Origin of the sequence: Pseudomonas sp. MWU13-3659 (genome assembly GCF_023757525.1) — a bacterium.
Taxonomy (GTDB): Bacteria; Pseudomonadota; Gammaproteobacteria; order Pseudomonadales; family Pseudomonadaceae; genus Aquipseudomonas; species Aquipseudomonas entomophila_E.
Genome location: NZ_JAMSHW010000001.1, coordinates 56482 through 111617, shown reverse-complemented (window position 1 = coordinate 111617; position 55136 = coordinate 56482). Strand labels below are relative to the sequence as shown.

Genomic DNA, 55136 nt, shown 5'->3' with positions numbered 1-55136 from the left:
ACGCCCGGCCAGTACTGCCAGCACCAGGAAGAACGCGAACGACGCCGAGCTGTGCCCGCTGGGCATGCTGTAGCTGGTCAACGGGTCGGCCAGCACTTCCGGGCGTGCGCGGGCAAACAGCCATTTCAACGAGCCATTGGCCAGTGCGGTACCGATCAGCGTCGCCCCGGCGAACAGGGCATGGCGCCATTGCCGGGCCAGCAACAGCGGGCCGGTCAGCAGGCCGCCCAGGAAGAACTGGGTACGGAAGTCACCCAACCGGGTGATCATCACCACGGCGCCATCGATGGCCTGGCTGCGATGCTCCTGCACCAGGGTCATCAGGCCCTGGTCGAATTCGCTGAGGTAGCGCCAGCCGATGAACAGCGCCGCTACTGCCAGGCCGCTCAGTGCGGCGATCAGTCGTGTCCCGTAGCGTTGGTCGCGAAGGCTGCTGTTCAGGCTCAGGCCGATCAGCACCGCGAGGCTGCCGAAAACGATGCCTGCATCCAGCCAGAAGCCCTCCGGCAACGGCAGGCGCATCGCCGCACCGGTGGCCCAGCCCGGCAGCAGGTAGGCGACCGACCAGCCGGCCCCAGCCACCAGGCTGACGGCGATGAAGCGCGGCAGCGGCATGTCGAACATGCCGGCCACCATCGGCAGCATCGGCCGCAACGGGCCGATGAAGCGCCCGACCAGCAGGCTGGCGATGCCGTAGCGCTGGAAGTACGCCTCGGCGCTGCCGATCCACTCCGGGTGGCTGCGCAGCAACGGCAGGCGGCGGATGTTCTGGTGGAAGTACTTGCCCACGCCGTAGGAGATCGCGTCACCGAGCAGGCCGCCGAGGAAGCCCAGCAGCAGGGTTTCCCCGAGGGTGAAGGCGCCGCTGCCGGCGAGCACGGCGACGGCGAACAGCAGTACGGTGCCAGGCACGATGATGCCGGCGATGGCCAGGCATTCCACGCAGGCGATCACGAATATCGCCAGGCCAAGCCACTGCGGGTTGGCGCCAAGCCAGGCGGTCAGGCTGTCGAGCCATTGGCCCATGGGTCAGTTTCCTTGTTCGAGGATGAAGAAGTCGCGGCCTTCGTGCTGGCCGCGGCGCAACGGGTTGCGAGTGCAGTAACGGGCATACTCGGCGTCGACGAAGCGGTAGGGCAGGTGTTCGTCGCGACCGTGCGGGATGCCCAGGCGCGGTGCCTGGATCACCCGCTTCACGGTGATGCCGCAGTCTTCGACGTAAAGGCGTTCGGGGTCGAACCGTTGTGCGTCCCAGTGCGGCACTTTCAGGCCCATCGCGCGGCACAGCAGGGTCTGGCCATTGCACAGGCGTTCGGGCGGGCGCAGGTTGCCGCTGGCATCGGGGTTGTTGAGCTGCATCTGCGCCAGGCTGTTTTCGTCGGAAAGGGCGTCGGTCCAGGGGTAGGCGGACTTGATCAGTACGGCGTTGCCCGGGCCCTGGGCGCTGAAGTTCAGCGAGTCGCCGCCCCGGGCGTAATACATGTAGATGTGGCCGCCATCGAGGAACAGCGCCTTGCGCTTCTCGGTGTAGCCCAAAGAGGCGTGGCTGCCCCTGTCGGTCAGGTAGTAAGCCTCGGTCTCGATGATCCGCGCGGCCAGCCAGAGGTCGCCGTGGCGGTGACGGATGACCTTGCCCAGCAGCTCGCGGGCGAGGGTCTGGGCGTCGCGGTCGAAGAAATTGTCGGGCAGCGCGCGGGCCGGGCAGGGGGCTGGGGCGGGCATAGGGGCGGTTCGTGGCTGTGAAGGCGCAGATGATAGCAATGAATGACTTAACCGAGGCTGAATCGATGTGTGGCCTTTGCGCAGGTAAACCCGCTCCCACAGAGGCATGCCGAACCCTGTGGGAGCGGGTTTGCCCGCGAAAAGACCGAAGCGGATACGGGCTTTTTCGATAAGAGCGGTTACATCTTTCCTACCCGTTCCCTCCAACCATTTTCTACCATCCGCCACCCGCCGCTGGGCGTACCCGAGCGCTCCAGTTATAATCAGCCGATTTCCCCTTTGCCAAGACACCGAGCCCATGACTGAGTCCGTTCTTGACTACATGACCCGCCTGGGTCGCGCCGCCCGTGAGGCCTCGCGGGTGATCGGCCGTGCCAGCACCGCGCAGAAGAACCGCGCCCTGCAGGCCGCAGCCGATGCCCTCGACGCGGCCCGCGCCGAGCTCACCGCAGCCAATGAACAGGATCTCGCCAATGGCCGCAAGAATGGCCTGGAACCCGCGTTGCTCGACCGCCTGGCGCTCACTCCCGCGCGCATCGACGGCATGATCACCGGCCTGCGCCAGGTGGCCAGCCTGCCAGACCCGGTCGGCGCCATCCGCGACATGAGCTACCGCCCGTCGGGCATCCAGGTCGGCAAGATGCGCGTGCCGCTGGGGGTGATCGGGATCATCTACGAGTCGCGCCCCAACGTGACCATCGACGCCGCCAGCCTGTGCCTCAAGTCGGGCAACGCCACCATCCTGCGCGGCGGCTCCGAAGCCATTCACTCCAATCGCGCCATCGCCACCTGCATCCAGCGTGGCCTGGCCGAGGCCGGCTTGCCGCCAGCGGTGGTGCAGGTGGTCGAAACCACCGACCGTGAAGCGGTCGGCGCGCTGATCAGCATGCCGGCGTTCGTCGACGTCATCGTCCCGCGTGGTGGCCGTGGCCTGATCGAACGCATCAGCCGTGATGCCCGGGTGCCGGTGATCAAGCACCTGGACGGCATCTGCCACATCTTCGTCGATGAACACGCCGACCTGGACAAGGCCTGGCGTGTCGCCTTCAACGCCAAGACCTACCGCTACGGCATCTGCGGCGCCCTGGAAACGCTGCTGGTCGACCAGCGCGTGGCCGAGCGCTTCCTGCCGGAAATGGCCCGCCGCTTCCAGGAGAAGGGCGTCGAGCTGCGCGGTTGCGAGCGCACCCGAGCGATCATCGACAGCAAACCGGCCAGTGAAGACGACTGGCACACCGAATACCTCGACGCGATCTTGTCGATTCGCGTGGTCGACGACCTGGAGCAGGCCATCGAGCACATCAACCACTACGGTTCGCACCACACCGACTCGATCATCACCGAACACCAGGGCCAGGCCCGGCGCTTCATGGCCGAGGTCGACTCGGCGTCGGTCATGCTCAACACCCCGACCTGCTTCGCCGACGGCTTCGAGTATGGCCTGGGCGCGGAGATCGGCATTTCCACCGACAAGCTGCACGCCCGCGGCCCGGTCGGCCTGGAAGGCCTGACCTGCGAGAAGTACGTGGTGATCGGCGATGGCCAACTGCGCGGCCAGGAGCCGTGCTGAGTTGAGCAGTGCTTTGGCAGTCCGGCGCGTCGGCATTCTCGGCGGTACGTTCGACCCGGTGCATATCGGCCACCTGCGCAGCGCGCTGGAAGTGGCCGAGTTCATGTGCCTCGACGAGCTGCGCCTGCTACCCAACGCCCGCCCACCGCACCGCGACACGCCACAGGTGTCACCTCATGACCGCCTGGCCATGGTGCGCGACGCAGTGGCCGGGGTCGGTTGCCTGAGTGTCGATGATCGTGAACTGGCCCGCGACAAGCCGTCGTACACCATCGACACTCTCGAATCGATTCGTGCTGAACTGAACACGCATGACCAGTTGTTCCTGGTGCTGGGCTGGGATGCCTTCTGTGGCCTGCCCAGCTGGCACCGTTGGGAAGAACTGTTGCAACACTGTCACATCCTGGTGCTGCAGCGCCCGGATGCCGATGTCGAACCCCCTGACGAGTTGCGCAACCTGCTGGCGGCGCGCTCGGAGAGCGATCCCACCGCCATGTCCGGCCCGGCGGGGCACATTTCGTTCGTCTGGCAGACCCCGCTCGCGGTGTCCGCCACGCAAATCCGACAGCTGCTGGCCAGCGGCAAGTCGGCGCGGTTCCTGGTGCCGGACGCAGTACTGGCCTATATCGAGGCGCACGACCTGTATCGTGCGTCCAACTGACGGCGCCAGCGAGCGCCTCATTCAATGAGTTGAACGAGTTTTATATGACCAAGCAGAAAATCAATGGCATCAGTGGCGAAGAACTGGTCGAACTGACCAAGGCCGCACTGGAAGACGTCAAGGCCCAGGACATCCAGGTCATCGACGTGCGTGATAAGCACAGCCTGACCGACTACATGATCATCGCCACCGGTACCTCCAACCGCCAGATCAACGCGATGCTGGAAAAGGTCCGCGAAGCGGTCAAGGCCAAGGGCGCGCAGCCACTGGGCGAAGAAGGCAAGGGCGACAGCGACTGGGTGCTGCTCGACCTGAACGACGTCATCGTGCACATGATGACCGCCGCCGCCCGCCAGTTCTACGACCTGGAGCGCCTGTGGCTGGGTGCCGAGCAGAGCCGTGCCGCCGATGGCAAGCACCACAGCCCGGAAAACACCCACGACTATTCCGACAAGCTCAAGGATCGGGAATAAGGTCGCGCCGTGCGTCTGCGTCTGATCGCGGTCGGCTCGCGCATGCCGAAATGGGTCGAGGAAGGCTGGCATGAGTATGCCAAGCGCCTGCCCTCCGAGCTTGCGCTGGAGCTGGTGGAAATCCCGCTGAACACCCGCGGCAAGAACGCCGATGTCGCCCGCCTGATCCGTCAGGAGGGCGAGGCGATGCTGAGCAAGGTGCAGCCCGGGGAACGCATCGTCACCCTGGAGGTCCATGGCAAGCCCTGGAGTACCGAGCAGCTTGCCGGTGAGCTCGACCGCTGGCGCCTGGATGCGCGCACGGTCAACCTGATGGTGGGTGGCCCGGAAGGGCTGGCGCCGGAAGTCTGTGCGCGCAGCGAGCAGCGCTGGTCGCTGTCGCCACTGACGCTGCCGCACCCGTTGGTAAGGATACTCATCGGCGAGCAGATCTACCGCGCCTGGACCGTGTTGTCCGGGCATCCCTACCACAAATGAACCTGTAAGCCCGCCCGATGCCGCAGCAGATCCGCCTCAAGGACCACGAGAAAGACGCCCGCCTGGTGCGCAACCGCGTCGTCGTGGGCGCCGTGGCGGTGGTGGCGCTCGTCTGCGTGCTGATCGCGCGGCTGTACTTTCTACAGGTCATCCAGTACGACTACCACTCGACGCTGTCGGAGAACAACCGGGTGCATGTGCAGCCGATTCCGCCAACCCGTGGGTTGATCTTCGACCGCAACGGGGTGGTGGTCGCCGACAACCGCCCCAGCTTCAGCCTGGTCATGACCCGTGAGCGCGCCGGCAACCCCGGCAAGTGGCAGGATGTGCTGGATGTGATCGTCGAAGTGCTGGAACTCACGCCAGACGATCGCGCCCTGTTCGAGAAACGCATGAAGCAGGGGCGCCGGCCCTTCGAGCCGGTACCCATCCTGTTCGAGCTCAACGAAGAACAGATCGCCCGCATCGCCGTGAACCAGTTCCGCCTGCCCGGCGTGGAAGTGGCCGCGCAACTGGTGCGCCACTACCCGCAGGGGGCGCACTTTGCTCATTCCGTGGGCTATGTGGGGCGGATCAACGAGAAAGAGCTCAAGACTCTCGACCCGGTCAACTACAGCGGTACTCACCATATCGGCAAGACCGGCATCGAGCGCTTCTACGAAGCCGAGCTGCACGGCCAGGTGGGCTACGAGGAAGTCGAGACCAACGCCCGTGGCCGGGTGTTGCGGGTGCTCAAGCGTACTGATCCCAAACCGGGCAAGGATATCGTCCTGAGCCTCGACATCAAGCTGCAGGAAGCCGCCGAGCAGGCCCTGGGCGGGCGCCGTGGCGCTATCGTCGCCCTCGACCCACGCACTGGCGAGGTGCTGGCGATGGTCAGCCAGCCGAGCTTCGACCCCAACCTGTTCGTCACCGGCATCAGCTTCAAGGCTTATGCCGAGCTGCGCGACTCGATCGACCGGCCGCTGTTCAACCGTGTGCTGCGTGGTCTGTATCCACCGGGTTCGACCATCAAGCCGGCGGTGGCCATCGCCGGCCTCGACAGTGGCGTGGTCACGGCGGGCAGCCGGGTGTTCGACCCGGGCTATTACCAACTGCCCAACTACGATCACAAGTACCGCAACTGGAACCGCACCGGCGATGGCTGGGTGGATCTCGATGTGGCGATCATGCGTTCAAACGACACGTACTTCTACGATCTTGCGCACAAGATGGGCATCGATCGGTTGTCCAGCTACATGAACAAGTTCGGCATCGGGCAGAAGGTATCGCTGGACATGTTCGAAGAATCTCCCGGCCTGATGCCCTCGCGCGAGTGGAAGCGCGCGACCCGTCGCCAGGCCTGGTTCCCAGGTGAAACCTTGATCCTCGGCATCGGCCAGGGCTACATGCAGACAACGCCGCTGCAATTGGCCCAGGCCACCGCGCTGATCGCCAACAAGGGCGTGTGGAACCGCCCGCACCTGGCCAAGACCATCGAAGGCCAGCCGCCGGTGGACGAGAACCCCATGGAGAACATCGTCCTGCGTGACAAGTCCGACTGGGCCAAGGTCACCCACGGCATGGAGCAGGTGATGCACGGTGCCCGCGGCACCGCGCGCAAGGCCGCCCTCGGCTCGATCTACCGCATCGCCGGCAAGAGCGGCACGGCCCAGGTCGTGGCGATCAAGCAGGGCGAGAAGTACGACCGCAACAAACTCCAGGAACGGCACCGCGACCACGCGCTGTTCGTTGCCTTCGCCCCCGCCGAGGACCCGAAGATCGTGGTCTCGGTGATGGTCGAGAACGGCGAGTCCGGCTCCGGCGTCGCCGCCCCCGTGGTGCGTCAGGTCATGGACGCCTGGCTGCTCGACGAGAACGGCCGCCTCAAGCCCGAGTTCGGCCCCGCCACAGTCGCCCAGGAACCGGCCCCGTGAAGAACAATTTCGATCGCATGCTCTCCAGCGAGGACGTGATGCGCAGGCGCGCCAGCTTCCTGCAGCGCATCCATGTCGACGGCCCCTTGCTGCTCATCCTGCTGACGCTGGCCGCCGGCAGCCTGTTCGTGCTCTATTCGGCCAGCGGCAAGAACTGGGACCTGCTGATGAAACAGGCCAGCTCGTTCGGCATCGGCCTGGTGTCGATGTTCGTCATCGCCCAGCTCGAGCCGCGCTTCATGGCGCGCTGGGTGCCCCTGGCCTACCTGGCCGGGGTGTTCCTGCTGGTGGTGGTGGACGTGATGGGCCACAACGCCATGGGCGCCACGCGCTGGATCAACATCCCCGGGGTGATCCGTTTCCAGCCTTCGGAGTTCATGAAGATCATCATGCCGGCGACCATCGCCTGGTACTTGTCCAAGCGCACTCTACCGCCGCATTTGAAGCATGTGGCGATCAGCCTGGTGATGATCGGCGTGCCGTTCATCCTCATCGTGCGCCAGCCCGACCTGGGCACGGCGCTGCTGATCCTCGCCTCCGGCGCCTTCGTGCTGTTCATGGGCGGCCTGCGCTGGCGCTGGATCATCAGTGTGATCGCCGCAGCGGTGCCGGTGGCGGTGGCCATGTGGTTCTTCGTCATGCACGACTACCAAAAGCAACGTGTACTGACCTTCCTCGACCCGGAAAGCGACCCGCTGGGCACCGGCTGGAACATCATCCAGTCCAAGGCGGCGATCGGCTCGGGCGGAGTGTTCGGCAAGGGCTGGCTGCTGGGCACACAATCGCACCTGGACTTCCTGCCCGAGAGCCACACCGACTTCATCATCGCCGTGCTGGGTGAGGAGTTCGGCCTGGTCGGCATCTGCCTGCTGCTGATCGTCTACCTGCTGCTGATCGGCCGTGGGCTGATGATCACCGCCCAGGCGCAGACCCTGTTCGGCAAGCTGCTCGCGGGCAGCCTGACCATGACCTTCTTTGTTTATGTGTTCGTCAATATCGGTATGGTCAGCGGCCTTCTGCCCGTGGTGGGCGTGCCGCTGCCCTTCATCAGCTATGGCGGAACTTCGTTGGTGACGCTGCTGTCAGCGTTTGGCGTTCTGATGTCGATCCACACGCACCGCAAATGGATCGCGCAAGTTTGAAAAAGGTGAAGAATTCAATGCAAGCAGTGCGTAACTGGGCTGCCCGTTGTGTGCCGTGGATCGGCGCGGTGGGCCTGTTCGGCGCTGTCCAGCAGGCCGTTGCCGGCGATTACGACAACTCGCCCCAGGTGGCCGAGTTCGTCGGCGAGATGACCCGCGACTACGGCTTTGCCGGCGAGCAACTGATGGGCGTGTTCCGCGAGGTGCAGCGCAAGCAGGCGATCCTCGACGCGATCTCGCGGCCGGCCGAGCGGGTCAAACCCTGGAAAGAATACCGCCCGATGTTCCTCACCGATGCGCGCATTGCCCGCGGCGTGGACTTCTGGCGCCAGCACGAGGCTGCCCTGGCCCGCGCCGAGCAGGAATATGGCGTGCCGGCGCAATATATCGTCTCGATCATCGGCGTGGAGACCTTCTTCGGTCGCAATACCGGTAACTATCGCGTCATCGATGCCCTGTCCACGCTCGGTTTCGACTACCCGCCGCGTGCCGAATTCTTCCGCAAGGAGCTGCGCGAGTTCCTCCTGCTGGCCCGCGAGGAGCAGCTCGACCCATTGACGCTCAAGGGCTCCTACGCCGGTGCCATGGGCCTGCCGCAGTTCATGCCCAGCAGCTTCCGCAACTATGCGGTGGACTTCGACGGTGACGGCCATATCAATATCTGGAACAACCCGGACGATGCCATCGGCAGCGTCGCCAGCTACTTCAAGCGCCATGGCTGGGTGGCCGGCGAGCCGGTTGTCAGCCCTGCCCAGGTGCGTGGCGAGCGCGTCGACGAGGGCCTGACCACTGGAATCGAGCCGGTGAAGACGGTCGGGGAGTTGCGAGCGCTGGGCTGGTCGAGCCATGATGCGTTGCGCGATGATCTGCCGGTCACTGCCTTCCGCCTGGAGGGCGAAAACGGCCCCGAGTACTGGATGGGCCTGAAGAACTTCTATGCGATCACTCGCTACAACCGCAGCGTGATGTACGCCATGGCGGTGCATCAGCTTTCGCAACAGCTGGTTCTGGCACGGGGCGTCAAGTAATGCGCGAATTCTTTACAGTGAACACCGCCAAGCTGTTGACCTGCCTCGCCGTGGGCCTGGTGTTGGCCAGTTGCTCTTCCAGCCGCCCCACACCGCAAGGCGGTGGCAACACCGTCCGCGCGCAGCCGGGCCTGGACATCAACCGCGCCCACAAGGATGGCGCGCCCTGGTGGGATGTCGACGTCAACAAGATCCCCGACGCCACCCCGACCGTGCACACCGGCAACTACAAAGCCAACCCGTACACGGTGATGGGCAAGACTTACTACCCGATGCAGGACTCGCGCAGCTACCGCGCCGAGGGCACTGCCTCGTGGTACGGCACCAAGTTCCACGGCCAGAACACCGCCAATGGCGAGCTCTATGACCTCTACGGCATGAGCGCGGCGCACAAGACCCTGCCGCTGCCAGCCTATGTGCGGGTGACCAACCTGGCCAACGGCCGCAGCGTGATCCTGCGGGTCAACGACCGTGGCCCGTTCTACTCTGATCGCATCATCGATTTGTCCTATGCCGCCGCGAAGAAACTCGGCTATGCCGAGATCGGCACCGCGCACGTGCGCGTCGAGGGGATCGATCCACAGCAATGGTGGGCCCAGCGTGGCCAGCAGCCACCGCTGATGCTCAAGGAGCCACAGGTGGCCCAGGCCCAGCCGATTCCGGCCAGCACCGGGCGGATCGAGCAATGGACCCCGCCGCCGCAGCAGCACGCGGCGCCCGTGGTGCCGGTGCAGGTGGGGGGTAACAACGTACCGAACGGCAACGGTGGCAGCTTCCTGCAGGTGGGCGCGTTCGCCAACCCGGACGCCGCCGAGCTGCTGCGCTCGAAGCTGAGCACCATGGTCAGCGCGCCGGTGTTCATCAGCTCCATCGTGCGCAACCAGCAGACGCTTCACCGGGTGCGCCTGGGGCCGATCAACAGCCAAGGCGAGATCCAGCAGGCGCAGGACAGCATTCGCCTGGCGAACCTGGGACAGGCGAAGGTCGTGACTGACTGACGGTAGCTGCAAGCCTCAAGCTGCAAGCTACAAGAAAAAGCGAAGGCATCCGGCGCACGCTTGCTTGCAGCTTGCAGCTCTCACTGTCGGTTTGTTCATGAATTGCCGGGCAATGGCATGTACAATGCCCGTTTTTGCCCGCAGCGGCATTACGTCGCACGGTCGGGCCAGGCCACAGGCCATAAAACTAGACTGACGGGGCGCTGGGCAACCGAACCTGCCCACGAAACATCAGACCATTAGCGATTTACGAGAGACGGATGAACATCACCAACCTTGCCAAACGACTCTGCCTGCCCGTTCTGCTGCTGATCACGCCTGCTGCCTTCGCGGCGGAGCAGATGATGCCGGCACCTCCGCAACTGGCCGCCAAGTCCTACGTACTCATGGACGCGTCCAGCGGCAACGTGCTGGTCGAGAACAACGGTGACGAGCGCCTGCCACCCGCCAGCCTGACCAAGCTGATGACCGCCTACATCGCCACCCTGGACATCCGTCGTGGCCAGATCGGCGAGAACGACCCGGTCACCGTCAGCGAGAACGCCTGGCGCACCGGTGGTTCGCGCATGTTCATCAAGGTCGGTAGCCAAGTCACCGTCAGTGACCTGCTGCACGGCATCATCATCCAGTCGGGTAACGATGCCTCTGTGGCCCTGTCCGAGCACATCGCCGGCAGCGAAGACGCCTTCGCCGACATGATGAACAAGACCGCCGGCGACCTGGGGATGGCCAACAGCCACTTCATGAACCCGACCGGCCTGCCGAACCCGGAGCACTACTCTTCGGCCCACGACATGGCCCTGCTGGCACGCGCGATCATCAACGAAGACCCCGCACACTACGCCATCTACTCGCAGAAAGAGTTCTACTGGAACAACATCAAGCAGCCCAACCGCAACCTGCTGCTGTGGCGCGACAAGACCGTCGACGGCCTGAAGACCGGCCACACCGACGAAGCTGGCTACTGCATGGTCGCTTCGGCCGTTCGCGACGGCCAGCGCCTGATCGCCGTGGTGTTCGGTACCAACAGCGAACAGTCCCGCGCCGCCGAGACGCAAAAGCTGCTGACCTACGGTTTCCGCTTCTTCGAAACCCAGACCTTCTACCAGAAGGGCACCGAGCTGACCCAGGCACCGGTATGGAAAGGCGCCACCAACCAGGTGAAAGCCGGCCTGGCCAACGACCTGACCATGACCATGCCTAAAGGCCAATTGAAACGCCTCCAGGCTTCGATGACCATGAACCCGCAGCTCACCGCACCGATCAATAAAGGTGACGTGATCGGCAAAGTGGAAGTCAAACTGGACGAGAAAGTGGTTCACAGTGCCGACCTCATTGCCCTCGATGGCGTAGAGGAAGGCGGATTCTTGCGCCGTATGTGGGATAGCATCCGTCTGTTCTTCTACGGGTTGTTCAACTGACACGTGACCTGCATGCCCCCGTGAACCAGGCGGGGGCGTTGTTGCTGCCACGGCTTACGAGGCCGTTTCCGCCATGAGCGAACCTGACGTCAAGTCGCACAAAATCGAATTCCCCTGCGAGGATTACCCGATCAAGGTGATCGGCGACACCGTCGTCGGTTTCCGCGATACCGTGATCGAGATCCTCAGCAAGCACGCCAAGGTCGACCTGTCGACCCTGGCCGAGCGCCAGAGCAAGGAAGGCAAGTACACCACGGTGCAACTGCATATCGTTGCCGAGAGCGAGAACCAGCTGCACGACATCAACAGTGCCCTGCGTGCCACCGGCATCGTGAAAATGGTGCTGTGATGCCCGGCGTTCTCGGTGTTCGCGATCTTGGCCTGCAGCCCTATGAACCGGTGCTGGAGGCCATGCGTCGTTTTACCGAGCAACGTGGCCCCGACAGCCAGGACGAAATCTGGCTGGTGGAGCACCCTGCGGTCTTCACCCAGGGGCAGGCCGGCAAGGCCGAGCACCTGCTGATCCCGGGCGAGATCCCGGTGGTGCAGACCGACCGCGGCGGCCAGGTCACTTATCATGGCCCTGGCCAGCTGGTGGCTTACCTGTTGTTGGACGTGCGCCGCCTGAGCATTGGCGTGCGCGAACTGGTCAGCCGCATCGAGCAGACCCTGATCGACCTGCTTGCCAGCTATGGCGTGCAGGCCGTGGCCAAGCCCGATGCCCCTGGCGTCTATGTCGATGGCGCGAAGATCGCGTCCCTTGGCCTTCGAATCCGCAATGGCCGTTCCTTCCACGGCCTTGCCCTGAACGTGGACATGGACCTTGCGCCATTCCGCCGAATCAACCCCTGCGGGTATGCGGGGCTGGCCATGACCCAGCTGCGCGACCTGGCAGGCCCGATCGAACTCGACGAGGTCAGGACAAGGCTGCGCGGACAGCTGGTCAGGCACCTCGACTATGCTGAGCAGACGACCCTGACGGGCGGAATCGACTGATTATGACAACTGTGCAAGAAGCCGTGCCGAACCTGATCCCGACGCAAGACGTCACCCCACGCCCCGCCCCGAAGAAAGTCGAGGCCGGCGTGAAACTCCGTGGCGCCGAGAAGGTGGCGCGTATCCCGGTGAAGATCATCCCCACCGAAGAACTCCCGAAAAAGCCTGACTGGATTCGCGTGCGCATCCCGGTTTCGCCGGAAGTCGACCGTATCAAGCAACTGCTGCGCAAGCACAAGCTGCACAGCGTCTGCGAGGAGGCCTCCTGCCCGAACCTGGGCGAGTGCTTCTCCGGCGGTACCGCGACCTTCATGATCATGGGCGACATCTGCACCCGTCGCTGCCCGTTCTGCGACGTTGGCCACGGCCGTCCGAAGCCGCTGGACCTGGACGAACCGAAGAACCTGGCCATCGCTATCGCCGACCTGCGCCTGAAGTACGTGGTGATCACTTCGGTGGACCGCGACGACCTGCGTGACGGCGGTGCCCAGCACTTCGCCGACTGCATCCGCGAAATCCGTGCGCTGTCGCCGGGCGTGCAACTGGAAACCCTGGTGCCCGACTACCGCGGGCGCATGGACGTGGCGCTGGAGATCACCGCGCAGACCCCACCGGACGTGTTCAACCACAACCTCGAGACCGTGCCACGCCTGTACAAGGCCGCGCGTCCGGGTTCGGACTACGACTGGTCGCTGGACCTGCTGCAGAAGTTCAAGCAGATGGTGCCGCACGTACCGACCAAGTCCGGCCTGATGCTGGGCCTGGGCGAGACCGACGAGGAAGTCATCGAGGTCATGCACCGCATGCGTGAGCACGACATCGATATGCTGACCCTGGGCCAGTACCTGCAACCGTCGCGCAACCACCTGCCGGTGCAGCGCTTCGTGCACCCGGACACCTTCGCCTGGTTCGCCGAGGAAGGCTACAAGATGGGCTTCAAGAACGTCGCCTCCGGCCCGCTGGTACGCTCGTCGTACCACGCCGACCAGCAGGCTCACGAAGCCAAGATCAAGCTCTGACGCGAGCTTGAGCGACCATGCCGATGCACGCCGTGAGGCGGCATCGGTTTTTTTTTAGCTGCAAGTTTCAAGCGACAAGCTGCAAGGAGTGGCGTGATGAATTGTGTGGAGACCGTTGAAACCCTGTTGCCCCAGGCGCTGCCCGACAATGCCTGCTTCGCCATCGTCGCGCCAGCGGGGCCGGCCAGGGTGGATGCCGACAAGGCCCGCCAGTGGTTCGAGCGGCGGGGCTACCGTTGCCGCCTCTACCCTGGGGTGAGCCAGGCAGAAGGTTACCTGGCGGGCAGCGACCAGCAGCGTCTCCAGGACCTGCACGATGCCTTTCGCGACCCCGAGATCGACGCCATTCTCTGCATGCGGGGCGGCTATGGCAGCATGCGCCTGCTTGGTGCCCTCGATTTCGAACTGATTCGCCGCCATCCCAAGCCGCTGATCGGCTATAGCGATATCACCGCCTTGCATACGGCCATCAACCGGTATTCAGGCCTGGTTACCTTCCACGGGGCGATGCTCAATGCTGACTTGTTGGGTGGGAAGCTCGAGCCTACCGTCGATTCGCTGCTTGAGCAGCTTTGCGGGCGCCTGGGGGCGGGCGATGTGATTACCCATCCGGCAGCCTTCCCGCTCACCACGGTGGTGCCTGGCGTGGCCTCCGGGCGCCTGGTGGGGGGCAACCTGTCGATGCTGGGGGCCACGATGGGCACGCTGGCGGAAATTGATATCCGAGACGGCATGCTGTTCATCGAGGACGTCAACGAGCCGCTTTACCGGGTGGATCGCCTGCTGACCCAGTTGCGCCTTGCTGGCAAGCTGGAGGGCGTGCGAGGTGTGCTGGTGGGGGATTTCGCCGGAATCACGGTCACGGCGTTGACGCCGTTGCTGCTGGATATCTTCGGGCCGCTTGGGGTGCCGGTGCTGGCCGGGTGGCGCAGTGGGCACTGCGATCCGAATGTATGTTTGCCGCTGGGGGCGAAGGTGCGGCTGGATGCCGGTCAGCAGAGGGTGGTGCTGGAGCAGAGCCTGTTCAAGGCTTGAAAGGGACGGGGCCGCTTTGCGGCCCATCGCCGGCAAGCCGGCCCCTACAGATACCGCGCAGGTCTTGAGGTCGGCGCAAACCTGTAGGAGCCGGCTTTGCCGGCGAACCGGTCTCAACGACGCAGGCTATCGAGCAACTTGTGCGTCGGATACCCGTCCGCTGGCCAGCCCTGTGCTTGCTGCGCATTGCGGATGGCCTTGCGGGTATTGGCACCGATGATCCCGTCAGCATTGCCCGCCTCGTGCCCGCTGGCATTGAGCAGCGTCTGCAGCTCGATGCGCTCACTGCGGCTCAGCGGCAGGTCGTCTTTCGGCCAACTGCCGGCGATGAAGCCCCAGCCATAGAAGCGATCCCCCAGCAGGCTCACCGCCAGCGCGTACGAAGACGAGTTGTTGTACTTGAGGATGGCGCGGAAGTTGTCCAGTACCAGGAATGCCGGGCCGCGGGCTCCAGCCGGCAACAGCAGCGCGGCGGAGAGCTGGCTGCTGCCTGCGGGCAGTTGAGTGCCTGCTGGCAGCTTCACGCCCAGTTGCAGCCACTCGCTGACACTCTTGCGCTGGCTGCCATCAGCCAGCCAGAAGTCGAAACCTGCCGGCACCTGCACCTCGAAGCCCCAGGGCTGGCCACGCTTCCAGCCGGAGGCTTGAAGATAGTGAGCGGTCGAGGCCAGGGCGTCGGCGGTGCTGTTCCAGATGTCGCGACGACCGTCGCCGTCGAAGTCCACAGCGTGAGTCAGGTAGGTGGTCGGGATGAACTGGGTCTGGCCCATGGCGCCGGCCCAGGAGCCGCGCATGGCGTCGGGCTGGATATCGCCGTTCTGCAGGATCTGCAGGGCGGCGATCAGCTGGTCCTGGGCGAACTGCGGGCGACGGCCTTCGTAGGCGAGGGTGGCCAGTGAGCGGATCACCGACTTGCTGCCCTGGAACTGGCCGAAGTTGCTCTCCATGCCCCAGACCGAGACCAGCACCTGGCGGTCGACGCCGTAGCGCTGTTCGATGCGGCTCAACAGTTCGCTGTTCTGCTCCAGCAGCTTCTTGCCGTTGCGCACGCGCAGAGGCGACAGGGCGCCGTCGAGATACTCCCAGACCGGGCGGGTGAACTCGGGTTGGCTGCGGTCGGCCTTGATCACGTCCATGTCCGGGGTGACGCCCAGGAACGCGCGATCGAACAGGCTGGGACTGATACCGGCTTGCAGGGCTTGCTGGCGGAAGCCTGCCTGCCATTGAGCGAAGGTCTGCAACGGCTGGATTTCGGTGCTGACTTCAGGGGTGGCGCTGGGCAGGGTGACGACCGGGGCGGGCTGGGCGGGTGCCAGCGGCAGGGCGTCCGCGGCGGTGGGTTTCTCCGCGCAGGCGACGAGCAGGATGAAGCTGGTGGCAGCGATCAGCTGGCGCGGTTGCCAGCGTAGAGTGAGACGAGAGGGCATGCACAGATCCAGAATTGCAGGTCAGGTGCCGACCATACCATGCCTGCGCTTTTCATGCCCTTTCAGGCGGCCATAAAGCAAGAAGCCTCCCAATCTCTCGATTGGAAGGCTTCGCGGCGGTAGCTGCCTTTGCCCTTGTTTGGTTGTTCCTGTCGGCAGCGGAACAGCGGTTGGGCGATGATCGACTTGGCTTTGTTGGGGCCGTGCTTCTTGGGTTTCTTGCTCATGGTGGGTTCCCGGTCGGGGGTGGATTTCGTGGCGGACTTTAGGCGGTTGGCCAGAGGAGGGCCAATTGATTGTGTTTATGGTTTGAAAGCTGTTCGTCGGCAAAGCCGGCTCCTACGGGTATGGCGGGCGCGGTCTCTGTAGGAGCGGCTTCAGCCGCGATGCAGGCGACTCGGCATCTGGCACCCGCTTTGCGGGTGATCGCGGCTGAAGCCGCTCCTACTCGGACGGGAGTGCCAGGCGTTGCCCGGCCATCAGCAGTGACAACCGAGTCAGGCCGGTCCAGGGCGAGCCTTCGGCCTGCCCCTTGATCTGCGCATCGATGCGCTGGGCATCCTGCAGCAGCATGGCCCAGCGCTGCGCCGAAAGGCGTTGCAGGGCTTTGCTCACCAGTGGGCGACGTTTGTCCCACACGGGGGGGCGGGCCTGGCTGAAGGCTTTGTCCAACGGCACACCTTGGCTGAATTGCAGGGCCAACCCGGCCAGCAGGCGCAGTTCACGGGCCAGCGCCCAGAGTATGACCGGCGGCTCGACACCTTCGCCGCGCAGGCCTTCGAGCATGCGCAGGGCGTGGGCCGCTTCACCGTTGAGAATGGCATCTACCAGGCCGAAGACATCGAAGCGGGCGCTGTCGGCGACGGCAGCCTGGACGGTTTCGACGGTGATCTGGTTGCCTTCGGCGAGCAGCTTGAGCTTCTCGATTTCCTGGGCGGCGGCCAGCAGGTTGCCTTCCACCCGCGCGGCGATCAGGTCGACCGCATCACGCTGGGCCGACAGGCCGGCCTGCGACAGGCGTTGGTTTATCCACTGTGGTAGTTGCTGGGCATCCACTGGCCAGATCTGCACGAACTGGCAGTGTTCACCCTCGATCAGCGCCTTGCCCCACTTGGTCTTCTGCGCACTGCCGTCGAGCTTGGGCAGGCTGATCAGCAGCAGCGTGTCTTCGGCAGGCCTGGCGCAGTACTCCATCAGCGCGGCGGCGCCTTTGTCACCCGGCTTGCCGGAGGGCAGGCGCAGTTCCAGCAGACGACGCTGGGCGAACAACGACAGGCTGGCGCCGGCCTGGAGCAGGTTGCCCCAGTCGAAGTTGGCGTCGGCGCTGAACACCTGGCGTTCATCGAAGCCCTGCTGGCGCGCGGCGCCGCGGATCGCGTCGGCGGCTTCCTGGCACAGCAGCGGGTCGTCACCGCTGACGATGTACACGGGCGCGAGCTGGCCTTGAAGGTGCTTGTTGAGTTGGGCGGGGGACAGTTTCATAGAAAGAGGCGGGGCACCTCAGGTGCCCCGTTCAGGCTCAGTTGGCCGGGACTTCCAGCGGCGATTGCTGGGGCGTCTCGTCCTGGATGCGTTGCGCTTCCTGCAGGGCACGAGCTTCGGCTTGGGCGCGTTCGTCGGCCTTGCGCTGTAGGTCGTCGAGGCGAGCTGGCGTCAGCTGTTGCAGGCGTACCATCATGCCTTGCACCAGGTCACGGCGAATTTCGTTGCGAACCTGGGTGGCTTCCTGGCCGGAGCCGGTGATGTTGTTGCCGTCGTACACGTAGTACTTCTGCACTTGCAGTTTGTCTTCCAGCAGAACGCTGTCGTTCTGGCCTTCGATTGCATAATTCAGCACGGTGGTCAGCTCGTATTCCGCCGAGCGGGAGCCTCCGGTGTAAGTCGCTGCACGCTGGGTTTCCTGCTCATTGGTGAGCACGAGCTTGTAGGGCGCGCCACTGTAGACCTTCACGCCACTGTTCTGCAGCGTGGTGCGCAGTTGCTTGACCGTGTCGCCATAGGCGTTACGGGCGCTGAGGTCCAGTTCCTTGATGGTCAGTTCGGTGGTGCCAGTGCCACGCAGCTGGAAACCGCAGGCGCTCAGCAGTACCGCGAGGCCCATTACCAGCAGATTGCGTTTGATCATGTTGTAGCTCCCTCGTGGGCCGAATACGCCCACCCGTGCGGGTGGGCGTTGCCATCAATTGGCGACGATGTTGACCAGTTTGCCCGGTACCACGATGACCTTGCGGATGGTCAGGCCGTCGGTGAAACGCAGGACGTTCTCGTTGTTGCGGGCAGCGGCTTCGATCTCTTCACGGCTGGCGGCGGCAGGCATTTCCACCTGGCCACGCAGCTTGCCGTTGACCTGCACCACCAGCGTCACGGTGTCTTGTACCAGGGCGCTTTCGTCAACCGTCGGCCAGGTCGCGTCGATCACCGCTTGCTCATGGCCCAGCTGCTTCCACAGTTCGTGGGAGATGTGCGGGGTGATCGGCGCCAGCAGCAGGGTGACGGCCTCGAGGCCTTCCTGCAGCAGGGCGCGGTCTTGTGCGGTGGCCTGCGGGGCCTTCTCCAGCACGTTCATCACGGTCATCACCTGGGCGATGGCGGTGTTGAACTTGTGGAACTGGCCCACGTCGGTGCTGGCCTGCTTGATCGCGGCGTGGATGGCACGGCGGACGACCTTCTGCTCGTCGCTCAGGGCGGTGACGTCCAACTTGCCCGGCAGGCCTTGGCTGACATGAGCCTGCGCCAGACGCCAGACACGGCGCAGGAAGCGGCTCGCGCCTTCGACACCGGAGTCGGACCACTCCAGGCTCATGTCGGGCGGCGAGGCGAACATCATGAACAGGCGGCAGGTGTCGGCACCATACTGCTCGATCATCGACTGCGGGTCGACGCCGTTGTTCTTCGACTTCGACATCTTCTCGGTGCCGCCGATTTCCACCGGCAGGCCGTCGGTCTTCAGGCGCGCGCCAATGATCTTGGCTTTCGCATCGCGCTCGATCTCGACGTCGGCCGGGTTGAACCAGTCCTTGCCGCCGTTGCTGGCGACACGGTAGTAGGTTTCGGCGACGACCATGCCTTGGGTGAGCAGGTTCTTGAACGGCTCGTTCGAGGTTACCAGGCCTTCGTCACGCATCAGCTTGTGGAAGAAGCGCGCGTACAGCAGGTGCAGGATGGCGTGCTCGATACCGCCGATGTACTGGTCCACCGGCAGCCAGTGGTTGGCGGCTTTCGGGTCGACCAGGCCCTTGTCGTAGTTCGGGGAGGCGTAGCGGGCGAAGTACCACGACGACTCGACGAAGGTGTCCATGGTGTCGGTTTCGCGCTTGGCCGCCGTGCCGCATTTCGGGCAGGTGCACTCATAGAACTCGGGCATGCGCGCCAGCGGCGAACCGGCGCCGTCCGGCACCACGTTCTCCGGCAGCGTCACCGGCAGCTGGTCTTCCGGCACCGGCACGTCGCCGCAGGACGGGCAGTGGATGATCGGGATCGGGCAACCCCAGTAGCGCTGGCGGCTGATGCCCCAGTCGCGCAGGCGGAACTGGGTGCGCGACTTGCCGAGGTCCTTGCGGATCAGCGCGGCTTCGATGGCGTCGAAGGCACCCTGGAAGTCCAGGCCGTCGAACTCGCCGGAGTTGATCAGCTGGCCGTGCTCGCCGTAGGCGGCCAGCCATTCGCTGCCGACTTCGTCACCGGCGCTGGTGCGCACCACGGCCTTGACCGGCAGGTTGTACTTGTGGGCGAACTCGAAGTCGCGCTCGTCGTGAGCCGGCACGGCCATCACCGCGCCGTCGCCGTAGTGCATCAGCACATAGTTGGCGACCCATACCGGCAGTTTTTCGCCGGTCAGCGGGTGCTCGACGAACAGGGAAGTGGCCATGCCCTTCTTCTCCTGCGTGGCCATGTCGGCCTCGGCGACGCTGCCGCTCTTGCACTCGTCGATGAACGCCTGCAGCGCAGCATTGCCCTGGGCGGCCTGGGTGGCCAGCGGGTGTTCGGCGGCGACGGCCACGTAGGTGGCGCCCATCAGCGTGTCCGGACGGGTGGTGAAGACCTTCAGGGTGCCTTCATGGCCGATGCTGTCCTGGTGGTACGGGAACTGCACTTCCATGCCGCGCGACTTGCCGATCCAGTTGCGCTGCATCGTCTTGACCTGCTCGGGCCAGCCCGGCAGCTCGTCGAGGCTTTCCAGCAGCTCGTCGGCGTAGTCGGTGATGCGGAAGTAGTACATCGGGATCTCGCGCTTCTCGATCAGCGCGCCCGAACGCCAGCCACGGCCGTCGATGACCTGCTCGTTGGCCAGGACCGTCTGGTCGGCCGGGTCCCAGTTGACGGTGCCGTTCTTGCGGTAGATGACACCTTTTTCGAACAGGCGGGTGAACAGCCACTGTTCCCAGCGGTAGTAGTCCGGCTTGCAGGTGGTGACTTCACGCGACCAGTCGATGGCCAGGCCCAGGCTCTTGAGCTGGGTCTTCATGTAGTCGATGTTCTCGTAGGTCCACTTGGCCGGCGCGACGTTGTTCTTCATCGCGGCGTTTTCCGCCGGCATGCCGAAGGCGTCCCAACCCATGGGTTGCAGGACGTTCTTGCCGAGCATGCGCTGGTAGCGGGCAATCACGTCGCCGATGGTGTAGTTGCGCACGTGGCCCATGTGTAGCTTGCCGCTCGGGTACGGGAACATCGATAGGCAGTAGTACGTGTCTTTGCCTGGCTGTTCGGTAACAGCGAACGATTGTTGCTCGTCCCAGGCATTCTGGGCGGCGGCTTCTACATCACGGGGTGTGTATTGTTCGTGCATGGCTACTTTGTATTGAGAGATAAGAGACATGTTCCAGGCAGCGCGACCTCGCTGCGTCCGGCACTCCGGTGTCGTAATAGAGTGAACGCCGTAGCATACATGAGCGTCGCGCGTCGTGGGAAACCCAGTTTGCATCGCGCGCCGCGCGGGCCGTTGGTCGTGACGGACGGCTGCTTTTGCCAGCGACGCTAAGCTCTTTTGTGGGGGGAGATATTCTTACCTTCAATGAGGTGAACGGATGGGAGAGTCGCAACTACCTGCAAACAAACCGGAGCTGTACGAGCGCCTGATCGACCGCCTGGGCCTGGCACTGGAAATTGCCAGGACATCGGTACGATTGCGCGATGAGATGCCCGCCGAACTGGAATTGCGCGGTCTGAGCCACGCCGAGTTCGAGGTAATCAAGGCTTACCTGGAATCCCTCCCGGAAAGCCGCCATGCCAGCGCCGGTGCGTATACGCAGCCGGAACCGTCCACGGCCAGGATCATCTGGCTCAAGGATAGAAAGCGTTCAACCGCTCCAGCCAGATCCAGGACGCTGCCGTCCCGATAGCCGTTCAGGGTTGCAGGCGCAGGGCAACGCGCCGGTTCTTCGATACACACGCTCCGATCGGTGCCGGTAGCCCTTGAGGCCCGGCGCCGATCCTCTTAGGCTGCATGCCTTCCATGGAGGTATGTCATGCCGATTCGCTTTTTCATCAAACAATGGTTGATGCCCCCGGGTCTGCTCCTGCTCCTGCTGCTTGCCGCCTGGTGGTGGCGACGGCGGCGTCCGCGCCTGGCGGCCTTCTGTTTCGCCGTTGGATTGGGTGGGCTGTGGCTGATGAGCATGCCGCTGGTGGTGGAGCAGGCGGCACGGGCGTTGGAGACCGAACCGTCCCTTGAATTGGTCGACTGGAAAGACCTGGCGAAGAAAGCCGATGCCATCGTGGTCCTTGGCGCCGGGCGTGAACGGGGCGATCCAGCCTGGGGTGGCTCGGACCAGCCGACCTATGTCGCGCTGGAGCGCATGCGCTTTGCTGCCCAGTTGGCCAAGGCTTCCGGGTTGCCGGTGGTGACCAGTGGCGGCTTGCACTATGGCACGCCGCCCAGTGAGGCGCAGTTGATGGCTGATCGCCTGGAGGCCGATTTCGGGGTGAAGGTCGCCTGGAAGGAAGAGGCCAGCCGTACCACCTGGGAGAATGCCGACTTCACGGCAAAGCTGCTGCAGCCGTTGGGTATTCGTCGTGTGGTGGTCGTGACCCAGGCCTGGCATATGCAGCGCTCGCGCTGGAGCTTCGAGCGAGCTGGCTTCGAGGTGGTGCCAGCACCGGTGGGCTTCCTCGGGCAGGAGCATGCGCGGCCGTTTGGCGGGTTGCTGCCGGAAGGGCGGGCAATGTGGCAGAGCGGGCAGTTGCTGAACGAGGCGGTGGGTTTGCTGGGGTATCGGTTGTTCTATTGATGCCTGGCGTACCCGATTCCTGTGGGAGCGGCTTTAGCCGCGATGCAGGCGACGCGGTGCCTGCTACCCGCTTCGTGGGTAATCGCGGCTAAAGCCGCTCCTACAGGGGGCATTGCTGGTCAGACGGTTTTGGCGATCCGCCCCGCCAATAGCGCCCAACCCAGCAGCAATGCGCAGACGATCGCCAGCGGCCACGAGCGCCATTGCAGGTAAGGCGTGAGTTGCTGCATTGGCACCACCTCGCCATACAGTACCGCCCGCTGGAATTGCGGAACCTGCGCAGTGATCCGGCCAAATGGGTCAATCAGCGCGGTCACGCCGTTGTTGGTGGCGCGGATCATCCAGCGCCCGGCCTCCAGCGCACGCATCTGGGCCATCTGCAGGTGTTGCAGCGGCCCGATCGAGGTGCCGAACCAGGTGTCGTTGCTGATGGTCAGCAGCAGGTCGCTGCGCGCCGCCAGGCTGGCGGCGAACTCCGGGTAGACCACTTCGTAGCAGATGTACGGTGCGATCTGGTAGCCCTTGGCCTGCAGCAGTGGCTGGTCCTCGGGGCCGCGGGCGAAGTCCGACATTGGCAGGTTGAAGAACTCGATCAGCCCGCGCAGCATGTCTTGCAATGGCACGTACTCACCAAACGGCACCAGCTTCTGCTTGAGGTAGGTGCCGTCGCCCTCGCCGGTCACAGTGACACCGTTGAAATAGCGGCGCTGGTGGCGCACTTCCTGGCGCACCGGCACACCGGTGATCAGCGCCGAATGCCGGTCGGCGGCAAAACCGCCCATCATGTCGATATAGCCTTGGGCCTGGTCCTTGAGCACCGGGACCGCGGTTTCCGGCCAGACCAGCAAGTCGACGGGCTTCGAGCTGAAGCTCATGTCGCGGTACAGCGCCAGTTGCGCATTGACGTGCGCCGGGTCCCATTTCAGGTCCTGTTCCACATTGCCTTGCAAGGCGGCGACCTTCAGCGGGTCGCCCGCCGGCTTGGTCCAGGCGTGGTCCTTGAGGGCCAGGCCGATGATCCAGGGCGCCACCAGCAACAGCACGCCCACAGCCAGGAACGAACGGCGTTCGCGCAGGCGATGGAGGTTGCACAGCAGGGCGGCGCTCAGTGCCAGGGCGAAGGAGACCAGCCAGACGCCGCCCAGCGGGGCGAGGCCGGCCAGTGGGCCGTCGAGCTGGCTGTAGCCAGCATAGAGCCAGGGGAAGCCGGTAAGGAACCAGCCGCGGAAGGCCTCTTGCAGCAACCACAAGGCGGCGAAGCACAGGGCATCGGCCAATGGCGCCTCGTCGCGGCGCAGCCAGCGCGCCCACAACCAGGCGGGCAGGGCGAAGAAGAACGCCAGGCAGGCGAAGAACGCCACCAGCAGGGCGATCGCCAACAGCGGCGAGGCGCCGCCGTAGGTGTTCATGCTGACGTAGATCCACCAGGTGCCGGCGCCGTACAGGCCGAAACCGAAGCACCAGCCACGTCCGAGGGCCTGGCGCGGGCTCAGTTCGCGCAGGCCGGCATAGAACAGGGCCAGGGACAGCAGGGCCAGCGGCCAGATGTCGAAGGGCGCCAGGGCCAGGAGGGTGGAGGCGCCGGCCGCCAGGGCCAGCAGGTTACCGGGCCAGCCGGGGCGGGTGATCCAGCGCATGTCGTTCCTTAGCGGGTGATCGGTGTCAGGCGCAGCAAGTGTATCCGGCGACTGTCGGCATTGAGAACACGGAAGCGGTAGCTGCCGATCTCGGTGGTTTCGTTACGCTTGGGCAGGTGGCCGAAGGCGCTCATGACCAGGCCGCCGACGGTGTCGAACTCGTCATCGGAGAATGCGCTGTCGAAGAACGCGTTGAAGTTCTCGATGGGCGTGAGCGCCTTGATCAGGAAGTCGCCGCTGGGCAGTGGCTTGATGTAGCTGTCTTCCTCGACATCGTGTTCGTCCTCGATGTCGCCGACGATCTGCTCGAGCACGTCCTCGATGGTCACCAGGCCCGCCACGCCACCGTATTCGTCGATGACGATGGCCATGTGGTTATGGTTGGCGCGGAACTCGCGCAGCAGCACGTTCAGGCGCTTCGACTCGGGCACGAAGGTGGCCGGGCGCAGCAGGTCCTTGATGTTGAAGCTGTCACCGTTCTCTTTGAGGATGAGTGGCAGCAGGTCCTTGGCGAGCAGGATGCCGAGCACATCGTCGTGGCTTTCGCCGATCACCGGGTAGCGCGAGTGCGCGGCGTCGATCACTGCCGGCAGGAACTCCCGTGGCGACTGGCTGGCCTTGATGCTGATCATCTGCGAGCGCGGCACCATGATGTCGCGCACCTGCAGGTCGGCGACCTGAATGGCGCCTTCGACGATGGTCAGCGCTTCGCTGTCGAGCAGCTTGTTCTGATGGGCTTCGCGCAGCAGCTCGAGGAGCTCCTGGCGGTTTTTCGGCTCATGGGCAAAAGCCTGGGTCAGTTTACCCAGCCAGGACTTTTGCCCGTTGCTCGATCGATCTTCGCTCATGGCGGTTACTCGTGATCCTTGCAGTGTTCAGTGTGTGATTGAATCGGTTTCGTCGTCGGCGTACGGGTCCGGGTGGCCCAGCTCCGCCAGCAATTCTCGTTCCAGCGCCTCCATCTCCTCGGCCTCATCGTCTTCGATGTGGTCGTAGCCGAGCAGGTGCAGGCAACCATGGATGACCAGGTGTGCCCAGTGCGCCTCGAGCGCCTTGCCCTGTTCCAGGGCTTCACGCTCGACCACCGGCACGCAGATCACCAGGTCGCCCAGCAGCGGGATGTCGAGCAGGTCGTCGGGGACGTCGGCGGGGAAGGACAGCACGTTCGTCGCGTAGTCCTTGTGCCGGTAAGTGTGGTTCAGCTCGCGGCCTTCTATCTCGTTGACCAGGCGGATGGTCATCTCCGAGTCGGCTGTGCGCTGGCGCAGGGCCAGCTCGCACCAGCGGCGGAAGGCGGCGTCATCGGGGGCTGCGGCGTCCGTGGCCCGTTGCAGGTCGAGTTCAAGCATCTTTGCCAGTTGCCTCGGGCTTCGACTGACGGGCTTCGAAACGGTCGTACGCTTCGACGATACGCTGCACCAATGGGTGGCGTACCACGTCCTTGGGCTGGAAATGGGTGAAGCTGATGCCCGGCACGTCCTTGAGCACCTCGATCACGTGGGCCAGGCCCGACTTGGTGCCGCGTGGCAGGTCGACCTGGGTGATGTCGCCGGTGATCACCGCAGTCGAGCCGAAGCCGATGCGGGTGAGGAACATCTTCATCTGCTCGAGGGTGGTGTTCTGGCTTTCGTCGAGGATGATGAAGCTGTTGTTGAGCGTACGGCCACGCATGTACGCCAGCGGGGCGATCTCGATCACCTGGCGCTCGATCAGCTTGGCCACGTGTTCGAAGCCGAGCATTTCGTAAAGTGCGTCGTAGAGCGGGCGCAGATACGGGTCGATTTTCTGTGCCAGGTCGCCAGGCAGGAAGCCGAGCTTCTCGCCGGCTTCGACCGCTGGGCGCACCAGCAGGATGCGGCGCACTTGCTCACGCTCCAGGGCGTCGACGGCACAGGCGACGGCCAGATACGTCTTGCCGGTACCGGCCGGGCCGATGCCGAAGTTGATGTCGTTGGCCAGGATTTCCTTGACGTAGCGCTGCTGGTTGAGCCCGCGCGGGCGAATGTTGCCCTTGCGCGTGCGCAGCGAGACGCTGACCTCGTTGACGGCTGGGTTGTCGATGTGTTCGACAGCCGACTCCTGGAGATAGAGGTGGACGGTTTCCGGCGACAGATCGTTGGCCTTGGTCTCGCGGTAGAGACGGCGCAACAGCTGTTCAGCTGCAGAAGTGGTCTTGGGTTCGCCGATCAGCTCGAATTGATTGCCGCGGTTGCGGATCTCGATGGCCAGGCGTTGCTCGATCAGGCGCAGGTGCTCGTCGAACTGGCCGCACAAGTTGGCGAAACGGTGGGCCTCGAAAGGTTCGAGGATGAAACGATGGGGTTGTATGGGTGCGTTCAAGGTCGTTTTTAGCCGCTCGACGGCGATGGATGTGAACTCAAGAATAACCCTTGAATGGCAGTGGCGAAAGCACTGAAACGATCAAGGGGTCTGGTCCTGCGCGGGAGTCTTCGTATTCAAGCCTGCTTGCGCCGCCCTTTTGTAGGAGCGGCTTTAGCCGCGATGCAGGCGCCGCAGTGTCTGGTACCCGCTTTGCGGGTGATCGCGGCTGAAGCCGCTCCTACAGAGGTCGTGCCACTTCAAGGGGCCTTGCGTCGCAAAGCGGCCGACGACACCAACGGCGTTTGCCCGCCTGCTATGGATTGTGGCAGTGGAAGTTGACGATACGGTGAAGGCGAGGGCTCAGGGCAAGGGCGAAAAGGGCGTGCGCCCTTCGGCGTTCTGCAGTTCGAGCAGGTATTTGCGGAAGATCTGGCCGAGCACCTGGGTGGCGTGCTCGAGTTCGTCGCGGGGCATTTGCTCGGTGACTTCGTCGGCCATGTCCAGGGCGTCCTCCGCCCCATTGACCGCGGCCATTTTCAGCAGGATGTAGGCCTGCACGTTGTTGGCCTTGACGCCTTCGCCATGGAAGAACATCGAGCCCAGGCGGTACTGTGCCTGCGCCTGGCCCTGCAGCGAGGCCTTCTCGAACCATTTGAGGGCGAAGTCGAGGTGGCGCGGTGTGCCACTGTAGTAGAACTCGCCCAGTTCGTACTGCGCCTCGGCATCCCCGGATTCCGCCGTCCGCTCGCAGGCCTTCAGGGCGCTCTCCAGTTCCTCGGGGGCTGTATTGAGGGTGCAGCGGCCCGTCACCGGAATCAGCAACGAGTTACCGCCCTCCGCCAGGGCCAGCAGGGGCTGAAGTAGCAACAGGCAGCCCAGGGTCAGGGCGCGGCCGGTGCGGTTCATGGGGATCGACTTACCTCTGCAAAGCTGCGGCCAATGTCTCTGGTGGCACATTATGGGATAAGCAGCGCCAACCTTACAAAGATTTACTCGAATTTCTGCCTCATGAAAGGACGGGCAGCCTCAGCGTGGCGCTGTGAACGGGGCCACGCATTGAGGCTTGCTCGCCGGCAAGCCGGGCCCTACAGGTGTTGTAGGAGCCGGCTTGCCGGCGAACAGGGCCGGGTCACTTGAGCTTGGCGAAGGCGCGCTCGGCCGCATCCAGGGTGATCTGCAGCTCCTTGTCACCATGGGCGATGGAGGTGAAGCCGGCCTCGAAGGCACTCGGGGCCAGGTACACGCCACCTTCAAGCATCAGGTGGAAGAAACGCTTGAAGCGTTCCGCGTCGCTGGCCATCACGTCGTCGAAGGTGACGATGTCGTCGGCGCCGCTGAAGTACAGGCCGAACATGGCACCTGCCTGCGTGGTGACGAACGGAACGCCTGCGGCATCAGCGCGTTGCTGCAGGCCGTCGAGCATGCGGCTGGTGAAGGCTGTCAGTTCGTCGTGGAAGCCGGGGCGGCTGATCAGCCTCAGGGTGGTCAGGCCGGCGGCCATGGCCAGCGGGTTGCCCGACAGGGTGCCGGCCTGGTAGACCGGGCCCAGCGGGGCGATGCAGCCCATGATCTCGCGCTTGCCACCGAAGCAGCCGACCGGCATGCCGCCACCGACGATCTTGCCGAAGGTCGACAGGTCTGGGGTGATGCCGTAGTAGCCCTGGGCACCGCCCAGCGATACGCGGAAACCGGTCATCACTTCATCGAAGATCAGTACCACGCCATGCTTGTCGCACTGCTCGCGCAGGCCTTCGAGGAAGCCCGGCGCCGGAGGCACGCAGTTCATGTTGCCGGCCACCGGCTCGACGATGATGCAGGCCACGGTCTGGCCCACTTCGGCGAGGGTCTTCTCGACGGCGGCGATGTCGTTGAACGGCAGTGTCAGGGTGTGCTTGGCGAAGTCCGCCGGCACGCCGGCCGAGCTCGGTACGCCTTGTGTCAGCAGGCCGGAACCGGCCTTGACCAGCAGGCTGTCGGAGTGGCCGTGGTAGCAGCCCTCGAACTTGATGATCGCGTCGCGGCCGGTGTAGCCACGGGCCAGGCGAATGGCGCTCATGGTCGCTTCGGTGCCAGAGCTGACCATGCGCACCATTTCCATCGACGGCACGATCGAGCAGACCAGGTCGGCCATTTCGGTTTCCATGGCGGTCGGTGCGCCGTACGACAGGCCGTGCTCCAGCTGCCGACGCACGGCGTCCAGCACCTCCGGGTGGCCGTGGCCGAGGATCATCGGGCCCCAGGAGCCGACGTAGTCGACGTAGCGCTTGTCGTCTTCGTCGATGACATAGGCGCCTTCGGCGTGCTTGAAGAACAGCGGGGTGCCGCCAACGCTCTTGAAGGCACGCACGGGTGAGTTGACGCCACCGGGGATGTGCTTCTGGGCTTGGGCGAACAGGGCTTCGGAACGGGACATGGGATCTTCTCTCGAAATCAGGAGGCGAACAGGGCGTTGAAGGCGCGGGCGCGGCGGGTGACTTCCTGCGCGCTGTCGGCACCGAACAGGCCGTGGATCACCGCCAGCAGGTCGGCGCCATGGGCGACCAGCGGGGCGGCGTTGTCGAGGGTGATGCCGCCGATCACCGCGATCGGCAGTTTCACGCGGGCACGGGCCTGCTCCAGCAGTTCGAGGCTGGCGGCCGGGGCGCCCGGCTTGGTGACGGAATTGAAGAAGCGGCCGAAAGCGACATAGCTGGCGCCTTCGCTGGCGGCTTGCTCGGCGAGCTCGAGGCTGGCGTGGCAGGTGGAGCCGATGATCGCCTGGCGGCCGAGCAGGGCGCGGGCCGGCGTCAGTGGGCCGTCGGTCTGGCCCAGGTGCACGCCGACACCCAGGCGCGCGGCCAGCTCGGCGTCGTCGTTGATGATCAGCTGTGTGCCGTAGCGCTCGCAGAGCTTCTGCAGGCCTTCGGCTTCACGCAGCCGGCGCCCGGCGTCGTCGCTCTTGTCGCGGTACTGCAGCAGGCAGACGCCGCCTTCGAGCGCCGCCTCGACGTGGCTGAGAAAACGGCCGGCAAGCAGCTGGCTGTCGGTGATGGCATACAGACCGCGGAGCGTCATCGGGTGGCCTCGTGTCAGGAGCAGAAATCCAGGGGCAGGCGGCGCGGCACGTACTGGCCCTTGCCCAGTTGCTCGGCGTCACGCAGGGTGCGCCAGGTGTAGTCCAGGGCACTGCGCACGGCGCTTTCCAGCTGCTCGCCGAGGGCCAGGCGACCGGCCAGGGCGCTGGCCAGGGTGCAGCCCGAGCCATGGTAGCTGCCTGGCAGGCGCTGGCAGGTCCAGGTATGTGGCTGGCCATCTCGGCTGTACAGGCGGTTGTGGATTTCGGCCTCGTCACCGTGACCGCCGGTGATCAGCAGGTGTCTACAGAACGGCAGCAGTTTCTCGGCGCATTCGTCCGCCGTGCCTTCCGGCAGCTCCGCGAGGATGCGCGCTTCCGGCAGGTTCGGCGTGGCGATGGTGGCCAGGGGCAGCAGGCGTTCGCGCAGGGCGTAGCCGACCTCGTCCTTGCCCAGGCGACCACCGCCGCCGGCGCGCAGCACCGGGTCGCAGACCAGCGGCAGATGCGGGTGCGCGGCCAGCAGTTCGGCGACGGTGTCGACCATCTCGATCGAGCCGAGCATGCCCAGCTTGACTGCGGCCACCGTGGAATCGGCCAGCACGGCGTTGGCCTGGGCCAGCACCCACGCGCGGTCGAGCACGCGGAAGTCGGAAACGTTGACGGTATCCTGCACGGTCAGGGCGGTCACGGCAGGCGCGGCGTGACAGCCCTGGGCGAGCAGGGCTTCGATATCTGCCTGCAGGCCGGCGCCACCACTGGGGTCGTGGCCGGAAAGACAGAGGACAACGGGGCGGGAGCTGTAGGTATTCATGGTCGGCGAGCTTATCACCAAACCTTTTTGCGCGGATCGGTCGCTGCGCAAGATTTGTTGATCAAGTGGTCAGGATGTAATTGTGTGGGTCTCTGAAAGCTGCATGCTAGAGCTTCTGCATGCAAATTCGCAGTGGCCTCTGGCCATGCCGGAAAGCTATGCTAGAGTGCTCGGATAACTCGATAAACGGGTTCTGCCGGATCACGTCGTCTCAAAGGGAAAGGAGGCAACCGCGACGCGACTGGACAGGCCATGCTGGGGCTGTATGCGCTATTTGCTGATTGTGCTTCTGGGCTGCTTGCCCTTGCTCGCCGGGGCGGTCGAATTCGACGACAGCACCGGCCGTTTGCCGCTGGGCCGTTCCATGCTGGTCTATGAGGACCACGATGGCAACGCCACGATCACCCAGGTCAGTGCTCCCGCTTTTGCCAGCCGCTTCGTGCAGCATCAGGACGAGGTGTTGAACGCCGGTTATTCGACCTCGGTGTTCTGGCTGCGCATCGACCTCGACTACGCCGCCCCACCCTCCGCTGCCCCGCGCCAGTGGTTGCTGGAGCTGGCCTATCCCCCCCTGGACCATCTCGAACTCTACCTGCCGGATGAGCAAGGGGGCTATCGCCTGGCTCAGCGCACTGGTGACGCACTGCCTTACGCCAGCCGGCAGATCCGCCAGAACAACTACCTGTTCGAACTGCCCATGCGCCCAGGCCAGTCGACCACCGCTTACCTGCGCTTGCACAGCCAGGGTTCGATCCAGGCGCCACTGACCCTGTGGTCGGCCGAAGCCTACCTCGAGGACCAGCCCACTCGCCTTTACGTGCTGGGGATGATCTACGGCGTGCTGCTGGTGATGCTGGTGTACAACCTGTTCATCTACCTCAGCGTGCGCGATGTCAGTTACCTCTACTACATCCTGTACATCGCCTCGTTCGGCCTTTACCAGGTGTCGGTCAATGGCGCCGGTATCGCCTATTTCTGGCCAGACAGCCCCTGGTGGGCCAATGCCGCGACCCCGTTCTTCATTGGCGCCGCCGGTCTGTTCGGTTGCCAGTTCGCCCGTCACTTCCTGCAACTGGGGCGCATGAGCCGAGGTTTCGATCGCCTGCTGATGGTGTTGATGGCCGGCGGCGGCCTGGTCATGGTGCTGGCGCTGACCCTGCGCTACGGCGTGGCGTTGCGCATGGCCACGCTGTTGGCACTGCTGTTCACCGTGAGCATCTTCAGTGCCGGGCTGTATGCCTGGTGGCGCGGGCTGCGGGTGGCGCGCTGGTTCATCATCGCCTGGACTGCCTTCCTGCTCGGCGGGCTGGTCAACACCCTGATGGTGCTGGGCTACCTGCCGAACCTGTTCATCACCATGTACGCCAGCCAGTTGGGCTCGGCGCTGGAGGTGGCGCTGCTGTCGCTGGCCCTGGCCGACCGCATCAACAGCCTGCGCGAGCAACAGGCGCAGACCCTGCGCGAGACCGGCCGCACCCTGGAGCAGATGAACCTGCAACTGGCCCGCAGCAACCGGCTCAAGGATGAGTTCCTGGCCACCGTGACCCACGAGCTGCGCACGCCGATGAACGGTGTGATCGGCTCGCTTGAGCTGCTGCACACCCTGCCGATGAGCGCAGAGCAGGCCCAGTACCACCGCACCGCCACCGGCTCCGCCCAGGACATGATGGCGATGGTCGACGACATTCTGATCCTCACCGAGCTGCAGGCCGGCCACCTGCGCAACCAGCATGGGCCGTTCAGCCTGCGGCGATTGATGCAGGAGCTGCGTGCGGGTTACGCCAGCCAGGCCCTTGCCAAAGGCCTTTACCTGAGCCTGGATGTGCCTGCCGACCTGCCCGACAGCTTGGTGGGCGACGCGCAAAAGCTTGCGCGCTGCGTGGCCTGCCTGGTGGACAATGGCCTGAAATTCACCCATCAGGGGGGCGTCACCGTGCAGGTGCGAGGCCGTCGTACCGGGCCGGACAGCCTCGCCTTGAGCATTACCATCAGCGACAGCGGCATCGGTTTCGACGACCTGGACCAGGCGGTGCTGTACCAGCGGTTCGCTCAGGTGGATGGGTCGATGACCCGGCGCTACGGCGGGCTGGGGGTCGGGCTGTCGATCTGTCGGCAACTGGGGGAATTGATCGAGGCGACGCTGTCCCATGAGTCCACGCCAGGGTTGGGCAGCCGATTCGAGTTGAGCCTGACGTTGGCGGTCGCGCAGGTGCAGTTGCCGCCAACCCGGGTGGCTTCTGGCTTGAAGCGGTTCTGACGGCTCAAGGCCTTGTTGGCTGCCAGGTGCAGGGCGGCAGCCTTGCAGCGCTCTGGAGATCGAGCGCCGCCCGCGCGGCGCATCGCGGATGAATCCGCTCCTACATCGGTTGCAACGTGCCGCATCTGTGAGGCCATGGTTGCCAGCGACGGTAGCGCCAGCTGATAAACCGCGTCTTGCCAACAAGGCGGTCACCGGTACCCTCCCAGGCGTGACTGGCCCGAAACAAACGTGTAGGAGCGGATTCATCCGCGATGCGCCGCGCGTGCGGCGCTCGATCTCAAAGGCGCCGCCGCTCTTCAGGCGAGTCCCCTGAAAAGCTCGTTCGCCGGCGAAGCACCCCCCATGTAGTCCGATTTGTCACTTTGACTCACCGGGCAGCGGTGCTTCACTGGGGCTTTCAGGCACGACCGGAACCAGGAGGCCCCGATGAACCTGCACCAGTTCGCTGAAACCCACGAAGTCACCAACCAGCCGCCTTCGCTGGACGGCGCCAATCTCTTCCGCCTTGACCTGCCGCTCCAGGAGTGGTCGCGGCGTTTCGGTGCCGGCTGGGCCGAGCCGCGCATCGACGCATACGGTGCCCTGGCCGGCGGCCCACTGATGGCTGCGGGTTTTCTCGCCAATGCGCACAAGCCCGAATTCAGCAGCCACGACCGCTATGGCCATCGCGTCGACCTGGTTGAGTTTCATCCCGCCTACCATGAGCTGATGCGCACGGCTGTCGAGCATGGCCTGCCGTCCCTGCCCTGGGCCGAGCCGCGCCCAGGTGCCCACGTGGCGCGCGCCTCGATGACCTACCTGCACAGCCAGGCCGAGGCCGGCACCGGTTGCCCGCTGACCATGACCTTTGCCGCCGTGCCGGCGCTGCGGTTGCAGCCGGAGTTGGCTGGCTACTGGTTGCCGAAGATCCTTGCCCGATCGTACGACCCCCGCAACATTGGTGATCGGCACAAGGCCGGTGTCACCCTTGGCATGGCCATGACCGAGAAACAGGGGGGGACCGATGTGCGGGCCAACACTACCCGCGCCTACCCGGTGGGCGCGCCGGGCCCAGGCCAGCCCTACGAGTTGGTGGGGCACAAGTGGTTTTGCTCTGCGCCCATGTGCGACGCCTTCCTGACCCTGGCCCAGACCGAAAAGGGCCTGAGCTGCTTCCTGCTGCCGCGCCACCGCCCCGATGACCAGCGCAACCAGTTCTATATCCAGCGCCTGAAGAACAAGCTCGGCAACTGTTCCAATGCCTCCAGCGAAGTGGAGTTCCGTGGCGCCTTGGCATGGATGGTCGGCGAGGAGGGGCGGGGCGTGCCGACCATCATCGAGATGGTGGCCATGACCCGCTTCGATTGCATGGTCGGCTCTAGCGCGTTGATGCGCCAGGCCCTGACCCAGGCGGCACATCACTGCGCGCACCGCAAGGTCGGTGGCCGCGTGCTCAACGAGCAACCGTTGATGCAGAACGTGCTGGCCGATCTTGCGCTGGAGAGCGAGGCCGCGCTGGCCCTGAGCCTGCGCATGGGCCAGGCGCTGGATCAACTCGACGATCCGCAGCAGGCGCACTTCTCTCGGCTGGTGACGGCGGTGGGCAAGTACTGGATCTGCAAGCGGGCGCCGGGAATGATCAACGAAGCCGCCGAGTGCCTGGGGGGCGCCGGTTATGTCGAGGACAGCATCCTGCCACGGCTGTACCGCGAAGCGCCGGTCAACTCCACCTGGGAGGGGTCGGGCAACGTGCAGTGCCTGGACGTGCTGCGAGCTTTGTCCAAGGAGCCGGGCGTGCTCGACGCGTTGTTCAGCGAGCTGGGGGATGGCCATGGCGACGCGCGGCTGGCGGCGTTCATCGGCAACCTGAAAGGCGCCTTCGCCGACTCCGGCGATATCCAGTACCGCGCACGCCAGCTGACCGAGGACATTGCCTTGGCGCTGCAGGCCAAGCTGCTGCTCGAGGCGGGTAATGCAACAGTCAGCGACGCGTTCATCGGTAGCCGGTTGGCGGGAAGTGGACGGGCCTATGGTGCCTTGCCGCGAGGCGTGGACACCGCGGCGCTGGTGGCGCGCGCGACACCGGTATGGGAAGGTGCATAGATCTCATGTAGGAGCCGGCTTTGCCGGCGAAGAGGCCAGTGAGGCCGACATCCGGGGGTGTATTTACCCGTGAACGCAGGCAAGATGGCTGGCATGCATGTCCCTAAGACAGGAAGCCCAGCGTGAGCCAAGCGTTTGCAGTCGTTGCTACCCCCGAACAGGCCGTCGACCGTCTGGCGGCCTTGCATGAACAGGCCACCGGGGCCCTGAGCCAGGCCCTCAAGCGCTACCTCAAGGACCGCACCGAACCGACCGAGGCCGAGCGCGCGCTGTTCCGCTACCCCGCCCTGCGCCTCACCTACCACAGCCTGGGTGAAGTCGCCGCCACCACTCGTGCCTACGCCAAGGTCCAGGTGGCGGGCACCTACAGCGTCACCGTCACCCAGCCAGCAGCCTTCCGCAGCTACCTGCTGGAACAACTGCGCCCGTTGATGCACGACTACACCGTGAGCGTGGAAGTGGGCGTCAGTGAACAGAACATCCCGTATCCCTACGTGGTCGACCAGGGCGATGAACTGGCCGGCAGCGGCATCACCGCCGCGCAACTGGCGCGGGTGTTCCCCAGCACCGACCTGTCGGCGGCCACCGACAACATCGCCGACGGCCTGTGCGATTGGGAAGGCGCCGACACGCTGCCGCTGGCGCTGTTCGACGCGGCTCGCGTGGACTTCTCCCTGCGCCGCCTGGTGCACTACACCGGCAGCGACTGGCGGCATATGCAGCCGTGGATCCTGCTCACCAACTACCACCGTTATGTCGACCAGTTCATCGGCCATGGCCTGGAGCAATTGCGCGAGGACCCACGCTTTGTACGCATGGTCCTGCCCGGCAACGTGATCATCGAAAAAGGCATGGACCACGGCGAGGCCCAGGCGCTGGTCGCCAGTGTGGTCTGGCACCGCTACCAGATGCCGGCTTACCACCTGATCGCCGCCGATGGCGACGGCATCACCCTGGTCAACATCGGTGTCGGCCCGTCCAACGCCAAGAACATCACCGACCACCTGGCCGTGCTGCGCCCGCACTGCTGGCTGATGATCGGCCACTGCGGTGGCTTGCGCCAGTCGCAGACCATCGGCGACTACGTGCTGGCCCACGCCTACATGCGCCGTGACGGCATCCTCGACCGCGTGGTACCGCCAAACATCCCGATCCCGGCCCTGGCCGAAGTGCAACTGGCCTTGCAGGAGGCGGCGGCGCAGGTCACCGGTGAGCGTGGCGACCAGTTGAAGAAGCGCCTGCGCACCGGCACCGTGCTCACCTACGACGACCGCAACTGGGAGCTGCGCTGGGCCCAGGAGCGGCCGCTGATCAACCTGTCCCGCGCCGTGGCCGTGGACATGGAGAGCGGCACCATCGCCGCCCAGGGCTACCGCCTGCGCGTGCCGTACGGCACTTTGCTGTGCGTGTCCGACAAGCCGCTGCACAGCGAGATCAAGCTGCCGGGTTCGGCCAACGCGTTCTACAACCGCGCGGTCAGTCAGCACCTGAAGATCGGTATCGCCGCCCTCGACCTGCTGCGCACCGAGCTCAACTCGCTGCACTCGCGTAAACTGCGTAGCTTCGATGAGCCGCCGTTCCGCTGAGGATCCATGTCCCTGTCACCCCGCAATACACCGCGCCGTCCGACGGCGCGGCCTTCCGGCCCGCGTCGCCAGCCCAAGGCGCCGCCAGCCGAGCCTCGCCTGATCCTGTTCAACAAGCCGTTCGACGTGCTCACGCAGTTCAGTGACGGCGAAGGCCGTGCCACGCTCAAGGACTTCATCGATATCCCCGGCATCTATCCGGCTGGACGGCTGGACCGCGACAGCGAAGGGCTTTTGCTGCTGACCAACGATGGCCGCCTGCAGGCGCGCATCGCCGACCCCAAGCACAAGTTGGCCAAAACCTACTGGGTGCAGGTCGAAGGTGAACCGAGCCAAGAGCAACTGCAACGTCTGCGCGAGGGGGTGGAGCTCAATGACGGACCAACGCTGCCGGCCGAGGCACGCTTGCTTGAGGAGCCCGAGCTGTGGCCGCGCAATCCACCGGTGCGCTTTCGCAAGAGCGTGCCGACGGCCTGGTTGGCGCTGGTGATTCGTGAGGGGCGAAACCGCCAGGTGCGGCGGATGACGGCTGCGGTGGGGTTGCCGACCTTGCGCCTGGTGCGGGTGCGCATCGGCGATTGGACGATCGAGGGGCTGGAGCAGGGTTGCTGGCGGGAAGTGGTGGCGAAGCTCTGACATCCGAGCGATGCACGTACCCTGTAGGAGCGGCCTTGTGCCGCGAAGGGGCTGCAAGGCAGCCCCAGGTTTCACAGCGTCAAGGCGGAAATCGCTGGGGCCGCTACGCGACCCTTTCGCGGCACAAGGCCGCTCCTACAAGGGCGCGTGGGCGTTGTCAGGCTGCTACACCCCTTCGAGGAACCCCACCACCACGCTCTTGATGATGAATGCCAGCACCCCCAGGCCGAGTACGAAGAACAGGATCAGGGTGCCGAAGCGCCCCGCCTTGGATTTCTTCGCCAGGTCCCAGACGATGAAGCCCATGAAAGCGATCAGCACGGTGACCAGGACAATCATCATCCACTCTTCGAATACGGCGGGATCCATCAGTTCACTCCAGGCAGGCTGAGCACCCGATCATACGCCCTGCGTCAGGGGATTCAACGCAGATGGGTCAAGGGCAGCTCGGTGCTGGCCAGCACTTGGTTGAGCACGAAGCTCGAGCGCACGCTGGTCACGCCTTCGATGCGGGTCAGGCTGCCCAGCAGCAGTTTCTGGTAGTGATCCATGTCCGGCACCACCACCTTGAGCTGATAGTCGGCGTCCATTCCGGTGACCAGGCTGCATTCGAGCACCTGCGGCAGGCTGCGGATTGCCGCCTCGAAGGTCTCGAAGCGCTCGGGGGTGTGCCGGTCCATGCCGATCAGCACATAGGCGGTCAGGCTCAACCCAAGCTTCTTGCGGTCCAGCAGCGCCACCTGGCGCGAGATGTAGCCGTCGTCCTCGAGTTGCTTGACCCGACGCGAGCAAGGGGAGGGGGACAGGCCGATGCGCTCGGCCAGCTCCTGGTTGGAGATGCGCGCGTCACGCTGCAATTCGGCGAGGATGCTCAGGTCGTAGCGGTCGAGCTTGCTCATGGAAAAGGCCTTTTCTGATCAGATTGCGGCGAATTATCAATCCAGGGTGAAAAATTGCGCAAGTGCTATTTATCAGAGCAATCTTCGCAATCCTCTGCCGCACCATCCGGCCTATCTTTATCACCAGAATCACTGCCCGGACATCAGTCCACGGCGACGCGCCCCAGACGGGCGGTCGCGGCCGGCCATCCAACAGGATCCGCCAGGCCCCCGGGCTACGCACTGTCCAGAAGACGGCGCGAGGTGAGCCGGTGTCACAAGCACCGAGCACGGACGACAATTCCCGAAGGGAGGCCGCAAGGCCTCCCTTTTTTATGCCTGCGATTTCATCTGCCTGGCCAGTCTCCACGGTAAACTGCGCAACATGCAGTCATCCCGAGCGAGAGGAACAACATGAGGTCGCGCATCTGGCAGTTGGCAGGTGTTGGTTTGTTGGGCATGGGCTTGAGCCTGGGCACTTTGGCCCAAGGGCCGGAGGACCCCAATGGCGGGCGCGGCTCGCCGCTCAATTCCCGTGACGAAGTGCGCCAGACCCAGCCGCCGCGCCAGGGCTACTACCAGGACATCCCGCGGCGTCATGGCGACGACCGCTACTATGGGCAACGGCCGGGCGGTGACTGGGCCGGCCGCCCGGACGGCCATGGCAATGGTTGGGGCCCGGGACCGCAGTATCACCCCGGCCATAACGTCGATCGCTTCCCGGACCGTTACTGGAAGGTGCCGTATCGCGGGCAGGACTATTTCTACTCCGGAGGCTACTGGTATCGACCCCATGGCGGCGGCTATGTGGTGGTCAGGCCGCCCTACGGCGTGAGAGTCGGCTACCTGCCGCCCTATGCCCGTGAAGTGTGGCTGGGGGGCGCGTTGTTCTTCCTGGTGGCCGACACCTACTACCAGTACCAGGCCGACAGTCGAGAGTACGTGGTGGTCAATCCGCCCACTACTGTGCCAGCGCCAGCGCCTGTCCAGCAGCCGTACAACAGTTATGACGTGATCGCCTATCCGGCCTATGGTCAGGGGCCGGAGCAGCAGGAGCAGGACCGCTACCAGTGTCATCGCTGGGCGGTCAGCCAGACAGGCTTCGACCCTGCCACTACGACCTACGCGCCACCGGCCAACGTGGCCGACAACTACCGGCGGGCGCTGGGGGCCTGCCTGAGTGGGCGAGGCTATAGCATCAACTGATCCCTGTAGGAGCGGCTTTAGCCGCGATGCAGACACTGCGGTGCCTGGCACCGGCCTTGCCGGTGTTCGCCAGCCAGGCTGGCTCCTACAGGTTGTGGATTAGTCTGTGATCAGACCGGGTCGGCATGCACCATCACATCCGCTCGCGGGTAGCGCTCGCGGATGGCCTGCGAAGCCTGCACGCACAGTTCGTGGGCCTGATGCAGTGGCAGCTCTCCTGGCAATTCAAGGTGCAGTTGCACGAACCAGTGGCTGCCCGACACCCGCGTGCGCAGGTCGTGCGCGCCCTTCACTCCGGGAATCGCCAGCACCACTTCGAGCATGCGTTCGCCGATATCGGCCGGCAGTTCCTGGTCCATCAGGATTGCCGTGCTTTCGCGGGCGATCTGGATCGCGCTCCACAGGATGTACAGGGCAATGCCCAGGCCGAACAGCGCATCCAGCTGCGGCCAGCCGAAGCGCGCCAGTAGCAACGCCAGGAGGATGCTGCCGTTGAGCAGCAGGTCGGAGCGGTAGTGCAGGGAGTCGGCGCGCACCGCCGTGGAGCCGGTGAGGCGGATGACCTTGCGCTGGAAGGCCAGCAGCGCCAGGGTCAGTACCAGCGACAGCAGCATGACCACGATGCCGGCGGCGGTGTCGCCCAGCGGCTGTGGCGCTTGCAACCGTTCCACTGCCTGCACCCCGATCAACACCGCGCTGACCGCGATGAACAGTGCCTGGGCCATGCCGGCCAGGGCTTCGGCCTTGCCGTGGCCGAAACGGTGATCATCGTCGGCCGGGCGCAACGCATAGTGCACGGCGAGCAGGTTGAGGAAGGAGGCCACGGCATCCAGCGCCGAGTCGGTCAGCCCGGCCAGCAGGCTCACCGAGCCGCTTAGCCACCAGGCCACAGCCTTGGCCAGTACCAGCAGGCTGGCCACTGTCAGCGAAGCGCGGGTGGCCAGGCGCAGCAGTCGCTTGTGTTCGGCGGTCGCGGTCATGCGCGTGATTGCGTCCTTGAAGAAATCAGGCGGCCGGCACCAGGCCGTAGGCAGCCAGTTGCTCGACACTGCCCCGGTGCTGGATCAGGCGTGGGTCGTTCAGCGGCAGGCGCTGACCCAGTTCACTCTCGAGTATGGCCTGCAGCTTGACCTTGTCGACCTGGCCGTCGGCGTTGATGGCAGGCTTGAGCTTGGCCGGGTCGACATGTGCGGTCTTGCCACCGGGGTAGTAGATGGCGCCGGAGGCAAAGTCGATGCCGAAGGCGATCAGGCCGGGGATGACGTAGAAGAGAATGCCGATGGCGTCCAGCGCCGCGACCACCGGGTCGATCTTGCCTTCTATCTGGCCGCGGCGGTCGGGGTAGAACAGGGTGCCGCAGGCCGTCAGCTGGGTCAGCAACGTGGCGATGAGCACGCCACCAATGACGCGGGAAGGGATGCGCATGTGAATCTCCGGAAAAGTAGGCACTACAAGGGGTGAAGGCTTGCGCCAACGCCTGAAGCTAAGACCATGATAGGGCAGGCTCGGTTCGCCGTTATACTCGGACGATTGTTCGAGGACCACCATGAATTCATTACCGATCGATGCAGTACTGCCCGAACTGCGCCAGGCCCTGCGCCTGCGCGACGAGGCGGTGCTCGAGGCGCCGCCCGGCGCCGGCAAGACCACCCGCGTACCCCTTGCCCTGCTGGACGAGCCGTGGCTCGCCGGCCAGACCATCCTCATGCTCGAACCGCGCCGCCTGGCCGCGCGTGCCGCGGCCGAACGGCTGGCGAGCGAGCTGGGGGAGCAGGTAGGTGGCACGGTCGGTTATCGCATTCGCCTGGACAGCAAGGTCGGGCCAAATACCCGCATCGAGGTGGTGACCGAGGGTATTCTCACCCGTCGCTTGCAGGCCGACCCCGCTCTGGAGGGTGTCGGGCTGCTGATCTTCGACGAATTCCACGAACGCAGCCTCGAAGCCGACCTGGCCTTGGCCTTGAGCCTCAATGGCCGCGCACTGCTGCGCGACGAGCCGCCGCTGAAGATCCTGCTGATGTCGGCGACGCTGGAAGGCGAGCGCCTGTCACGGCTGCTCGACGAAGCCCCGGTGGTCAGCAGCCAGGGGCGCATGTACCCGGTGGATATCCGCTGGAGCCGGCCGTTCCAGCCGGGCGAATTCATCGAGCCGCGGGTGGTTGATGGCGTGCTGCAGGCGCTGGCGGATGAAAGCGGTAGTTTGCTGGTGTTCCTCCCCGGCCAGGCCGAGATCCGCCGTGTCCATCAGTCCTTGCAGGAGGCCTTGGGCGATCGCCCCGGCATCCTGCTCTGCCCGTTACACGGCGAGCTCGATCTGAATGCCCAGCGCGCCGCCATCGAGCCCGCGCCCAAGGGCCAGCGCAAGGTGGTGCTGGCCACCAATATTGCCGAGACCAGTCTGACCATCGACGGTGTGCGCGTGGTGATCGATGCCGGCCTTGCCCGGGTACCACGCTTTGACCCGGGCAGTGGCATGACCCGCCTGGACACCCAGCGCATCTCCCGTGCCAGCGCCACCCAGCGTGCCGGCCGGGCGGGGCGCCTGGAACCGGGCGTGTGCTATCGCCTGTGGTCCGAGGCGCAGCACGATCAGTTGGCCGCACATGGTAGCGCCGAGATCCTCCAGGCCGACCTGGCCGGGCTGGCCCTGCAGCTGGCGCGCTGGGGCGTGCCGCCGGAACAGCTGAGCTGGCTCGACCAGCCACCGGCTGCCGCCTACGCCCAGGCCCAGGACCTGTTGGCGCGGCTCGGTGCTTTCAAGCCCGGCAGCCGCGATAACCTGAACGAGCATGGCCAGGCCATGGCCGGCTTGCCCGCGCACCCGCGTATCGCCCACCTGCTGCTACGCGGCCAGGACCTGGGGCTGGCCGACATGGCCTGCGACGTGGCCGCCTTGCTTGGCGAGCGCGATATCCTGCGTGGCGGCGGTGCCGACCTGCACACCCGGCTTGCGCTGCTGAGTGGCGAAACCCGCACCAGCCGTGGAGGCCAGGGTGGTGTGCAGCGCGCCCGCCAGCTGGCGCGCCAGTATCGCGGGCAACTGCGTGGCAAACCGCGTGCGGCGGTGGCCGATCCCGACCACCCGCGCTGGCTTGGCGCACTGCTGGCGCTGGCTTATCCGGATCGCGTGGCGCAGCAACGCCGCGAAGGGGGCGCCGAATACCGCCTGGCCAATGGCCGCGCGGCGATGTTCAGCGAAGTCGATGCATTGATGAAATGCCCGTGGCTGGTCATCGCCGACCTGGGTAGCCGCCAGGGCCAGCGCGAGGAACGCATCTACCTGGCCGCCGACTTCGATCCCCAGCTGTTCGAAGATGTGCTGGCCGAGCAGGTCGAATGCCTCGACCTGCTCGACTGGGACGAGCGCGAACAGGTGCTGCGCGCCGAACGCCAGCGCAAGGTTGGCGAACTGGTGCTCAGCCGCGAACCGCTGACTGGCCTGGACGATGACACCCGCGCGAAGGCGCTGCTGGGGCTGGTGCGGCGCAAGGGCCTGAACCTGCTGACCTGGACGCCCGAGCTGCGCCAATGGCAGGCCCGTGTCGCCCTGTTGCGCCAGCTCGACCTGCAACAGCAGGGCGCGAGCGAATGGCCGGACCTGGGCGACGCAGCGTTGCTGGCCAGCCTGGAAGACTGGCTACAGCCCTACCTGGGCAAGGTCTCGCGGCTGAGCCATTTCGCCGCCCTGGACCTGCCGTCGTTGCTGCGTAACCTGCTGCCGTGGCCGTTGCCTCAGCGCCTGGAGGAACTCGCCCCCTCGCACCTGGCGGTTCCGTCAGGCTCGAGCATCCGTCTGGATTACAGCGAGCAGCCGCCAATCCTCGCCGTGCGCCTGCAGGAGCTGTTCGGTCTGGCCGATACGCCCCGCATCGCCAATGGCCGCCAGCAGGTCAAGCTGCACTTGCTTTCGCCGGCGCGCCGGCCCGTGCAGGTCACCCAGGACCTGGCCAACTTCTGGCGCACGACGTACGCCGAGGTGAAGAAGGACTTGAAGGGACGCTACCCCAAGCACTACTGGCCGGACGACCCGCTGGTGGCCGAGGCCACGGCGCGGGCCAAACCGAGGGGCACCTGATACCGCTCAGGCGCCGGCTTCGCCTTCGAGCAACATGAACAGGCGATACAGCACCACGGTACTGAACAGTTGGAGGAAACCGCTCAGGCTGTCCAGCACCAGCTGTACACCCGGCTGCGGCTCGGGGAACGCGGTCAGCAGCAGGCCGTCGATCAGCCACAGCGGGGCCAGCACCGACAGCATGCAGACCATGATGCGCAGGAAGTGCCCGGTGGTCATGCGCGCGCTGGTGCGCATCGACTCGATCACCGGCAGGCCGCGCAGCACCAGCAGGTACTCGGCGAACACCAGGTTCACCATGATCCACACGCCCGGGAAGATGAACAGCGCCAGGCCCGCCATGATCAGCAACGAGCTGATCAGGATCAGCAGGGCCAAGGCCGGCCACAGCTGCACGGCACGGGCGAACAGGTCGCGCTTGGCGATCGCCTGGCCGTTGCTGCGGGTGTCGAGGTAGAGGATCAGCGCCGCGCTGTACAGCGGGTAGAACAGTAGGCTGACCAGCATGCCGTAGGCGGGTGAGGCCTGTTCGCCCAGTTGCTGGTAGAGCAGTTGGGTGCCCAGGGCCTCGAGCACCACCAGTGGCAGGCACAGCTGGAGGATGCTCGTCAGGTGGCGGCGGAAGAAGTACAGGGAGTCGCGCAGAACGCTCAGCGGATTCATCGGTCAACATCGCATGGCAGAAAAAGCAGGGCATCACTTTAGCCCAGACCGCTCGCTTGCTGAAAAAAGTTTCATGGCCCCGTTAATTGAATCGCAGCGCCCGGCCCCCCATCTTTGACGCTGTCCGATGTCCTGTTCCGCGCACGAGGTTGCCCTGATGAACACTGAAGAACAAACCCTGATCGACGGCCTGTTCAGCCGTCTCAAGCAAGCCGAGGATCCCGCCCAGCCGCGTGATGCCCAGGCCCAGGCACATATCGAGGAGCGCCTGCGCCAGCAACCGGCGGCGCCGTACTACATGGCCCAGGCGATCCTGGTTCAGGAAGCGGCGATCAAGCGCCTGGACGAGCAGAACAAGCAGTTGGAGGCCGACCTCAAGCAGGCCCGCGCGCAGCTCGAGGCGACCCGTTCAAGTAGCAATAGCGGCGGTGGCGGTTTCCTTTCCAGCATCTTTGGCGCAGGTGCCCGCAGCCCGGCGCCGGAGCCACAACGCTCGGTCGCTCCGCCATCTTCCGGCGGTGGCTGGCGCGAACCGGCGCCACAGGCCTATGCCCAGCCCCAGCCGCAAACCGGTTTCGGCGCGGCGCCTGCGCCGTCCCGCAGCGGTGCCAGCAGTTTCCTCGGTGGCGCGATGCAGACCGCTGCCGGTGTTGCCGGGGGCGTGCTGCTGGCCCAGGGCATCAGCAGCCTGTTCAACCACAACTCGCAGCCCGAACAGATCGTCGAGGTGATCAAGGAAGAACCGGCCAGCGACCACGGCAGCTGGAACGACCAGGACAGCCAGCGCCAGGTGGCCGACAACAGCGGTTGGGGTAACGACCAGGGTGGGTATGCCGACACCGACTACGGCAACGACGATGGTGGCTTCTTCTCGGACGACGACACCTTCGTCTGAAGGGTCTGGCATACTCGTTGGCATCCAGGGGCGCGTTGCGCCCCGTTCGCGGCGCAAGGCCGCTCCTACAGGCATCACACCGCCCTTGTAGGAGCGGCCTTGTGCCGCGATGGGCTGCGCAGCAGCCCCTCTCACGCATTCAACGAGGTGCCCTGGCTTGAAGAAGATCGCGCTGTTCGCCGATGTGCAGAACCTCTACTACACCGTGCGCCAGGTCCACGGTTGCCACTTCAACTACACCACGCTGTGGGCCGAAGTCAGCCGCGAAGGCCAGATCGTCGAGGCGGTTGCTTATGCGATCGACCGCGGCGACAGCAAGCAGCAACAGTTCCAGCAGATCCTGCGCAACCTCGGTTTCGAAGTGCGCCTCAAGCCTTACATCCAGCGCGCCGATGGCTCGGCCAAAGGCGACTGGGATGTGGGCATCACCCTCGATGTGATCGAAGCGGCGGAGCGGGTCGACCAGGTGGTGCTGGCCTCGGGGGATGGTGATTTCGACCTGCTGCTGGAGCGGGCGGCAAAGCGTCATGGGGTCGAGACGGTGGTGTATGGCGTGCCAGGGCTGACGGCGTTGTCGTTGATCCGTTCGGCGAGCCACTACGTGCCGATCGAGGGCAAGCTGCTCCTGCGCCACTGACGCTCTTTGTAGGAGCCAGCTTGCTGGCGAACCGTTGCCAGCACGTTGCCGTGTGCCTTGGTTCGCCAGCAAGCTGGCTCCTACAGGGGCGCGCGGGGTCAGGGTTTTCTGGGGTTGGCCTCCAGGTGTGCCAGCGGCACCCGGCGCTCCACTGCGCTCGACAGCACGATCGAGGTCTTGCTGAACCCCAACTGCGACACCCGATTGATCAGTGCCTCCAGCTCCCCCATCGACGCCACCGCTGCCTGCATGATCACGCAGGGGTCGCCGGTGACCCGGTGGCATTCGATCAGTTCGGGGATGCGGGTCAAGGCGTCGTAGGCCTGCTGGTTGCCATGGCTGGCCAGGCGCAATTCGATCACGCACTGGATCGGCAGGCCGATCTTCTCCAGGTCGACCTTGGCCGTGTAGCCACTGATCACTCCGCTGGCTTCGAGCTTGGCCACTCGCTCAGCCACCGCAGGGGCGGAGAGATTCACCTGGCGCGCCAGCTGGGCGTAGGTGGCTCTACCGTTTTCCAGCAAGGCGGCGAGCAGCATGCGGTCGTATTTGTCCATGGTGTTTCCTGGTGGCTTTGCAATCGACGGTAAGAGGCATGAATAACCGTTCATAGCAAAGTGTTCGGGTGATTTAAACGTGTTTTGTAACTTATGTTCGCCGAGTGCCCTTCTTAAACTAGGTCACCCGTAAACGGATTTCGAGCCCAACGCCATGTCTGCCTCCCGTCGCTTCCCGCTGTTGCTTGTCGGTGCCTTCCTTGCCCTGTACCTGGTCTGGGGTTCGACCTACCTGGTCATCCGCATTGGCGTGGAGTCGTGGCCACCGATGCTGATGGCGGGTGTGCGCTTCGTTATCGCGGGCTGCTTGCTGTATGGCTTCCTGCGCTGGCGTGGCGTGCCCGCACCGACCTGGCCGCAATGGCGGGCGGCGGGGGCGATCGGCTTTTTGCTGCTCAGCTGCGGCAACGGTGGCGTGACCCTGGCCGAGCACGCGGGCGTGGCCTCGGGCGTGGCGGCCCTGGCGGTGGCGACCGTGCCGCTGTTCACCCTGGTATTCGGGTTGATGTTCGGCCACCGCAACTCGCGCCTGGAATGGGCGGGAATTGCCCTTGGGCTGGTCGGCATCGGCATGTTGAACATGGGTTCGAACCTGCAAGCCAGCCCCATGGGCGCGGCGCTGATCCTGTTCGCGGCGGCGGCCTGGGCGTTTGGCTCGGTGTGGAGCAAGAACCTGCCCCTGCCCCAAGGCGCCATGGCCAGTGCTGCCGAGATGCTGGTAGGGGGTGTCGTGCTGCTGATCGCCAGTGCCCTGAGCGGTGAACGCATGACGCAGATGCCCACCGCTGCGGGTTGGGGGGCGTTGGCCTACCTGGTGTTCTTCGGTTCGATCCTGGCGTTCAGCGCCTACATGTACCTGCTCAAGCACGTGCGCCCGGCGGCGGCTACCAGTTATGCCTACGTCAACCCGGCCGTGGCGGTGCTGCTGGGGATTGTCTTCGCGGGTGAGCAGATTGGCGCCGAGGAGTGCGTGGCGATGGCGGTGATCATCGGCGCGGTGGTGCTGATCGGCTTGCCGCAGTGGCGCAAGGCACCGGTGCAACCGGCGGGGTTGAAGGAAGAAATGTGCAAGTAGCGCCTATTGCCCCAACCCAACGCCTGTAGGAGCGGATTCATCCGCGAATGGGCCGCGAAGCGGCCCCGGAGCTTAAAGGCTACGCGCGCTAAAGGTGTCACACTGGTTCAGGTCGCCACTGGAGAACCCCGCCTTGAACCAGCGCACCCGCTGCTGCGAGGTGCCATGGGTGAAGGAGTCCGGCACCACACGGCCTTGCCCCTGCTGTTGCAGGCGATCATCGCCGATGGCGTTGGCGGCATTGAGTGCCTCTTCCACATCCCCGGGCTCAAGCCAGTTCAGGCGCTTCTGTGCCTGGTAGGCCCAAACGCCAGCCAGGCAGTCGGCCTGCAGTTCCTGGCGCACCAGCAAGCCATTGTCGCCCTCCATGCGTTGGCCATTGCGTCGGGCTGCGTCGACTTTGGCCGAAACCCCGAGCAACGTCTGCACGTGGTGGCCGATCTCATGGGCGATCACATAGGCCTGGGCGAAGTCGCCAGCGGCGCGGAAGCGGGTTTCCATCTCACGGAAGAAGGTCATGTCCAGGTACACCCGTTGGTCGCCTGGGCAATAGAACGGCCCGACCGCCGATGAGGCGAAGCCGCAGGCGGAATTGACCTGGCCGCTGAACAGCACGAGTTTGGGGTCGCGGTATTGCTTGCCGGCCTGGGCGAACAGAGCCTTCCAGGTGTCCTCGGTGTCGCCGAGGATCGAGGCGACGAACTCGGCCTGCTCGTCGTTGGCCGGTGGCGCCTTGCTGCCTACATTGGCTGGCGCGGTCTGTTGCTGGTCCATCTGCCCGGCGAGCTGGCCGAGGATCTGCAGCGGGTCCTGCCCGGTCAGCCAGCCGATACCGACGATCAGCAGGATGGCGCCCAGCCCCAGGCCCTTGCCGCCACCGAAGCGCATCCCGCCGCCGCCACCCCCTTCGCCGCGGGCATCGACCACGTTGTCGCTGCGTCGACCTTTTCGCCATTCCATGTACTGCTCTCCGGTTTGTGAAACATGAAGTCAAAGATTAGCCCAGCGCCGCACAGGCTGATGCTTTGCATGATTATGCATAACCAAATGGTTATGCTTTTGACCCTGAAATTCAATATTCATCACCCCGAGCCTATCGGAAACTGCAAGTCCGCCTGCCACGCCCAGGCGTTCGACAATTCCAAGAGAGGACATCGGCATGCCCGCCCAGGACACCAGCCGCTTCGTGATCCGTGATCGCAATTGGCACCCCAAGGCCTTCACCCCCGACTACAAGACCTCGGTGGCGCGTTCCCCGCGCCAGGCGCTGGTCAGCATTCCACAGTCGATCAGCGAAACCACCGGCCCTGACTTTTCCCACCTGCGCTTCGGCGAGCATGACCACGACCTGCTGCTGAACTTCAATCACGGTGGCCTTCCTGTGGGTGAGCGCATCATCGTGGCTGGGCGGGTGGTCGACCAGTATGGCAAGCCGGTCCCCCACACCCTGGTGGAAATGTGGCAGGCCAACGCCGGAGGCCGCTACCGGCACAAGAACGACCGCTACCTGGCCCCGCTGGACCCGAACTTCGGTGGCGTCGGCCGTTGTCTGACGGATCGCGACGGCTACTACAGCTTTCGCACCATCAAGCCCGGCCCTTACCCATGGCGCAATGGCCCCAACGACTGGCGCCCGGCGCATATCCACGTCTCCATCAGCGGGCCGTCGATCGCCACCAAGTTGATCACCCAGCTGTATTTCGAGGGTGATCCGTTGATTCCGCTGTGCCCAATCGTCAAGTCGATCGCCAACCCCGCTGCGGTCGAGCGGCTGATTGCCAAACTCGACATGAGCAACGCCAACCCGATGGATTGCCTGGCCTACCGCTTCGACATCGTCTTGCGCGGCCAGCGCCAGACTCACTTCGAAAACCGCTGAGGAGTTCCGCCATGCCTATCGAATTGCTGCCGGAAACGCCCTCGCAGACCGCCGGCCCTTACGTGCACATCGGCCTCGCCCTGGAGGCGGCCGGCAACCCGACCCGCGACCAGGAAATCTGCAGTCGCCTGGCCAAGCCCGATGCGCCGGGCGAGCATATCGTGCTGGTCGGCCAGGTCTACGACGGCAACGGCCACCTGGTACGCGATTCGTTCCTGGAGGTGTGGCAGGCCGATGCCGATGGCCTCTACCAGGACGCGTACAACCACGAGAGTGCTTTCAACAGCTTTGGCCGCACAGCCACCACGTTCGACGCCGGGGAGTGGACCCTGCACACGGTCAAGCCGGGCGTGGTGAACAATGCCGCGGGCGTGCCCATGGCGCCTCACGTCAACATCAGCCTGTTCGCCCGGGGGATCAATATCCACCTGCACACACGGTTGTACTTCGACGATGAGGGTGAGGCGAACGCCAGGTGCCCGGTGCTCAACCTGATCGAGCAGCCACAGCGGCGGGAGACGTTGATCGCCCGGCGTTGCGAAGTGGAGGGGAAGACGGCGTATCGGTTCGATATCCGTATTCAAGGGGAAGGCGAGACGGTGTTCTTCGATTTCTGATGGTGCCCCGATCCCCGTAGGAGCCAGCTTGCTGGCGAACCTTCGCCGTGTTGGCCATGGTTCGCCGGCAAGCCGGCTCCTACGGAATACCTCAGCCTTTGACCGGTTTCAGGTCGAAGGCGTCCGCCTGGTACTGGAACAACAAGCAGTCGGCCGCCGCCGTGCAGCCACTCTCATGCACCAGGTTCGCCGGCAGCTTGTAGTAGGCACCGGCCGGGTACTCGACGCGCTTGCCATCGATCACGGCATAGAACGTGCCGCTCAACACCACGGTCGGCAGTGCCTGGCTGTGGGTGTGCAAGCCATTGTCGGTGCCTTTGCGGAACAGCACATAGGCCGAGTACGGGCCTTTGCCGAACAGGTCGCCTTCGACATTGGCGTAGCGCACCGCGCCTTGCGTGCCCGAGACCTCCTGCCATTGCAGGGTGGCGCTGTCGGGTACCGAGACGCGATGTTCACCTGCCGCGATGGCGGTGCCGGCAAGGCCAGCCAGGGTCAGGCCAGCGATCATCAGTTTCAGTGCTTTCATGGGAGGCTCCTTCGCCAGATAAAAGGTGTGGAGCGAAGGTTAATCAATCCTCGAGAGCACAAATACGCCAATCGAATGCCATGACTTGTGCAACAAAAGCACATATCAGGTTTGCCAGCGTGGCGTGTCGTAGTAGGCCTGCACAAAGTCGAGCAGGGCGCGCACCTTCGGCGCCAAGTAGCGGCTTTGCGGATAGATTGCATACAGCGCGCGCGAGGGGAGTGACCACCCTTCAAGCAACGGTACCAGGCGCCCGTCGCGCAGGGCATCGTGCACGATGAAGCGGTCGAAGCTGGCGATCCCCAGGCCACCGATGGCGGCTGCGCGCAGGGCCATCGGCGAGTTGGCGCTCAGTCGCCGGGGCATGACCACATCTGTCGCCTCCCCATCTGGCCCGCGAAGTTGCAGGCGCTGCGGATGCAACAGTTGGCTGTAGCCAAGCAATGGATGCGCAGCGAGCGCGTCGGGCGTGCTGGGATAGCCGTGGCGTTCAAGGTAGGCGGGTGCGGCCACCAGCAATACCTCGCTGGTGGCGAGCTTGCGGGCCACCAGGCTGGAGTCGGGCAGGTGGTCGGTCACGCGCAGGCAGACATCGATGTCCTCTTCCAGCAGGTCAACAAAACGATCGCTGCAGTTGAGCTCGATCTGCAGGCGCTGGTGACGCTCGACGAAGTCCGGCAGCCAACGGCCCAGCTCCAGTTCACCGAACGCGGTGGCCACGCCCAGGCGCAGGGTGCCGGTGGGTTGTTGCTGGTGCTCGGAAAGCTCCAGGGTCATTGCCTGCATCTGTTCGAGGATCTGCACGCAGTGGCGATAGAACAGCGCGCCGGCTTCGGTCAATTGCAGGCGCCGGGTGGTGCGGTTGAGCAGTTGCGTGCCGAGGTGGCGCTCGAGGTTCTTCACCTGGCGCGACAGCACGGTGTGGGATAGCCCCGCCTGCGCGGCGGCGGCGCTGAAACTGCCGAGGTCGACGACCCGGCGGAAGGTCTGCATGGCACTGAATTGGTCCATCGGCACATCACTCCTTGCAGCGAGCGGCGGGGCCGTTGCGGCCCCGCCCGGTCGCGGGTCAGCGCCGAACCAGCAGCACCCCGCTTTCCATGTGATGGGTGTAGGGGAACTGGTCGAACAGGGCGCAGCGTTCGATGCGGTGGGTATCCTGCAGCTGGGCGATGTTCTGCGCCAGGGTCTCGGGGTTGCAGGAGATGTACAGGATGCGCTCGAAGCGCCGGGTCAGCTCGCAGGTGTCCGGGTCCATGCCGGCGCGCGGCGGGTCGACGAACACGGTGCCGAAGTCGTAGCTTTTCAGGTCGATGCCTTCCAGGCGGCGGAACGGGCGGACCTCGTTCAGCGCCTGGGTCAGCTCCTCGGCCGACAGGCGCACCAGGCGCACGTTGTCGATGCCGTTCTCGTCGAGGTTGTGCAGGGCGGCGTTGACCGAGGTCTTGCTGATCTCGGTGGCCAGCACCTGGCGCGCACGGGTGGCCAGCGGCAGGGTGAAGTTGCCGTTGCCGCAGTACAGCTCAAGCAGGTCGTCGTCACGCTCGCCCATGGCTTCGAAGGCCCAGCCGAGCATCTTCTGGTTCACCGCGCCGTTGGGCTGGGTGAAGGCGCCTTCGGGCTGGCGGTAGCTGAAGGTGCGGCCGGCGATGTCGAGGTTCTCCACCGCATAGTCGCGGCCGATCACCACGCGCTTGCCCTTGGAACGGCCGATCACACTGACGTTCAGGTCGCTGGCCAGTTGCTGCGCGGACGCTTCCCAGGCCTCGTCCAACGGACGGTGGTAGCACAGGGTGACCATCGCATCACCGGCCAGGGTGGTGAGGAACTCGACCTGGAACAGGCGGTTGTTCAGGTCCTCGTTGCCCTGCCAGGCGGCTTTCAGGCGCGGCATCAGGTCATTGATGCGCTGGCTGGCAATAGGGAAGTCGTCGATCAGGATCGCCTTGTGCTTTTCGCCCGGGGCGAACATCGCATAGTGGCGCTGGCCGCCCTCGCGCCACAGGCGAAACTCCGCGCGCAGGCGGTAGTGCTTGCGCGGCGAGTCGAACACTGCCGGCTCCGGCGCGCCGAACGGTGCCAGCAGCTCGCGCAGGCGGGCGGCCTTGGCCGCCAGCTGCGCGTCGTATTGCGAGGGATCGAAGACAGCACTCATGCGTTGAACCAGCCCAGCTTGATGACGAACAGGATGGACAGGATCACCAGCGCCGGGTTCAGGTCGCGGTGACGACCGGAGATCAGCTGGATGGCGGTCCAGGCGATGAAGCCGAAGGCGATGCCGTTGGCGATCGAGTAGGTCAGCGGCATGGCCAGGGCGGTCACCACCACCGGCGCGGCTTCGGTGACGTCGTCCCAATTGATCTCGGCCAGGCCCGAGGCCATCAGCACGGCGACGAACAGCAGCGCCGGGGCGGTGGCGAAGGCCGGCACGCTACCGGCCAGCGGGGCGAAGAACAGCGCCAGCAGGAACAGGATCGCGACCACGATGGCGGTCAGGCCGGTGCGGCCACCGGCGCTCACGCCTGCGGCCGATTCGATGTAGCTGGTGGTGGTCGAGGTGCCCAGCAGCGAGCCGGCCATGGCGGCGGTGCTGTCGGCGATCAGGGCGCGGCCCATTTTCGGCATATGGCCGTCCTTGCCCATCAGGCCGGCGCGTTTGGCCACGCCGATCAGGGTGCCGGAGTTGTCGAACAGGTCGACGAACAGGAAGGCGAAGATCACGCTGATCAGGCCTACGTCGAGGGCGCCGGCGATGTCCAGTTGGAGGAACGTCGGGGCCAGCGAAGGCGGCATCGACACCACACCGTTGAACGGGGTGACGCCCAGGACGATCGAGGCGATGGTCACGACGAGGATGCCGATCAGTACCGCGCCGCGCACCTTGAGCGCCTCGAGGGCGACGATCAGGAAGAAGCCCAGGGTGGCGAGGATCGGTGCAGGCTGCTTGAGGTCACCCAGGCCCACCAGGGTCGCGGGGTTATCGACGACGATACCCGCGTTATGCAGGGCGATCAGCGCCAGGAACAGGCCGATACCGGCGGCGATGGCCGAGCGCAGCGGCAGCGGGATACTGTTCACGATCCATTCGCGGATGCGGAAGATCGACAGCAGGAAGAACAGCACTGCAGAGAGGAACACCGCGCCCAATGCCACCTGCCAGGTGTGGCCCATGTGCAGGACCACGGTGTAGGTGAAGAAGGCGTTCAGGCCCATGCCCGGCGCCAGGGCGATCGGGTAGTTGGCGATGATGCCCATGGTCACCGAGCCGATGGCCGCGGCCAGGCAGGTGGCGACGAAGATCGCGCCCTTGTCCATGCCGGTCTCGCCGAGGATGCTCGGGTTGACGAACAGGATGTAGGCCATGGCCAGGAAGGTGGTGACGCCCGCGAGAATCTCGGTGCGCACGTTGGTGTTGTGTGCTCTTAGTTGAAACAGCCTTTCCAGCATGCCTGCTCCCCAGGGCGCCCTCGCGCCGTGAATGTATCGACCCCAACAGCAAAGCACAGACCGTACCGGATGCCGTGGTTTTGTGTGGGGCGGAAAAAAGCCGCGCATCATACCAGCATGGATGGCGGGGGCCTATGGCCATTGGGGCAGTCGGTCGAGTCAGATTGGATGGCGTCTTTGTGCCTGGTTCGCCGGCAAGCCGGCTCCTACGGGGCCTTGTAGGAGCCGGCTTGCCGGCGAAAGGGCCGTCAGCCGTTGTGCATACGGTCCCGGTGAGTCAGCGTCGGGAACAGTTTCATCCACACCCCGGTCACCACCAGGGTGCCCACGCCACCGAGCACCACCGCCGGCACTGTGCCAAACCAGTGCGCGGTAACGCCCGATTCGAACTCGCCGAGCTGATTCGAGGCACCGATGAACAACCCATTCACCGCGCTCACCCGGCCGCGCATCTCGTCCGGCGTCTCCAACTGCACGAAGGCGCTGCGGATGACCATGCTGATCATGTCCGCCGCGCCCAGCACCACCAGCACCGCCAGGGAGAACCAGAACGAGGTCGAGAGGCCGAAGGCGATGGTCGCCACGCCGAATACCCCCACCGCAGTGAACATGGTCAGCCCCACCTTGCGTTCCACCGGGAAGCGCGCCAGCCACAGCGACATCAGCAGCGCACCGACGGCGGGCGCTGAGCGCAGCAAGCCCAGGCCCCAGGCACCGGTGAGCAGGATGTCCTTGGCGAACACCGGCAATAGCGCGGTGGCGCCGCCCAGCAGCACGGCGAACAGGTCCAGCGAGATGGCGCCGAGGATGTCCGGGCGGCTGCGGATGAAGCGGATTCCGGCCAGCAGTGAGTCGAGGCTGGCACGGCCGCGTTGCGGGAGCTGCTGGCGGGCGTCCAGGTTCAGGGTGAGCAGGCAGGCGATGACATACAGGGCAACGGTCGGGCCGTACACCCAAGTGCTGCCCAAGGCATAGAGCAGCCCACCCACCGCCGGAGCGACGATGGTCGCCGCCTGTGACGCCGAGGCCGAGGCCGCCACCGCACGGGGGAACAACCCGGGCGGCACCACGTTGGGCAACAGGGCCTGGGTCGCCGGCATCTCGAACGACCGGGCGGCCCCCAGCAGGAAGGCCAGCACGAAGATCAACTCGCGGCTGACGTTGTCGGTAAAACTGCCCAGGGCCAGCGCCAGGGCGATCAGCGCCTGCAGGGTCTGGCACAGGGCGGCGACCTTGCGCCGGTCGTAGCGGTCGGCGACGTGGCCGGTGTGCAGCATGAACAGTACGCGAGGCGCGAATTCGACCAAGCCAACAAGGCCCAGGTCGAGGACGTTGCCGGTCAGTTGGTAGAGGTGCCAGCCGATGGCCACGGTGAGCATCTGGAAGCCACTGGCGGTGAACACGCGGGCCAGCCAGAAGGCGATGAAGGGGCGGTGATGGCGCAGCAATTGCGGGGCGGAATCGGACATCGGGGAGCCTGCGACCTCGGTGCTAGAGGGGGCTGAAGAGTAACATCTGTTTGTAACAAATGGTTGCTGAAAGCCGCGTGGATCAACTCCGCAGGCATCGCAAAAGAGGGTGAGACATCGGGTCACGCGGCAATCAACCACACATCCGGATAGGTCATTCAGGACTATGCTTCCATTCAGTCGTTGATCTGGATCAATCGTTCCAGAAGCAACGATTTGGCCTTCGGGCCGTAATCCCTGCGATCGAACAGAACAAAAAGAACAGGCCACACTCGACACCCCGTGGGGGCAGTGGGCGACAGGGCCATGGGCCCGGCCGCCGGATTATCTGAAGAGGAAGCACCATGTTCGGATTAGAAGCCCTAGAGCTCGCCCGAATCCAGTTTGCCTTTACCGTGTCCTTTCACATCCTGTTCCCAGCCATCACCATTGGCCTGGCGAGCTACCTGGCAGTCCTCGAAGGTCTTTGGCTGAAGACCGGCGACAACACCTACCGTGACCTTTACCACTTCTGGTCGAAGATCTTCGCCGTCAACTTCGGCATGGGCGTGGTCTCTGGCCTGGTCATGGCCTATCAGTTCGGTACGAACTGGAGCCAGTTCTCCGATTTCGCCGGCTCCATCACCGGCCCGTTGCTCACCTACGAGGTGCTGACCGCCTTCTTCCTGGAGGCCGGTTTCCTCGGTGTCATGCTGTTCGGCTGGAACC

The 55136-nt window shown here is 64.9% G+C and carries 54 protein-coding genes (2 of these 54 only partly in view); 27 read left to right on the top strand and 27 right to left on the bottom strand.

The genetic code is table 11. The features are described from left to right. Positions 1-1026: the 5' portion of a bifunctional DedA family/phosphatase PAP2 family protein gene (locus NGM28_RS00530; RefSeq protein WP_252088387.1), read on the bottom strand. 291 nt of this gene lie to the left of the window's left edge; 1026 of the gene's 1317 nt are visible here — the first part of the coding sequence; it begins with the start codon at positions 1024-1026; the stop codon falls past the left edge of the window. A 3-nt stretch (positions 1027-1029) separates the two neighbouring features. Next, complete coding sequence (locus NGM28_RS00525) at positions 1030-1722, bottom strand: DNA-3-methyladenine glycosylase (RefSeq protein ID WP_252088386.1); 693 nt, start codon at positions 1720-1722, stop codon at positions 1030-1032. 298 nt (positions 1723-2020) lie between these two features. Here NGM28_RS00525 and NGM28_RS00520 point away from each other — a divergent pair, with 298 nt between their 5' ends. The 13 genes from NGM28_RS00520 (at position 2021) to NGM28_RS00460 (ending at position 14458) form a co-directional block, all read left to right on the top strand. Next, entirely contained in the window at positions 2021-3292 is a 1272-nt protein-coding gene (locus NGM28_RS00520) for a glutamate-5-semialdehyde dehydrogenase (RefSeq protein WP_252088385.1), read from the top strand. Beyond that, entirely contained in the window at positions 3261-3953 is a 693-nt protein-coding gene (gene nadD, locus NGM28_RS00515) for a nicotinate-nucleotide adenylyltransferase (RefSeq protein WP_252088384.1), read from the top strand. The genes NGM28_RS00520 and nadD overlap by 32 nt, the downstream gene beginning before the upstream one ends. A gap of 44 nt (positions 3954-3997) precedes the next feature. Next, positions 3998-4426, top strand: coding sequence for a ribosome silencing factor (gene rsfS, locus NGM28_RS00510; protein WP_011535846.1), 429 nt, complete (start codon positions 3998-4000; stop codon positions 4424-4426). A 9-nt stretch (positions 4427-4435) separates the two neighbouring features. After that, the gene (gene rlmH / locus NGM28_RS00505; protein ID WP_011535845.1) at positions 4436-4903 is read left to right on the top strand and encodes a 23S rRNA (pseudouridine(1915)-N(3))-methyltransferase RlmH; all 468 of its coding nucleotides are present in this window, start codon (positions 4436-4438) and stop codon (positions 4901-4903) included. Positions 4904-4920: 17 nt separating this feature from the next. Further along, complete coding sequence (gene mrdA, locus NGM28_RS00500) at positions 4921-6819, top strand: penicillin-binding protein 2 (protein WP_240064869.1); 1899 nt, start codon at positions 4921-4923, stop codon at positions 6817-6819. A 38-nt stretch (positions 6820-6857) separates the two neighbouring features. Next, entirely contained in the window at positions 6858-7961 is a 1104-nt protein-coding gene (gene rodA, locus NGM28_RS00495; protein ID WP_011535843.1) for a rod shape-determining protein RodA, read from the top strand. 17 nt (positions 7962-7978) lie between these two features. Then, positions 7979-8989 carry a lytic murein transglycosylase B gene (gene mltB, locus NGM28_RS00490; protein ID WP_240064868.1) on the top strand — a complete coding sequence of 337 codons (1011 nt, stop codon included), beginning with the start codon at positions 7979-7981 and terminating at the stop codon, positions 8987-8989. Further along, positions 8989-9987 (top strand): septal ring lytic transglycosylase RlpA family protein, encoded by a 999-nt coding sequence (locus tag NGM28_RS00485; protein WP_252088383.1) that lies wholly within the window; start codon positions 8989-8991, stop codon positions 9985-9987. Before mltB ends, NGM28_RS00485 begins: the two co-directional genes overlap by 1 nt. 260 nt (positions 9988-10247) lie before the next feature. Beyond that, positions 10248-11408: a D-alanyl-D-alanine carboxypeptidase family protein gene (locus tag NGM28_RS00480; RefSeq protein WP_213658441.1), complete on the top strand. Its 1161-nt coding sequence runs from the start codon at positions 10248-10250 to the stop codon at positions 11406-11408. 73 nt (positions 11409-11481) lie between these two features. Continuing rightward, positions 11482-11757, top strand: a complete 276-nt coding sequence (locus tag NGM28_RS00475; protein WP_213658440.1) for a DUF493 domain-containing protein — start codon at positions 11482-11484, stop codon at positions 11755-11757. Next, positions 11757-12404, top strand: coding sequence for a lipoyl(octanoyl) transferase LipB (gene lipB / locus NGM28_RS00470; protein ID WP_240064866.1), 648 nt, complete (start codon positions 11757-11759; stop codon positions 12402-12404). Before NGM28_RS00475 ends, lipB begins: the two co-directional genes overlap by 1 nt. A gap of 2 nt (positions 12405-12406) precedes the next feature. Continuing rightward, the gene (gene lipA / locus NGM28_RS00465) at positions 12407-13423 is read left to right on the top strand and encodes a lipoyl synthase (protein ID WP_011535837.1); all 1017 of its coding nucleotides are present in this window, start codon (positions 12407-12409) and stop codon (positions 13421-13423) included. A 96-nt stretch (positions 13424-13519) separates the two neighbouring features. Beyond that, on the top strand, positions 13520-14458 hold the full coding sequence (locus tag NGM28_RS00460) for a S66 peptidase family protein (RefSeq protein WP_252088382.1): 939 nt from the start codon (positions 13520-13522) through the stop codon (positions 14456-14458). 113 nt (positions 14459-14571) lie between these two features. Here the strand turns inward: NGM28_RS00460 and NGM28_RS00455 are convergent, their stop codons facing one another. The 5 genes from NGM28_RS00455 to leuS form a co-directional block, all read right to left on the bottom strand. After that, positions 14572-15885 (bottom strand): lytic murein transglycosylase, encoded by a 1314-nt coding sequence (locus tag NGM28_RS00455; protein WP_240064864.1) that lies wholly within the window; start codon positions 15883-15885, stop codon positions 14572-14574. A gap of 62 nt (positions 15886-15947) precedes the next feature. After that, on the bottom strand, positions 15948-16112 hold the full coding sequence (arfA, locus tag NGM28_RS00450; RefSeq protein ID WP_011535834.1) for an alternative ribosome rescue factor ArfA: 165 nt from the start codon (positions 16110-16112) through the stop codon (positions 15948-15950). A 217-nt stretch (positions 16113-16329) separates the two neighbouring features. Then, on the bottom strand, positions 16330-17367 hold the full coding sequence (gene holA / locus NGM28_RS00445; RefSeq protein WP_240064863.1) for a DNA polymerase III subunit delta: 1038 nt from the start codon (positions 17365-17367) through the stop codon (positions 16330-16332). A gap of 37 nt (positions 17368-17404) precedes the next feature. Continuing rightward, positions 17405-18010: an LPS-assembly lipoprotein LptE gene (locus tag NGM28_RS00440; RefSeq protein ID WP_240064862.1), complete on the bottom strand. Its 606-nt coding sequence runs from the start codon at positions 18008-18010 to the stop codon at positions 17405-17407. 54 nt (positions 18011-18064) lie between these two features. Then, positions 18065-20671 carry a leucine--tRNA ligase gene (gene leuS / locus NGM28_RS00435; RefSeq protein ID WP_252088381.1) on the bottom strand — a complete coding sequence of 869 codons (2607 nt, stop codon included), beginning with the start codon at positions 20669-20671 and terminating at the stop codon, positions 18065-18067. A 238-nt stretch (positions 20672-20909) separates the two neighbouring features. Between leuS and NGM28_RS00430 the strand changes: the two genes are divergently transcribed. Together NGM28_RS00430 and NGM28_RS00425 are read left to right on the top strand one after the other, a co-directional pair. Next, the gene (locus tag NGM28_RS00430) at positions 20910-21224 is read left to right on the top strand and encodes a hypothetical protein (RefSeq protein WP_240064860.1); all 315 of its coding nucleotides are present in this window, start codon (positions 20910-20912) and stop codon (positions 21222-21224) included. 126 nt (positions 21225-21350) lie between these two features. After that, on the top strand, positions 21351-22112 hold the full coding sequence (locus NGM28_RS00425) for a YdcF family protein (protein WP_252088380.1): 762 nt from the start codon (positions 21351-21353) through the stop codon (positions 22110-22112). A 119-nt stretch (positions 22113-22231) separates the two neighbouring features. On the opposite strand, the gene lnt is transcribed toward NGM28_RS00425, so the two are convergent. The 8 genes from lnt to NGM28_RS00385 form a co-directional block, all read right to left on the bottom strand. Then, the gene (gene lnt / locus NGM28_RS00420; protein ID WP_252088379.1) at positions 22232-23749 is read right to left on the bottom strand and encodes an apolipoprotein N-acyltransferase; all 1518 of its coding nucleotides are present in this window, start codon (positions 23747-23749) and stop codon (positions 22232-22234) included. An 8-nt stretch (positions 23750-23757) separates the two neighbouring features. Then, on the bottom strand, positions 23758-24597 hold the full coding sequence (locus NGM28_RS00415) for a CorC family transporter (RefSeq protein ID WP_240064857.1): 840 nt from the start codon (positions 24595-24597) through the stop codon (positions 23758-23760). A gap of 27 nt (positions 24598-24624) precedes the next feature. Beyond that, positions 24625-25098: an rRNA maturation RNase YbeY gene (ybeY, locus tag NGM28_RS00410; protein WP_252088378.1), complete on the bottom strand. Its 474-nt coding sequence runs from the start codon at positions 25096-25098 to the stop codon at positions 24625-24627. Then, entirely contained in the window at positions 25091-26089 is a 999-nt protein-coding gene (locus NGM28_RS00405; protein WP_240064855.1) for a PhoH family protein, read from the bottom strand. Before NGM28_RS00405 ends, ybeY begins: the two co-directional genes overlap by 8 nt. 342 nt (positions 26090-26431) lie before the next feature. Next, the gene (locus NGM28_RS00400; protein ID WP_240064854.1) at positions 26432-26977 is read right to left on the bottom strand and encodes a tetratricopeptide repeat protein; all 546 of its coding nucleotides are present in this window, start codon (positions 26975-26977) and stop codon (positions 26432-26434) included. A gap of 223 nt (positions 26978-27200) precedes the next feature. Beyond that, positions 27201-28484 (bottom strand): glutamate-1-semialdehyde 2,1-aminomutase, encoded by a 1284-nt coding sequence (hemL, locus tag NGM28_RS00395; RefSeq protein WP_252088377.1) that lies wholly within the window; start codon positions 28482-28484, stop codon positions 27201-27203. 17 nt (positions 28485-28501) lie between these two features. Then, a complete protein-coding gene (gene thiE / locus NGM28_RS00390; protein WP_240064852.1) occupies positions 28502-29125 on the bottom strand; it encodes a thiamine phosphate synthase in 624 nt (207 codons plus the stop codon). A gap of 14 nt (positions 29126-29139) precedes the next feature. Continuing rightward, the gene (locus NGM28_RS00385) at positions 29140-29937 is read right to left on the bottom strand and encodes a hydroxymethylpyrimidine/phosphomethylpyrimidine kinase (RefSeq protein WP_240064851.1); all 798 of its coding nucleotides are present in this window, start codon (positions 29935-29937) and stop codon (positions 29140-29142) included. A 265-nt stretch (positions 29938-30202) separates the two neighbouring features. On the opposite strand from NGM28_RS00385, the gene NGM28_RS00380 reads away from it, so the two are divergent. The 4 genes from NGM28_RS00380 (at position 30203) to NGM28_RS00365 (ending at position 36501) form a co-directional block, all read left to right on the top strand. Then, positions 30203-32194, top strand: a complete 1992-nt coding sequence (locus NGM28_RS00380) for a sensor histidine kinase (protein ID WP_252088376.1) — start codon at positions 30203-30205, stop codon at positions 32192-32194. 429 nt (positions 32195-32623) lie between these two features. Further along, complete coding sequence (locus NGM28_RS00375) at positions 32624-34279, top strand: acyl-CoA dehydrogenase family protein (RefSeq protein ID WP_252088375.1); 1656 nt, start codon at positions 32624-32626, stop codon at positions 34277-34279. A gap of 122 nt (positions 34280-34401) precedes the next feature. Continuing rightward, entirely contained in the window at positions 34402-35865 is a 1464-nt protein-coding gene (gene amn / locus NGM28_RS00370; protein ID WP_240064848.1) for an AMP nucleosidase, read from the top strand. Between the two features lie 6 nt (positions 35866-35871). Then, a complete protein-coding gene (locus NGM28_RS00365) occupies positions 35872-36501 on the top strand; it encodes a pseudouridine synthase (RefSeq protein ID WP_252088374.1) in 630 nt (209 codons plus the stop codon). Between the two features lie 165 nt (positions 36502-36666). On the opposite strand, the gene NGM28_RS00360 is transcribed toward NGM28_RS00365, so the two are convergent. Beyond that, the gene (locus tag NGM28_RS00360) at positions 36667-36870 is read right to left on the bottom strand and encodes a DUF2788 domain-containing protein (protein ID WP_011535816.1); all 204 of its coding nucleotides are present in this window, start codon (positions 36868-36870) and stop codon (positions 36667-36669) included. Between the two features lie 53 nt (positions 36871-36923). After that, on the bottom strand, positions 36924-37400 hold the full coding sequence (locus NGM28_RS00355) for an Lrp/AsnC family transcriptional regulator (protein ID WP_011535815.1): 477 nt from the start codon (positions 37398-37400) through the stop codon (positions 36924-36926). Between the two features lie 393 nt (positions 37401-37793). Between NGM28_RS00355 and NGM28_RS00350 the strand changes: the two genes are divergently transcribed. Next, complete coding sequence (locus NGM28_RS00350) at positions 37794-38585, top strand: DUF6515 family protein (RefSeq protein ID WP_252088373.1); 792 nt, start codon at positions 37794-37796, stop codon at positions 38583-38585. A gap of 110 nt (positions 38586-38695) precedes the next feature. On the opposite strand, the gene NGM28_RS00345 is transcribed toward NGM28_RS00350, so the two are convergent. Both NGM28_RS00345 and pmcY read right to left on the bottom strand, forming a co-directional pair. Then, entirely contained in the window at positions 38696-39565 is an 870-nt protein-coding gene (locus NGM28_RS00345) for a cation diffusion facilitator family transporter (RefSeq protein WP_240064845.1), read from the bottom strand. A gap of 25 nt (positions 39566-39590) precedes the next feature. Beyond that, positions 39591-40010 (bottom strand): periplasmic Zn2+ metallochaperone PmcY, encoded by a 420-nt coding sequence (gene pmcY, locus NGM28_RS00340; RefSeq protein ID WP_240064844.1) that lies wholly within the window; start codon positions 40008-40010, stop codon positions 39591-39593. Positions 40011-40131: 121 nt separating this feature from the next. On the opposite strand from pmcY, the gene hrpB reads away from it, so the two are divergent. After that, positions 40132-42660 carry an ATP-dependent helicase HrpB gene (gene hrpB / locus NGM28_RS00335; RefSeq protein ID WP_252088372.1) on the top strand — a complete coding sequence of 843 codons (2529 nt, stop codon included), beginning with the start codon at positions 40132-40134 and terminating at the stop codon, positions 42658-42660. Positions 42661-42666: 6 nt separating this feature from the next. Here hrpB and NGM28_RS00330 read toward each other — a convergent pair whose 3' ends face one another. Beyond that, complete coding sequence (locus NGM28_RS00330) at positions 42667-43323, bottom strand: YciC family protein (protein WP_240064842.1); 657 nt, start codon at positions 43321-43323, stop codon at positions 42667-42669. Positions 43324-43480: 157 nt separating this feature from the next. On the opposite strand from NGM28_RS00330, the gene NGM28_RS00325 reads away from it, so the two are divergent. Both NGM28_RS00325 and NGM28_RS00320 read left to right on the top strand, forming a co-directional pair. Beyond that, on the top strand, positions 43481-44218 hold the full coding sequence (locus NGM28_RS00325) for a DUF2076 domain-containing protein (RefSeq protein WP_252088371.1): 738 nt from the start codon (positions 43481-43483) through the stop codon (positions 44216-44218). Positions 44219-44327: 109 nt separating this feature from the next. Next, positions 44328-44855 carry an NYN domain-containing protein gene (locus tag NGM28_RS00320; RefSeq protein WP_252088370.1) on the top strand — a complete coding sequence of 176 codons (528 nt, stop codon included), beginning with the start codon at positions 44328-44330 and terminating at the stop codon, positions 44853-44855. Positions 44856-44953: 98 nt separating this feature from the next. Here the strand turns inward: NGM28_RS00320 and NGM28_RS00315 are convergent, their stop codons facing one another. Then, a complete protein-coding gene (locus NGM28_RS00315) occupies positions 44954-45412 on the bottom strand; it encodes an Lrp/AsnC family transcriptional regulator (RefSeq protein ID WP_213658415.1) in 459 nt (152 codons plus the stop codon). Positions 45413-45566: 154 nt separating this feature from the next. Between NGM28_RS00315 and yedA the strand changes: the two genes are divergently transcribed. After that, positions 45567-46487, top strand: coding sequence for a drug/metabolite exporter YedA (yedA, locus tag NGM28_RS00310; protein ID WP_240064839.1), 921 nt, complete (start codon positions 45567-45569; stop codon positions 46485-46487). 72 nt (positions 46488-46559) lie between these two features. Here yedA and ypfJ read toward each other — a convergent pair whose 3' ends face one another. Then, positions 46560-47447 carry a KPN_02809 family neutral zinc metallopeptidase gene (gene ypfJ / locus NGM28_RS00305; RefSeq protein ID WP_240064838.1) on the bottom strand — a complete coding sequence of 296 codons (888 nt, stop codon included), beginning with the start codon at positions 47445-47447 and terminating at the stop codon, positions 46560-46562. 199 nt (positions 47448-47646) lie between these two features. Here ypfJ and pcaH point away from each other — a divergent pair, with 199 nt between their 5' ends. Both pcaH and pcaG read left to right on the top strand, forming a co-directional pair. After that, a complete protein-coding gene (gene pcaH, locus NGM28_RS00300) occupies positions 47647-48366 on the top strand; it encodes a protocatechuate 3,4-dioxygenase subunit beta (protein WP_240064837.1) in 720 nt (239 codons plus the stop codon). 11 nt (positions 48367-48377) lie between these two features. After that, positions 48378-48983: a protocatechuate 3,4-dioxygenase subunit alpha gene (gene pcaG / locus NGM28_RS00295; protein WP_252088369.1), complete on the top strand. Its 606-nt coding sequence runs from the start codon at positions 48378-48380 to the stop codon at positions 48981-48983. Positions 48984-49074: 91 nt separating this feature from the next. Here pcaG and NGM28_RS00290 read toward each other — a convergent pair whose 3' ends face one another. From NGM28_RS00290 to NGM28_RS00270, 5 genes are all read right to left on the bottom strand, one after another. Next, a complete protein-coding gene (locus tag NGM28_RS00290) occupies positions 49075-49512 on the bottom strand; it encodes a cupin domain-containing protein (protein ID WP_240064835.1) in 438 nt (145 codons plus the stop codon). A gap of 105 nt (positions 49513-49617) precedes the next feature. After that, positions 49618-50523 carry a LysR family transcriptional regulator gene (locus tag NGM28_RS00285; RefSeq protein WP_240064834.1) on the bottom strand — a complete coding sequence of 302 codons (906 nt, stop codon included), beginning with the start codon at positions 50521-50523 and terminating at the stop codon, positions 49618-49620. A 58-nt stretch (positions 50524-50581) separates the two neighbouring features. After that, entirely contained in the window at positions 50582-51667 is a 1086-nt protein-coding gene (trmA, locus tag NGM28_RS00280) for a tRNA (uridine(54)-C5)-methyltransferase TrmA (RefSeq protein WP_252088368.1), read from the bottom strand. Beyond that, positions 51664-52959, bottom strand: coding sequence for an NCS2 family permease (locus NGM28_RS00275; RefSeq protein WP_252088367.1), 1296 nt, complete (start codon positions 52957-52959; stop codon positions 51664-51666). Before NGM28_RS00275 ends, trmA begins: the two co-directional genes overlap by 4 nt. Before the next feature lie 248 nt (positions 52960-53207). Beyond that, positions 53208-54428 carry an MFS transporter gene (locus NGM28_RS00270; protein WP_252088366.1) on the bottom strand — a complete coding sequence of 407 codons (1221 nt, stop codon included), beginning with the start codon at positions 54426-54428 and terminating at the stop codon, positions 53208-53210. A 344-nt stretch (positions 54429-54772) separates the two neighbouring features. Between NGM28_RS00270 and NGM28_RS00265 the strand changes: the two genes are divergently transcribed. After that, positions 54773-55136: the start of a cytochrome ubiquinol oxidase subunit I gene (locus NGM28_RS00265; RefSeq protein WP_240064830.1), read on the top strand. The gene runs 1073 nt beyond the window's last position; only the first 364 of its 1437 coding nucleotides appear in the window; it begins with the start codon at positions 54773-54775; the stop codon falls past the right edge of the window.

Excerpts from the sequence above, each read along its gene's own strand:
- NGM28_RS00525 (WP_252088386.1), bottom strand. The coding sequence starts at position 1,722 with ATGCCCGCCCCAGCCCCCTGCCCGGCCCGCGCGCTGCCCGACAATTTC.
- NGM28_RS00520 (WP_252088385.1), top strand. The coding sequence starts at position 2,021 with ATGACTGAGTCCGTTCTTGACTACATGACCCGCCTGGGTCGCGCCGCC.
- nadD (WP_252088384.1), top strand. The coding sequence starts at position 3,261 with ATGGCCAACTGCGCGGCCAGGAGCCGTGCTGAGTTGAGCAGTGCTTTG.
- rsfS (WP_011535846.1), top strand. The coding sequence starts at position 3,998 with ATGACCAAGCAGAAAATCAATGGCATCAGTGGCGAAGAACTGGTCGAA.
- mrdA (WP_240064869.1), top strand. The coding sequence starts at position 4,921 with ATGCCGCAGCAGATCCGCCTCAAGGACCACGAGAAAGACGCCCGCCTG.
- rodA (WP_011535843.1), top strand. The coding sequence starts at position 6,858 with ATGCGCAGGCGCGCCAGCTTCCTGCAGCGCATCCATGTCGACGGCCCC.
- mltB (WP_240064868.1), top strand. The coding sequence starts at position 7,979 with ATGCAAGCAGTGCGTAACTGGGCTGCCCGTTGTGTGCCGTGGATCGGC.
- NGM28_RS00485 (WP_252088383.1), top strand. The coding sequence starts at position 8,989 with ATGCGCGAATTCTTTACAGTGAACACCGCCAAGCTGTTGACCTGCCTC.
- NGM28_RS00480 (WP_213658441.1), top strand. The coding sequence starts at position 10,248 with ATGAACATCACCAACCTTGCCAAACGACTCTGCCTGCCCGTTCTGCTG.
- NGM28_RS00475 (WP_213658440.1), top strand. The coding sequence starts at position 11,482 with ATGAGCGAACCTGACGTCAAGTCGCACAAAATCGAATTCCCCTGCGAG.
- lipB (WP_240064866.1), top strand. The coding sequence starts at position 11,757 with ATGCCCGGCGTTCTCGGTGTTCGCGATCTTGGCCTGCAGCCCTATGAA.
- lipA (WP_011535837.1), top strand. The coding sequence starts at position 12,407 with ATGACAACTGTGCAAGAAGCCGTGCCGAACCTGATCCCGACGCAAGAC.
- NGM28_RS00460 (WP_252088382.1), top strand. The coding sequence starts at position 13,520 with ATGAATTGTGTGGAGACCGTTGAAACCCTGTTGCCCCAGGCGCTGCCC.
- NGM28_RS00455 (WP_240064864.1), bottom strand. The coding sequence starts at position 15,885 with ATGCCCTCTCGTCTCACTCTACGCTGGCAACCGCGCCAGCTGATCGCT.
- arfA (WP_011535834.1), bottom strand. The coding sequence starts at position 16,112 with ATGAGCAAGAAACCCAAGAAGCACGGCCCCAACAAAGCCAAGTCGATC.
- holA (WP_240064863.1), bottom strand. The coding sequence starts at position 17,367 with ATGAAACTGTCCCCCGCCCAACTCAACAAGCACCTTCAAGGCCAGCTC.
- NGM28_RS00440 (WP_240064862.1), bottom strand. The coding sequence starts at position 18,010 with ATGATCAAACGCAATCTGCTGGTAATGGGCCTCGCGGTACTGCTGAGC.
- leuS (WP_252088381.1), bottom strand. The coding sequence starts at position 20,671 with ATGCACGAACAATACACACCCCGTGATGTAGAAGCCGCCGCCCAGAAT.
- NGM28_RS00430 (WP_240064860.1), top strand. The coding sequence starts at position 20,910 with ATGGGAGAGTCGCAACTACCTGCAAACAAACCGGAGCTGTACGAGCGC.
- NGM28_RS00425 (WP_252088380.1), top strand. The coding sequence starts at position 21,351 with ATGCCGATTCGCTTTTTCATCAAACAATGGTTGATGCCCCCGGGTCTG.
- lnt (WP_252088379.1), bottom strand. The coding sequence starts at position 23,749 with ATGCGCTGGATCACCCGCCCCGGCTGGCCCGGTAACCTGCTGGCCCTG.
- NGM28_RS00415 (WP_240064857.1), bottom strand. The coding sequence starts at position 24,597 with ATGAGCGAAGATCGATCGAGCAACGGGCAAAAGTCCTGGCTGGGTAAA.
- ybeY (WP_252088378.1), bottom strand. The coding sequence starts at position 25,098 with ATGCTTGAACTCGACCTGCAACGGGCCACGGACGCCGCAGCCCCCGAT.
- NGM28_RS00400 (WP_240064854.1), bottom strand. The coding sequence starts at position 26,977 with ATGAACCGCACCGGCCGCGCCCTGACCCTGGGCTGCCTGTTGCTACTT.
- hemL (WP_252088377.1), bottom strand. The coding sequence starts at position 28,484 with ATGTCCCGTTCCGAAGCCCTGTTCGCCCAAGCCCAGAAGCACATCCCC.
- thiE (WP_240064852.1), bottom strand. The coding sequence starts at position 29,125 with ATGACGCTCCGCGGTCTGTATGCCATCACCGACAGCCAGCTGCTTGCC.
- NGM28_RS00385 (WP_240064851.1), bottom strand. The coding sequence starts at position 29,937 with ATGAATACCTACAGCTCCCGCCCCGTTGTCCTCTGTCTTTCCGGCCAC.
- NGM28_RS00380 (WP_252088376.1), top strand. The coding sequence starts at position 30,203 with ATGCGCTATTTGCTGATTGTGCTTCTGGGCTGCTTGCCCTTGCTCGCC.
- NGM28_RS00375 (WP_252088375.1), top strand. The coding sequence starts at position 32,624 with ATGAACCTGCACCAGTTCGCTGAAACCCACGAAGTCACCAACCAGCCG.
- NGM28_RS00365 (WP_252088374.1), top strand. The coding sequence starts at position 35,872 with ATGTCCCTGTCACCCCGCAATACACCGCGCCGTCCGACGGCGCGGCCT.
- NGM28_RS00360 (WP_011535816.1), bottom strand. The coding sequence starts at position 36,870 with ATGGATCCCGCCGTATTCGAAGAGTGGATGATGATTGTCCTGGTCACC.
- NGM28_RS00355 (WP_011535815.1), bottom strand. The coding sequence starts at position 37,400 with ATGAGCAAGCTCGACCGCTACGACCTGAGCATCCTCGCCGAATTGCAG.
- NGM28_RS00350 (WP_252088373.1), top strand. The coding sequence starts at position 37,794 with ATGAGGTCGCGCATCTGGCAGTTGGCAGGTGTTGGTTTGTTGGGCATG.
- NGM28_RS00345 (WP_240064845.1), bottom strand. The coding sequence starts at position 39,565 with ATGACCGCGACCGCCGAACACAAGCGACTGCTGCGCCTGGCCACCCGC.
- pmcY (WP_240064844.1), bottom strand. The coding sequence starts at position 40,010 with ATGCGCATCCCTTCCCGCGTCATTGGTGGCGTGCTCATCGCCACGTTG.
- hrpB (WP_252088372.1), top strand. The coding sequence starts at position 40,132 with ATGAATTCATTACCGATCGATGCAGTACTGCCCGAACTGCGCCAGGCC.
- NGM28_RS00330 (WP_240064842.1), bottom strand. The coding sequence starts at position 43,323 with ATGAATCCGCTGAGCGTTCTGCGCGACTCCCTGTACTTCTTCCGCCGC.
- NGM28_RS00325 (WP_252088371.1), top strand. The coding sequence starts at position 43,481 with ATGAACACTGAAGAACAAACCCTGATCGACGGCCTGTTCAGCCGTCTC.
- NGM28_RS00320 (WP_252088370.1), top strand. The coding sequence starts at position 44,328 with ATGGGCTGCGCAGCAGCCCCTCTCACGCATTCAACGAGGTGCCCTGGC.
- NGM28_RS00315 (WP_213658415.1), bottom strand. The coding sequence starts at position 45,412 with ATGGACAAATACGACCGCATGCTGCTCGCCGCCTTGCTGGAAAACGGT.
- yedA (WP_240064839.1), top strand. The coding sequence starts at position 45,567 with ATGTCTGCCTCCCGTCGCTTCCCGCTGTTGCTTGTCGGTGCCTTCCTT.
- ypfJ (WP_240064838.1), bottom strand. The coding sequence starts at position 47,447 with ATGGAATGGCGAAAAGGTCGACGCAGCGACAACGTGGTCGATGCCCGC.
- pcaH (WP_240064837.1), top strand. The coding sequence starts at position 47,647 with ATGCCCGCCCAGGACACCAGCCGCTTCGTGATCCGTGATCGCAATTGG.
- pcaG (WP_252088369.1), top strand. The coding sequence starts at position 48,378 with ATGCCTATCGAATTGCTGCCGGAAACGCCCTCGCAGACCGCCGGCCCT.
- NGM28_RS00290 (WP_240064835.1), bottom strand. The coding sequence starts at position 49,512 with ATGAAAGCACTGAAACTGATGATCGCTGGCCTGACCCTGGCTGGCCTT.
- NGM28_RS00285 (WP_240064834.1), bottom strand. The coding sequence starts at position 50,523 with ATGGACCAATTCAGTGCCATGCAGACCTTCCGCCGGGTCGTCGACCTC.
- trmA (WP_252088368.1), bottom strand. The coding sequence starts at position 51,667 with ATGAGTGCTGTCTTCGATCCCTCGCAATACGACGCGCAGCTGGCGGCC.
- NGM28_RS00275 (WP_252088367.1), bottom strand. The coding sequence starts at position 52,959 with ATGCTGGAAAGGCTGTTTCAACTAAGAGCACACAACACCAACGTGCGC.
- NGM28_RS00270 (WP_252088366.1), bottom strand. The coding sequence starts at position 54,428 with ATGTCCGATTCCGCCCCGCAATTGCTGCGCCATCACCGCCCCTTCATC.